The sequence below is a fragment of the Kitasatospora sp. NPDC001664 genome, assembly GCF_053596675.1.
Window position 1 is genome coordinate 1 of sequence record NZ_JBSFGS010000003.1, and the last position, 57,448, is coordinate 57,448.

Below are 57,448 nucleotides of genomic sequence, written 5' to 3' on the forward strand. Positions count from 1 at the left end.
AGCCCTGTAAGGGGTGGAGCTGACCGGTACTAATAGGCCGAGGGCTTGTCCTCAGTTGCTCGCGTCCACTGTGTTGTTCTGAAACAACGACCCCACGTCATGAGAAGACGACGTGGTGCGGTTGACAGTTTCATAGTGTTTCGGTGGTCATAGCGTGAGGGAAACGCCCGGTTACATTCCGAACCCGGAAGCTAAGCCTCACAGCGCCGATGGTACTGCAGGGGGGACCCTGTGGGAGAGTAGGACGCCGCCGAACAATCATTCAAGAGAAGCCCCTCATCCTCAGGATGGGGGGCTTCTCTGTTGTATGGTCAGTCCGCACCGTTTTCGTACCGTACAGGGAGGCCCCCTCGTGGAGGTCCAGGAGACGCGCGTTCAGACCGACCGCGTCCTCACCATTCCCAACCTGCTGAGCATGGGCCGGCTGGTGGGCGTTCCGATCTTCCTGTGGCTGATTCTCTGGCCGGTGTTCGGGGGGCCGAACAACGACGGTTGGGCGATCGCCATCCTGATGTTGAGCGGGATCAGCGACTACCTGGACGGGAAGTTGGCCCGGCGGTGGGGGCAGATCAGCCGGCTCGGGCAGATCCTCGATCCGGCCGCGGACCGGCTGTACGTGCTGTCGACGCTGGTGGGGCTGACCTGGCGGGAGATCCTGCCCTGGTGGGTCACGGCGATCCTGCTGGCGCGTGAGGTGTTCCTGGGGGCGCTGTTGCCGGTGTTGAGCAAGCACGGGTACGGGCCGCTCCAGGTGAGCTTCCTGGGGAAGGCTGCGACCTTCAATCTGATGTACGCCTTCCCGCTCCTGCTCCTGGGCAGTGGTGACAGCTGGCTGGCGGACACGGCCGCGGTGGTGAGTTGGGCGTTCATCTGGTGGGGCACGGTGCTCTACTGGTGGGCTGGCATCCTGTACGCCGTTCAGGTGCGGCAGCTGGTCAAGGCGGATCGGGCCGTCGCGGCCTGATCGCGGAGAAGTGCGGTGCTCCGGAGGGGCGTGGGACGAGACGAGTCCCACGCCCCTCCGGTGCGTCGAGGGGGACTCAACGGGTAGAGATGCCTGCGGAACGGTTTGATGGAAGCCCGTGCAGGGGTTTTCCAGAGCCGCGAAGGAGGACGCACCCGAATGAAAGCCGTTGTGATGGCAGGGGGCGAGGGAACTCGCCTTCGCCCGATGACCTCGAGCATGCCCAAACCACTGCTGCCGGTGGCGAACCGCCCGATCATGGAGCACGTGCTGAGGCTGCTCAAGCGACACGGCCTCTCGGACACCGTCGTCACCGTGCAGTTCCTCGCCTCCCTGGTGAAGAACTACTTCGGGGACGGTGAAGAACTGGGTATGCACCTCACCTATGCCAATGAGGAGATCCCACTCGGTACCGCGGGAAGCGTGAAGAACGCGGAGGACGCCCTCCGGGACGATTCGTTCCTGGTGATCTCCGGTGACGCGCTGACCGACTTCAACCTCACCGATCTGATCGAGTTCCACCGGAGCAAGGGCGCGCTGGTGACGGTCTGCCTGACCCGGGTGCCGAACCCGTTGGAATTCGGGATCACCATCACCGACGAGGAGGGCCGGGTCGAGCGGTTCCTGGAGAAGCCGACCTGGGGGCAGGTCTTCTCGGACACCGTGAACACCGGGATCTACGTCATGGAGCCGGAGGTCTTCGACTACGTGGCGGCCGGCGAGGTGGTGGACTGGTCGAGCGACGTCTTCCCGCAGTTGCTCAAGGAGGGCAAGCCGGTCTACGGCTACGTCGCCGAGGGCTACTGGGAGGACGTGGGCACCCACGAGAGCTACGGCAAGGCCCAGGCGGACGTCCTGGAGGGGAAGGTCGACGTCGAGCTGGACGGCTTCGAGATCTCTCCGGGGGTCTGGATCGCCGAGGGGGCCGAGGTGGACCCGGAGGCGGTGCTGCGCGGGCCGCTGTACATCGGGGACTACGCCAAGGTCGAGGCCGGCGTGGAGCTGCGGGAGCACACCGTCCTGGGCTCCAACGTGGTCGTGAAGCGGGGCGCGTTCCTGCACAAGGCGGTGATCCACGACAACGTCTACATCGGGCCGCAGTCCAACCTGCGCGGGTGCGTGGTGGGCAAGAACACCGACGTGATGCGGGCGGCCCGGATCGAGGACGGGGCGGTGATCGGGGACGAGTGCCTGATCGGCGAGGAGTCGATCATCTCGGGCAACGTCCGGGTCTACCCGTTCAAGACCGTCGAGGCCGGTGCCTTCGTCAACACCTCGGTGATCTGGGAGTCCCGCGGGCAGGAGCACCTCTTCGGGGTGCGCGGCGTCTCCGGGATCCTCAACGTGGAGATCACGCCGGAGCTGGCCGTCCGGCTCGCCGGGGCGTATGCCACCACGCTGAAGAAGGGCGCCACCGTCACCATCGCGCGTGACCACTCGCGCGGGGCCCGGGCACTCAAACGGGCGATGATCTCTGCCCTGCAGACCAGCGCGATCGACGTCCGCGACCTGGAGAACGTGCCGATGCCGGTGGCCCGGCAGCACACCGCCCGCGGTGGTGCCGGCGGGATCTTCCTGCGGACCTCGCCCGGGGTGCCGGACTCGCTGGACATCCTGTTCTTCGACGAGCGCGGGGCCGACCTGTCGCAGGCCGGGCAGCGCAAGCTCGACCGGGTGTACGCGCGCCAGGAGTACCGGCGGGCCTTCCCGGGCGAGATCGGGGACCTGCAGCACCCGGCCAGCGTCTTCGACTCGTACGCGGGGAACCTGCTGCGGGCGGTGGACACCCGTGGGGTCCGGGAGGCCGGGCTGAAGGTGGTGGTGGACGCCGCGCACGGCAGTGCCGGGCTGGTGCTGCCCTCGATCCTGGGGCGGCTCGGGGTGGAGGCGCTCACCGTCAGCGGCGGCCTGGACGAGGCGCGGCCGACGGAGGACGCGGAGGAGCGGCGGGCCGGGCTGGCCAGGCTCGGTGAGCTGGTGGCCTCCTCGCGGGCGGCCTTCGGGGTGCGGTTCGACCCCGTCGGCGAGCGGGTCTCCTTCGTGGACGAGCTGGGCCGGGTGATCGAGGACGACCGGGCGCTGCTGGTGCTGCTCGACCTGGTCGCGGCCGAGCGGCGCAGCGGGCAGGTGGCGCTGCCGGTGACCACCACGCGGATCGCCGAGCAGGTGGCGGCGTACCACGGCACCCAGGTGATCTGGACGACCACCTCGCCGGACGACCTGGCCAAGGCGGCCGCGGCGGACTCGACGGTCTTCGGCGGGGACGGGCGCGGCGGCTTCGTGGTGCCGGAGTTCAGTGGCGTGCTGGACGGGGCCGCGGCCTTCGTGCGCCTGGTCGGCCTGGTGGCGCGGACCCAGTTGACGCTGAGTCAGATCGACGCGCGGATCCCGCAGGCGCACATCCAGCGGCGGGACATCGCCACGCCGTGGGCGGCCAAGGGCATGGTGATGCGCTCGGTGGTGGAGGCGGCGGGCAACCGGCGGCTGGACACCACCGACGGCGTGCGGGTGGTCGAGGCGGACGGGCGCTGGACGCTGGTGCTGCCGGACCCGGCCGAGGCCGTCACCCACCTGTGGGCGGAGGGCCCGGACGACGCGGCGACGCAGCAGCTGCTCGACGAGTGGGCGGCCGTGGTGGACGGCGCGGGGAGGTAGCCGGGGCGGAACGACCGGGGCGGGCGGTGCGAACCGCCCGCCCCGGGACGTTCCGGTCACGATCGGGTGACCGATCGGGCAGTTCACGGCGGGGGGTGTGCGTTCACCCGGTCGGCGACATGGGACGATGTCTCGCATGCCAGCATCGCCGAGGCCGAACGACCGGGACGGACGCTACGCGCGCCCGGACGCCTCGATGTCCCTGCTGACCAGCGTGATGGACCACGGGCTGGACGAGGGCTACGCCGAGGCCGCCAAGGCACGCGAGGGCCAGGGCCCGAGCCGGATGCCGACCGCGGTGAAGGGCAAGCTGGTGCTGGCCCTCGGTCTTGCGCTGGCCACCACCGTGGTGACCGTCGGGGCGGTGAACACGCAGCAGGCGGCGCCGACCCTGGCCCGCGAGCGGGACGCCCTGGTGCAGCGGGTGCAGGACGCCACCGGCTCGGCCGACCACATGCAGCAGCAGATCCAGGACCTGCGCGGCAAGGTGGAGAAGGCCCAGGGCCAGGCGCTGCAGAGCGACAGCGGCGCGGCGCTGGCCGACCTGGCGGCCCGGGCGGGCACCGCCGAGGTGGTCGGCCCCGGCTTCAGGCTGGTGCTGGAGGACGCCTCGGGCACGGGTGCCGGCGGCAACGTCTCCGACCCGCGTCAGGCCGAGGGCTTCTCCAACACCGGCCGGCTCCGGGACCGCGACCTCCAACTGGTCGTCAACGGCGTCTGGCGGGCCGGGGCGGAGGCCGTCTCGATCAACGGCCAGCGGCTCACCGAGCTCTCCGCGATCCGGGCCGCCGGCGACGCGGTGCTGGTCGACAACCGTCCGCTGGTGCCGCCGTACACGGTGCTGGCGATCGGTGACGGGGCGAAGTTCGGCCAGGCCTTCCAGGACGGCGAGGCCGGGCGGTACCTGAAGATCATTCAGGACAGCTACGGCATCAAGTCCACGCTCACCGTGCAGAAGAAGCTGACGGTGCCGGGCGCGCTCGGCATCACGCTGCGGTACGCGCAGCCCGACACCTCAGGAGCAGCTACCCCGTGATTGCCGTGCTGGGTCTCGTGATCGGCGTGATCGCCGGTCTGATCGTGCAGCCCGAGGTGCCCGACGCCGTGGTGCCGTACCTGCCGATCGCGGTGGTGGCGGCGCTGGACGCGGTGTTCGGCGGCGTCCGGGCGATGCTGGACGGGATCTTCGACGACAAGGTCTTCGTGGTCTCCTTCCTCTCCAACGTGGTGGTGGCCGCGCTGATCGTCTACCTGGGTGACCAGCTCGGGGTGGGGTCGCAGCTCTCCACCGGTGTGGTGGTCGTGCTCGGCATCCGGATCTTCTCCAACGCCGCCGCGATCCGCCGGCACGTGTTCCGGGCCTGAGAGGGGGAGTCGTGGCAGCGGAGGAGAAGAAGCCGGAGCCCGCCCCGGAGGAGCCGGAGCGGCACGACACGCCCGAGCCGACGCCGGAGCCGGAGGCGGTCCGGGACCCCGAGCCGACACCGGCGCCCGAGCCCGAGCCCGAGCCCGAGGTCCGGCCCGAGCCGGACGTCGTGCCAGAGCCGGAGCCGGTGGCGGTGGCGGAGCCGGTGGACGAGAACACCCCGCGCCGGCGGCTGCGGACCGCGCTCTGGCCGCCGCGCCTGTCGCGCGGTCAGCTCGTGGTGGCCACGCTGCTGTTGGTGCTGGGCTTCGCGCTGGCGGTGCAGGTGCGCTCGACCAACGACCACAGTCAGCTGCGCGGTGCCCGTCAGGAGGACCTGGTCCGCATCCTCGACGAACTGGACAGCCGTCAGCAGCGTCTCCAGCAGGAGAAGACGCAGCTGGAGCAGTCCCTGGCGCAGTTGGAGAACAGCTCCAACCAAGCCAAGGAGGCCCAGGAGCAGACCAGGAAGAAGGCGACGGAGCTCGGGGTGCTGGCGGGTACGGTCCGCGCGACCGGCCCGGGGATCGTGCTGACGATCGATGATCCCCAGCGGCAGGTGAAGGCCGATATGCTGCTGGACACCCTGCAGGAACTCCGAGCCGCAGGGGCGGAGGCGATTCAGATCAACGACGTGCGAGTGGTGGCCGGCAGCTACTTCACCGACAGCGGTGAGGACCGCGTGCAGGTGGACGGCAAGGTCCTGTCCGCCCCGTACCGGTTCACCGTGGTGGGGAACCCGCAGGACCTCACGCCCGCGCTGAACATCCCCGGTGGGGTGGTGCGCAGTCTGGAGAAGCAGAAGGCGCGCGCCACGATCACCCAGGAGCAGAAGGTCGTCGTCGACGCGCTGGCCGCTCCGACGGTCCCTCAGTACGCCAAGCCGGCGGCGAAGTGACGGCCCGACCGACCTACGGTCCGTCAGTTCCGCACCGCCCCCGGTGCGGGCGCGGGCATCCCGGTCGGGGAGACTGGGGCCGAGCGCCCGTCCGATTCCGGCCGTCACCGCGGCCGGCCGCCTGTCCGAACCGCACACCCTGCCCCGCGGGCGGGTCTGTCACACGCAAGGGGATTCGCCCGTGAGTCTGTTCTCGAAGCTGTTCGGCCGCAACAAGAACCGCGCTGCGGCGGTCGAGCAGCCGACCGCCCGCCACCGGGCGGACGAGTCCTCCGTGCCGGGGATGCGTCCCTCGCCGGAGTCGGCGGAGTACGCCGAGCGTCCGCTGTTCCGGGACGGCGGGCAGAATCCGGCGGGTTACGGCGCGTCGGCCGACCAGTCCGGCGCTCCGCGCATAGGTTTCCAGTCTGGACCCTCAACCTCTGGTGGAGGGTTCGCCCCGAACGACCCCTATGCCGGTCAGACCCTGCCGGGTGTGGACCTCCAGGAGGCTGTGAACATGGCTGCCGGTCCGAGTCCGTGTCCCCGGTGCGGGAACCGGAACCCCGCCACGGCGCGGTTCTGCTCCAACTGCGGCAACCAGCTGCGGGGCGGCGCTCCGGAGCACTCGGCCGAGGTCACCTCGACCATCTCGATCCACGGCCTGGAGTCCTACGACCCCAACACCACGACCGGCACCGGCGCCACCCCGGCGCTCAACGCCGACGTGCTGGCCGCGATCGACGCGCTGCCGCCGCACTCGGCGCTGCTGATCGTGCAGCGCGGCCCGAACTCGGGCAGCCGCTTCCTGCTGGACAAGGACGTCACCACCGCGGGCCGTCACCCCGAGGGCGACATCTTCCTGGACGACGTCACGGTCTCGCGGCGGCACGTGGAGTTCCGGCGCCGTCCGGGCGGCTTCAGCGTCGCCGACGTGGGCAGCCTGAACGGCACCTACGTCAACCGGGAGCGGATCGACGAGGTCCAGCTGGGCAACGGCGACGAGGTGCAGATCGGCAAGTACCGCCTGGTCTTCTTCGCCAGCCAGCAGCGGGGGTACTGAGACCGCAAGGCCGTTGTCCGGGGGGACTGGATCCGACGTCGGCAGGAGCCCGTGTGACCACCCCTTCCACCACCGAGTCCTCGCCCGTTCCGGGTTCGCGCCGAGCGGGCGAGGCCAGGCGGCGCGGCGACGAACTGCTCAGCATCGGCGCGGTGCTGGCGTTCCTGCGGGACGACTTCCCCGAGGTCACCATCTCGAAGATCCGCTTCCTGGAGGCGGAGGGGCTGGTGGAGCCCCAGCGGACGCCCTCGGGCTACCGCAAGTTCAGCTCCGCGGACCTGGAGCGGCTGGCGTACGTGCTGCGGATGCAGCGCGACCACTACCTGCCGCTGCGGGTGATCCGCGAGCACCTGGACGCGATCGAGCGCGGCGAGGCGCCGCCGGCCCTGCCCGCGCCCGACAACCGGCCGGGCCCGGTGGAGGAGGCGGACCGCGAGCTGGTGGCGGTGTCGGCCGGCGGCGGGGTCCGGCTCGGCCGGGCCGAGCTGCTGGCGGCCGCCGAGGCGGGCGAGGGCGAGCTGGCGGAGTGGGAGTCGTACGGGCTGATCGCCCCGGGGCCGGACGGCGGCTACGACGGCGAGGCGCTGCAGGTCGCCCGCTTGGTGGGCGAGTTGGGCCGGTTCGGGCTGGAGCCCCGGCACCTGCGGGCGATGAAGGCGGCGGCCGACCGCGAGGTGGCCCTGGTGGAGCAGGTGGTGGCGCCGCTGCGCCGGCACCGCAATCCGCAGACCAGGGCGCACGCCGAGGCGACCGCGCGGGAGCTGGCCACGCTGTCGGTGCGGCTGCACGCCGCGATGGTGCAGGCGGGGCTGCGGGCCCGGCCGTAGGGCGCGGGCGCAGTGAACGTTGTCCGCTCCTCCGGGCGCCGCTGACCGGCTGCGCTTTCATATCCGGGACCGGGGCCATAGGGTTGCCAGTGTGAATGAGCTCGACGTCGTGGGTGTCCGGGTGGAGATGCCTTCCAATCAGCCGATCGTGCTGCTTCGGGAGGTCGGGGGAGATCGGTACCTGCCGATCTGGATCGGTCCTGGCGAGGCCACCGCGATCGCGTTCGCCCAGCAGGGGATGACGCCGGTCCGGCCGCTGACCCACGACCTGTTCAAGGACGTGCTGGAGGCGCTCGGGCAGGACCTGACCGAGGTCAGGATCAGCGATCTGCGGGACGGCGTCTTCTACGCCGACCTGGTGTTCTCCGGCGGCGTCGAGGTGAGCGCCCGTCCGTCCGACGCGATAGCGCTGGCGCTGCGCACCGGCACGCCGATCTTCGGCGCGGAGGAGGTGCTCGCCGAGGCGGGCATCGCGATCCCGGACGAGCAGGAGGACGAGGTCGAGAAGTTCCGCGAGTTCCTCGACCAGGTCTCGCCGGAGGACTTCGGCGGCCAGCAGTGACGTCCGTCTGACCGGGGAGCAGTAGCCCCCGCTCCGACCGTTGCGCAAATCGGCTTTTGCCAAAGGGTGTCCGCATACCCACACTAGGGGCACGAAAAACCACTCGGCCGGGTGACAAGGTCCTGGTGCCCCGGCGTGGCGATCGTTGACGGGTCCTGGGCGACTGCCTACCGTCAGTTGTGGCCCCGGCGGCACGTGCCGCCGGAAATGACGGCCCATCACGACGGAGCGGACGGAGGTAGGCATGAGCGGCTCTGGCGACGGGGCGGACGGCACCGGCCAGTGCTCCGTGCACGTCCCGCGCTCCGCGCGCACGGTGCTGGAGCGGTCCCGGGAGGACCTGGAGGCCGGGGCGGAGCTGCCGCGGTTCGCGCGCTTCCCCGCGGCGCAGCCGGGCCAGCCGGCCATCGAGCGGCTCGCGCCGAGCTCGGGGCTGATCGGCTACCGCGGACCGACGGCGTGCGCGGCGGCCGGGATCACCTACCGCCAGCTGGACTACTGGGCCCGCACGGGCCTGCTGGAGCCGAGCGTGCGGACGGCCTACCCGGCGAACTCGCAGCGGCTGTACAGCTTCCGGGACATCCTGCTGCTGAAGATCGTCAAGCGGCTGCTGGACACCGGCGTCTCGCTGCAGAACATCCGGATCGCGGTCGGCCACCTGCAGAGCGTCGACGAGGCCGACCTGGCCGGGCTGACCCTGATGTCCGACGGCGCCACGGTGTACGAGTGCACCTCGCCGCAGCAGGTGGTCGACCTGCTGAAGGGCGGTCAGGGCATGTTCGGCATCGCGGTCGGCGCCGTCCGGCAGGAGCTGGAGGGCACGCTCGGGCGGCTGCACGCCGAGCGGACCGACACCGGTGAGACGGTGGTCGGCTACGACCCGGGCGACGAGCTCGCGCAGCGGCGCAACCGGGCGGGCTGACCCGGCGTCACTCCCCGCGGACGACAAGGGGAGAACGCGGGTGCGACGAGTACGACGGCCTCAAGGGGTCAAGCGGGTAGGACGGCTGCGGCGGGCGGTGCGCGGCGGGGTGCTGCACGGCCGGGCCGCGCTGGCCCGGCTGCTGCGGAGCCGGGCGACCCAGCGGCGGTGGTTCCAGGCCCTGGCGGTCGGCACGGCGGTCGCCCTGGCACCGATGAGCTGGCTCTGGCTGGCGGCGGGGGACCGGGTCGGCCCGGTGGCCGGGGCCCCGGCGGCGCCGGTGGGCGTGGTCTTCGGGGCCGGGCTCTTCGAGGGGAAGCCCTCACCGTACCTGGCGCACCGGCTGGACGCGGCGGTGGAGCTGTACCGGCAGGAGAAGATCCAGGCGGTGCTGGTCACCGGCGACAACAGCCGCACCGAGTACGACGAGTCCACCGCGATGAAGACCTACCTGGTCGAGCACGGCGTGCCGGCCCACAAGGTGGTCGAGGACTACGCGGGCTTCGACACCTGGGACTCCTGCACCCGGGCCAAGCACGTCTTCCTGGTCGACCGCGCGGTGCTGATCAGTCAGACCTTCCACGCCCGGCGGGTGCTGGCGCTCTGTCAGGCGGCCGGGATCGACTCATACGCCGTCGGTGTGGACGAGGACCCCAACTCCACCTGGTACTACGGCGGGCTGCGGGAGATCCCCGGCGCGGCCAAGGCGGCCTTCGACGCGGTGTTCGAGCCGGACCCGACCTTCTGGGGCGACAAGGAGCACGGCGTCGGGGTGGCGGTGGCCGCGCCGCGCTGACCTGACGCGTCGGCGCCGTCGGCGGCGGGGTTGTCGGTGGGGTGCGGGATGATCGGCGGGTGCGGTCGGTGCCGAGCATTCTCCACCTCGACATGGACGCCTTCTTCGCCGCGGTGGAGCAGGCGGCCAAGCCGAGCCTGCGCGGGAAGCCGGTCATTGTCGGCGGTCTCGGGGTGCGGGGGGTGGTCTCCACCGCCTCGTACGAGGCCCGGAAGTTCGGGGTGCACTCGGCGATGCCGATGGCCCAGGCCCGCCGGCTCTGCCCCAACGCGGCCTTCCTGAGCGGGCGCTACGACGCCTACCGCCAGGTCAGCGAGGTGGTGATGGGCCTGCTGCGGGAGCTGTCCCCGCTGGTCGAGCCGCTCAGCGTGGACGAGGCCTTCGTGGACCTGGAGGCCGGGCCGTACGGTCCGGCGCTGGCTGCGGTGGATCCGGAGGCGGGGGCGGAGATGGCGGTGGCCATCGCCACCGACCTGCGGGCCGACATCGAGGAGCGCACGGGCCTGACCGGCTCGGTCGGGGTGGCCGGCTCCAAGCTGATGGCCAAGATCGCCTCGGAGCAGGCCAAGCCGGACGGGCTGGTGCTGATCGGCGTCGGCCACGAGCGGGCGGTGCTCTCCACCATGTCGGCGCGGGCGCTGCCCGGGATCGGCCCGGCCACCGAGCAGGTGCTGCGCCGGGCGGGGCTGACCACGGTGGCGGACCTGGCGGAGGCCGGGGAGGGCGAGCTGGTCCAGCTGCTCGGCCGGGCGCACGGGGCCGGGGTGCACCAGATGGCGCTGGGCCTGGACGAGCGCCCGGTGGTGCCGGACCGGGACGCCAAGTCCGTCTCGGTCGAGGACACCTTCGAGGTGGACGTGGCGGACCGGGGCCGGGTGCTGCGCGAGATCGACGAGCTGGCGGCCCGCTGCGTCCGCCGCCTGCACGCGGCCGGGCGCTCGGGGCGGACGGTGGTGCTCAAGGTGCGGCGCTTCGACTTCTCCACCATCACCCGCTCCGAGACGCTGCGGTCCCCGACCGACGATCCGGTGGTGATCGCCGAGACGGCCCGGCGGCTGGCCCAGCAGGTGGACGTCACCGGCGGGGTCCGGCTGCTCGGGGTCGGCGTGGCGCAGCTGGCCGACTTCACCCAGGAGGACCTGTTCGCGCAGGCCGAGCGGGAGGAGCGGGCGGCGGAGGCGGCCGGGGCCGCGGAGGAGGACGTGCCGGAGGCGGTGGTGGCGGCCGCGGCGGTCGTGCGGCAGTGGCGGCCGGGGCAGGACGTGACGCACGCTCAGCTCGGGCCCGGATGGGTGCAGGGGAGCGGGGTGGGGCGGGTGACGGTGCGCTTCGAGACGCCGCAGGGCGAGGTGGGGCGGGTGCGGACCTTCGCGGTGGACGATCCCGAGCTGGAGCCCTCGGGGCCGCTGCCGCTGCGGCCGGGGATGGTGCGGCCGGCGGCGGAGGAGGGCGAGCAGGCGGAGGGCGAGGAGGACGGCCTGCGTCGGCCGGGTGAGTGGGGGCGGGAATGACGACGGCCCCCGCACCGTGTCCAGCGGTGCGGGGGCCATTCATCCTGCGGCCGCTCGTCCGGGCGCGATGCCCTCGCGTACCGGCGGCGGCCGGAGCCCACCCGCGCGACCCGTCCCTGAGCGCGCGGGTGGTGACGCCTCGTCAGGCGTCGGTCTTCACCAGCTCGGGCGAGGCGGCGGCCTCGGCCGGAGCGGGGATCTCCTTGATCCGGCGGATCGCGAACGGGACCACGGCGGCCACCAGGCAGACGGCGGCGGCGACCCAGAACGCGTGCTTGTAGGCGTCCAGGGTGGGCAGCTGGACCGGGATCGGCAGCTTCATGGTGTCGCCGGTCAGGATCGCGGCCATCACGGCGGTGCCGATGGCGCCACCGACGGTGCGCAGCACCGCGTTCATACCGTTGGCGATGCCGGACTGCTCGGCCGGGACGGCGCCGTTGATGTAGGCGGGCATCGCCGCGTAGGCGAGGCCGACGCCGAGGCCGAAGACGGCGGAGGCGAAGTAGATGTCGCCCTCGGCGGAGTGACGCAGCGCCAGGTAGACCATGGCGGCGGAGCCGAGCACGCCACCGAGGACCAGCGGCAGGCGGGGGCCGCGGCGGGCGATCAGCAGTGCGCCGACCGGGGCGGCGACCATCGAGCCGACGGCGGAGGGCAGCAGCATGACGCCGGCGTGCAGCACGGTGGCGGTGAAGCCGTAGTGGGCCAGCTTCTCCGGGGTCTGGGCGAAGTTGCTGATCACCATGAACGAGCCGTACATGCCGAAGCCGATCAGCAGGCCGGAGATGTTGGTGAAGGCGACGGCCGGACGGGCCATCATCTTCATGTCCACCAGCGGGTGCTTGACCTTGACCTCGATGATCCCCCAGACCAGGGCGATCACGGCGGCGGCGGCGAACAGGCCCAGGGTGCGGTTGGAGGTCCAGCCCCAGGTGTTGCCCTGGGAGACCGCGATCAGCAGGGCGGAGAGCCAGCCGGCCAGGGTGAGCGCGCCGAGCGGGTCGGCGCCGCCGTTCTTGTCGACCACCGGGTCGGTCGGGACGCGGACGGCGACCAGGACGACGGCGAGCAGGCCGAAGCCGAGGCCCATCCAGAAGATGGACTTGTAGTCCCAGTGCTCCAGCAGCAGGCCGGTGGCGACCAGGCCGAGGCCGGAGCCGACGCCCATCGAGGCGGAGATGGCCGCGACGCCGCCGGTGACCTTCTCCTTGGGGAGCTCGTCACGGACGATGCTGATCGCCAGCGGCAGCACGCCACCGCCGGCGCCCTGGAGGACGCGGGCGACCACGAGCCAGGTGAACGAGTGGGTGCCGACCGCGAGCGCGGAGCCGGCCACCAGGCCGGCGAGCGAGACCAGCAGCATCGGCTTGCGGCCGCGGAGGTCGCCGAAGCGGCCGAGCAGCGGGGTCAGGACGGCGGCGGACAGCAGGTTCGCCGTCATGAGCCAGGTGATGCTGGAACCGGAGACGTCCAGTTCGCGGGCCAGCGAGGGCAGGATCGGGACGACGGCGGTCTGCACCACGCTGAATGCCAGCATCGCCAGCACCAGGGCGGGGAGCACGCGCGTGCTGCTCGGCCTCACGGGAAGCTTCCTTCGGTTGAAAGTCAAGGGACTGAAGTAACCATGACGGGAGATACTTCAGTGTGTCAAATATTGTCTGGTGAAGCTTTGGCAAAGTGGGGTGCCCTGCCGGGCGGGCTCGGGGGTGAAGCTCTGGCGGAGTGGAGCAGCGCACAGTGAAGCCGCCCCGCGCGGTAGGCGCGGGGCGGCTTCGTGAGGGGATGTCAGGAGGGGCGCAGGGGTTCCGGGCGGCCGGGGGAGGCCTGGGGGGCCGGGGGTGCCGGTTCGGTGGTGTCGTCGTGGATCTCGACCTGTTCGCGGCGGAGTTCGTCGTGGATGACGGCCTCCTCGGTGTAGCGCTCGACGACCAGGCGGACGCGTTCGACGGGGGCGAGGTACTTGCGGACCACCGGGCGTTCCTCCCGGAGGGTCACCTCCTCGACGGCCTCGGCGATCTCCTGCTCGCTGAGGGCGGCCCGCTCGGCCTCGGTGACCGGCACCCGTTCGACCCGGACCCGCTCCTTGACCACCGGGACCTTGCGTTCCACCGCCTCGGAGGTGACGTACTTGCGCAGCTTCGCGGTGCCCAGCACGTGCCACTCGGTGGTGACGTCGAGGCGCTCCTCGCGGCAGGTGATCTCGATCGGGCCGCTCGGGGCGTTGCCGGGGACGGTCGGGGTGGTGGGTGCGGCGGACTCGGCCGGCTTGGCGGTGGTGACCGGGGCGGCCGGCATCTCGGAGGTGGCGGTGAAGGCCATCGGGGCGGCCGTCATGGTCGGGGCGGTGGTGGTCGCGTTCACGCTGCTGCTTTCCTTGGTGGTGCCGATGGTGCCGAAGTCGAGGTCCTTGACGGCGTCCGTGCCGTTGGCCGCCACGGCGGCGGCCGCCACCGGGGCGGCGACGGGCATGCCGGTCTCCAGGCCGTAGTAGCGGTAGAGCTGCAGTTCCTGCGCCGGGGAGAGGTGCTGGCCGACGCCGAAGTCGGGCGAGTCCTTGATCAGTGACTTGTCGTAGGGGACCCGGAGCTCCTCGCCGGAGAACTCGCTGGTGGTCAGCGGGACGAACGCGTCCCGGCCGAAGATCCCCGTGCGGACGGCCGCCCACTCGGGTTCGCCGGTCGCGTCGTCGAGGTAGACCTCGTCGACGGTGCCGATCTTGTCACCGTTCCGGTCGACCGCCTTGTGCCCGATCAGGTCTCGCGGGTCGATGTCGGTCTGCACGCTGTCCTCCAGAGGAGAGGTACGAAAGCACCCCTGACACTCCGTCAGGGGGCGGTCGGCAGAGCTGCCCGGCCGCACTTCACACGAAAAGCCATCAATCGGACGTCGGCCATTCGAACGCCGCCGTTGGGGAGGGGATGGGGCCGTTCGAGGGCGGGTCGGGAGCGGCCGGAGTGCGCCGGGGGCGCCCGTGATCTGCGGCGCGACCGCTGGTACCCTGGGCGCGACTGCCGAGCCCGCTCGGGAGAGTCCCCTCCGCCCCGGCGGAGCAGGGCGCCGAAGGAGCAAACCCTCCCCGGAATCTCTCAGGCATCCGTACCGTGCGGGGTAGGTCACTCTGGAAAGCAGGGCAGGACCGACGGCGAGGGAGCCGGCGGGCCCCACCCTCACCGACGGTGCAAGCCGACGGGCGGCCGCGGGCCGCCACGTGCGGGCGAAGCTCTCAGGTACCGATGACAGAGGGGGAGGCCTGACGGGTTCGTGCGTTTCGAGGCCCCCGCTGTCCCACGGCGGCGTTGGCCGACGGCGTGCGTACCCCCGCCGGTCCGTGACCAGGAGGCCTCGACCCCCATGAACGCCAAGCCGACCCTCACCGAGCTCGAACTCGCGAGCCCGTTCGAGAACCGTCACATCGGCCCCGACGCCGCCGCCCAGGAGAAGATGCTGGCGCACGTCGGCTACGGCTCGCTGGACGAGCTGTCCGACGCCGCCGTGCCGGACGCCATCAAGAGCCTCACCGCCCTCGGCCTGCCCGCCGGCCGCAGCGAGGCCCAGGTGCTCGCCGAGCTGCGCGAGCTGGCCGGGCGCAACACCGTCCTGCAGTCGATGATCGGCCTCGGTTACTACGGCACCTTCACCCCGCCGGTGATCCTGCGCAACGTGCTGGAGAACCCGGCCTGGTACACCGCCTACACGCCGTACCAGCCGGAGATCTCGCAGGGCCGCCTGGAGGCCCTGATCAACTTCCAGACCGTGGTCGCCGACCTGACCGGCCTGGACACCTCCGGCTCCTCGCTGCTCGACGAGGGCACCGCGGCCGCCGAGGCGATGTCGCTGGCCCGTCGCGTCACCAAGGTCAAGGGCGGCGTCTTCCTGGTCGACGCCGACACCCTGCCGCAGACCATCGCGGTCATCGAGACCCGCGCCGAGCCGACCGGTGTCGAGGTGGTCGTCGCCGACCTCTCCGCCGGCATCCCGGCCGAGATCGCCGAGCGCGGCGTCTTCGGCGTGCTGCTCCAGTACCCCGGCGCCTCCGGCGAGGTCCGCGACCTCGCCCCGGTGATCGAGCAGGCCCACGGACTCGGCGCGGTCGTCGCGGTCGCCGCCGACCTGCTGGCCCTCACCCTGCTGAAGTCCCCGGGCTCGCTCGGCGCCGACATCGCCTGCGGCACCTCGCAGCGCCTCGGCGTGCCGATGGGCTTCGGCGGCCCGCACGCCGGCTACCTGGCCGTCAAGGCCGCGTACGCCCGCAACCTGCCCGGCCGCCTGGTCGGCGTCTCGGTGGACGCCGACGGCAACCGGGCCTACCGGCTGGCCCTGCAGACCCGCGAGCAGCACATCCGCCGCGAGAAGGCCACCTCCAACATCTGCACCGCCCAGGTGCTGCTGGCCGTCATGGCCTCCATGTACGCGGTCTACCACGGCCCGGACGGCCTGGCCGAGATCGCCCGCCGCACCCACCGCTACGCGGCCGCGCTGGCCGAGGGCCTGCGGGCGGGCGGCGTGGAGCTGACCAGCGGTCAGTTCTTCGACACCGTCACGGCGAAGGTCCCGGGCAAGGCCGCCGAGATCGCCGCCGCCGCGCGGGCGAACGGCATCAACCTCTACCAGGCGGACGAGGACACCCTCTCGATCTCCTGCGACGAGACCACCACCCGCGAGCACCTGGCCGGCGTCTGGGCCGCCTTCGGCGTCACCGCAGAGGTCACCGAGACCGCCGACGCGCTGCCCGCCGCGCTGCTGCGCGACGACGAGTACCTCACCCACCCGGTCTTCCACAGCCACCGCTCGGAGACCGCGATGCTGCGCTACCTGCGCCGCCTCTCGGACCGGGACTACGCGCTGGACCGCGGCATGATCCCGCTGGGCTCCTGCACCATGAAGCTCAACGCCACCACCGAGATGGAGCCGGTCACCTGGCCCGAGTTCGGCCAGCTGCACCCCTTCGCGCCGGTCGACCAGGCCGAGGGCTTCCTGACGCTGATCCGCGGCCTGGAGCAGCAGCTGGTGGAGGTCACCGGCTACGACGCCGTGTCGATCCAGCCGAACGCCGGTTCGCAGGGCGAGCTCGCCGGTCTGCTGGCGGTCCGCGCCTACCACCGCGCGAACGGCGACGTCGAGCGCGACGTCTGTCTGATCCCGTCGTCGGCGCACGGCACCAACGCGGCCTCCGCGGTGATGGCCGGGATGCGGGTCGTCGTGGTCAAGACCCTGCCGGACGGTGACGTGGACGTCGCCGACCTCAAGGCGAAGATCGAGCAGCACCGCGACCAGCTCTCGGTGCTGATGGTCACCTACCCGTCGACCCACGGCGTGTACGAGACCGAGATCACCGAGATCTGCGCGGCCGTGCACGAGGCCGGCGGCCAGGTGTACGTCGACGGCGCCAACCTCAACGCGCTGGTCGGCCTGGCCAAGCCGGGCAAGTTCGGCGCGGACGTCTCGCACCTGAACCTGCACAAGACCTTCTGCATCCCGCACGGCGGCGGCGGCCCGGGCGTCGGCCCGGTCGCGGTCCGCTCGCACCTGGCCCCGTACCTGCCGAACCACCCGCTCCAGGCGGAGGCCGGCCCGGCCACCGGCGTCGGCCCGATCTCGGCCGCCCCGTGGGGCTCGGCCGCGATCCTGCCGATCTCCTGGTCGTACGTCCGGCTGATGGGCGGCGAGGGCCTCAAGCGCGCCACCCAGGTCGCGGTGCTGAACGCCAACTACATCGCCAAGCGGCTCGCCCCGCACTTCCCGGTGCTCTACACCGGCCCGGGCGGGCTGGTCGCGCACGAGTGCATCATCGACCTGCGTCCGCTCAGCAAGGAGACGGGCGTGACGGTGGACGACATCGCCAAGCGCCTGATCGACTACGGCTTCCACGCGCCGACCATGTCGTTCCCGGTCGCGGGGACGCTGATGATCGAGCCGACCGAGTCGGAGGACCTGCACGAGATCGACCGCTTCTGTGAGGCGATGATCGCGATCCGCGGCGAGATCGAGAAGGTCGGCTCGGGCGAGTGGCAGGCGGAGGACAACCCGCTGCGGAACGCTCCGCACACCGCGGCGGCGCTGGCCGGTGAGTGGGAGCACGCGTACACCCGCCAGGAGGCGGTCTTCCCGGCGGGCGTCAACCCGGCGGACAAGTACTGGCCGCCGGTGAGCCGCATCGACGGTGCGTACGGCGACCGGAACCTGGTCTGCTCCTGCCCGCCGCTGGACGAGTACGGCAGCTGACGCGGTAGCGCGCCCAGGGGCGCGGGGAACTGCGCGAGGGTGGGACGGCAGCACCTGCAACTGGCTGATGGTGGGTCAGTTGCAGGTGGGCCGCCTCCCGAAGCGCGCAGTTCCTCGCGCCCCTTGGCGTTTGCCCTGCCGGTGCTTGCTGGCGAGGGCTTGCGCGCCCGGGCGGCGGAGCCGCGGATCAGGCAGGGTCTCGCGCCCCTTGGCGTTTGCCCTGGCGGGCCGTCAGGCGGAGACCAGGGGGCGGCGGGGGGCGATGATGCGGCCGTCGGGGAGGAGTTCGCCGGTGTCCTCGAAGAGGAGGACGCCGTTGCACAGGAGGCTCCAGCCCTGGTCGGGGTGGAAGGCCATCGGGACGGCGGCCTCGCGGTCGGTGGACAGTGCGGACGGACACTCAGGCTGGTGCTGGCACATCGTCGTACCCTCGCTTCAGATTCCCCTGACCGGCCCAGGTGTGAACCGGCGCTCCGACGGGTAGGACTGACGGCCCCCCGCGTCGGTTCCCAGTGTCGTCATCCCGAGGCCTTCCCGCAGCGATTTCGTGACATGCGCCACAAGCGGTGCCCAGGGATCACCCGTTCAGATGGAAAAAGGGCCACTGCCGCCCGACCGGAAGGTCGCGCGGCAGTGGCCCTTTCGGGTGAAGGGGTGTCAGGAACGCCCGGCGGGTGCGAGCGGGCGGGCGAGCAGGGCGAGCAGCTCGCCGGCGGGGTAGACGCGGTGGGCGGTGACGCCGAGCGGGGCCGGGGCGAGGGGGATGAGGAGGTCCACCGAGGGGCCCGGGTCGGGGTGGTGGAGCCAGAGGGCGGTGGCGTAGTGGCCGGGGATGGAGAGCAGCCGGGGGTGGTGCCGGGTGCGGGCGGAGATGGCGATCTGGTGGGCCTGGCGCAGGGCGCGCAGGGTGGAGTCCAGGTAGGGGCCGGCGGTGAAGTGCGAGAAGGCGTGGTGCTGTTCGGCCGTCTCGGTGACTTCGGCGGCGGCCACGGGGCCGCCGACGCCGGCTTCGACCAGGAACCGCCAGCCCGTCCGGCGGGCGCCGGCCAGGGGGGCGCCGGGCTCGTCGAGGACGTGCACCGCGAGCGGGTGGGTCGGGTGCAGCCGCTCGTCCCCCTCGCCGCCTGCGAGCGGGACGAGGGGGCCGAGCGCCGACTCACAGTCGAGCGCGCCGAGGACGGCGCGCAGGGCGCTCGGCGGTGGCTGGGGGGTCTGCAGGGTCATGGTGGGTCGCCTCTCCGTGCTGGAAACGGCGTGCGAGTGCGGCATACCGGCTGGTGGGTCGTGGACCCGGGCCGTGTCCGGTTGGGCATGGTCGCTTGCGGGCGCGGGCCTGCCGCTCGAAGGTCCTTCGGGGGCGGCGGGTGCCGGGCGGGAGCTGTGCGAATCCTGCTCGAACGGATGCACAGGGTGACTTTCTTATCACATTCGGTACCCGGCGGCAAGTCGGGATTCTTCTGACGTGTCGTCAGGAACCTTGTTCGACAACCGCGTTAGGGCAGGAGGCTAGGGATCTTCGGGGTGGGCATGATGCAGGGACCGTTCGGCTAGGTGGAGGGGCACCCATGGGCGAGAAGGTCGTCGCGACGCGTGCGGAACTGTCCGACCGGCAGTTGTACCGGCGCAAGCTCCAGTCCTGTCTGGACGCCCTGGAGCGGATGCTGCGCGAGGGCCGCTTCGACCGTCCGCGGGCCATGGTGGGGCTGGAGATCGAGCTCAACCTGGCCGATGACCTGGGGCGTCCGGTGATGCGGAACGAGCAGGTGCTCTCCTCGATCGCCTCGGGCGACTTCCAGACCGAGCTGGGCCAGTTCAACATCGAGGTGAACATCGCGCCCCGCCGCCTCACCGGTCACGTGCTGGACGAGCTGCGCGAGGAGATCGACACCGGGCTGCGGTACGCGGACCGCAAGGCCGAGGAGGTGGGGGCCCGGATCGTCATGGTCGGCATCCTGCCGACCCTCGACCTGGACCACACCGGGCTGGACGCGATGTCGCACAACGACCGGTACACCCTGCTCAGCGACCAGATACTGGCCGCCCGGGGCGAGGACATCGCGCTGGACATCGAGGGGGTGGAGCGGCTCAGCGTGGAGTCGGTCTCGATGGTGGCCGAGGCCGCCGCCACCTCGCTGCAGCTGCACCTCCAGGTGACCCCGGAGCGCTTCGCCCCGGTGTGGAACGCGGCCCAGGCGATCTCCTCGGTGCAGTTGGCACTCGGTGCCAACTCGCCCTTCCTGTTCGGCCGGGAGCTCTGGCGGGAGACCAGGCCGGTGCTCTTCCAGCAGGCCTGCGACACCCGTTCGGCGGAGCTCAAGGCCCAGGGCGTGCGCCCCATCACCTGGTTCGGGGAGCGCTGGGTGAACTCCGCGCTGGAGCTCTTCGAGGAGAACCAGAAGTACTTCCCGGCCCTGCTGCCGATCTGCGACGACGAGGACCCGGTCAAGGTGCTGGCCTCCGGCGGCATCCCCCGGCTGGCCGAGATGCGGCTCCACAACGGCACCATCTACCGCTGGAACCGGCCGGTCTACGACGTCGCCGACGGCGTGCCGCACCTGCGGGTGGAGAACCGCTGCCTGCCGGCCGGGCCGACGGTGGTGGACACCCTGGCCAACGCCGCCTTCTACTACGGGCTGGTCCGGGTGCTGGCCGAGCAGCCCAGGCCGATCTGGACCAGGCTCGCCTTCGAGCAGGCCGACGAGAACTTCCACACCGCCGCCCGGTACGGCATCGACGCGGTGCTGCACTGGCCGAAGTCCGGGCGCGGAGCCCGGGGCACCGTGCCGGTGGCCGCCACCGAGCTGGTGCTGAACGAGCTGCTCCCGATGGCCCGTCAGGGGCTGGACGACTGGGGCGTGGAGCCGGGGGACCGGGACCGCTACCTCGGCATCATCGAGCAGCGCTGTCTGCGCAGGACCAACGGCGCGGCCTGGCAGGCGGCCACCGTGCACCGGCTGCGCGACCACTACGGGATGGACCGGGGTTCGGCCATCGCGGCCATGACGCGCCGTTACATGGAGCACTCCCGCACCGGCGAGCCCGTCCACACCTGGCCGGTCGGCTGAGCGGGGTGGCGGACCGTCAGGTTGTCTAGACAATCTCGCCTCCGGCCCGTCACGTGATCATTGTTGTCTGTACACCTCGGGCGCTTAGACATGGGCGGGTCCGGGCCGGAACGCGGCCGGGAGCCGAACGAGGAGCACCCCCTGATGAGTCCCGAAGTCTCGCGCCGCACCCTGCTCGGCGGCGCGGCCGCGGCCGCCGTCCTGTCCGCCCTGCCGCTCAGCGTCCGGGAGGCGCTGGCCGCCCCGGCCAAGCCGGGGAAGCTGGCGGACATCCAGCACGTGGTGGTGCTGATGCAGGAGAACCGGGCGTTCGACCACTACTTCGGCACCCTGTCCGGGGTGCGCGGCTTCGGGGACCGGGCGGCGGTGCGCGGGGTCAACGGCCGGTCGGTGCTGCACCAGCCGGACGCCTCCCGCAAGGAGGGGTACCTGCTGCCGTTCGCGATGAACGCCGCGCACACCAACGCGTACCAGCAGGGCGCCCCGGCCTTCGGCTTCGTGGACTCGATGAAGGCGTGGAACGACGGCCTGGCCGACGGCGCCGTCTCCCGCCGCTCCTCCGGCTGGCTCGGCCAGGGCTACTACGAGCCCGCCGACATGCCGTTCTACTCGGCGATCGCCTCGGTCTTCACCACCTGCGACCACTACTTCGCCTCGGTGCAGTGCAACACCAACACCAACCGCGACCACTTCATGACCGGCACCAGCGGCGGCACCGTGCGGGACGTGCCGGTGACGGACAACACCGAGATCCCCGGCGGCTACGAGTGGACCACCTACGCCGAGCGGCTGGAGGCGGCCGGCATCAGCTGGCGGACGTACCAGGCGCTGGACAACTACGACGACAACGCGCTGGCCTGGTTCGCCCCGTTCGTGAAGGCCAAGCCGGGCGAGCCGCTGTACGAGCGCGGGATGAGGATGGTCGGTGACCCGGCCAAGAAGGGCGATCCGTTCGCGATGGGCGACGCGCTGGTGGAGGCCTTCGCCGCCGACGTCCAGGCCGACCGGCTGCCGCAGGTCTCCTGGCTGGTCGCGCCCGCCGCGCTCTCCGAGCACGCCAACTACGCGCCGCCGAACGGCGAGCACCTGACGGCCCGGCTGCTCTCGGCGCTGGCGGCCAAGCCCGAGGTCTGGGCCAAGACCGTCTTCATCCTCAACTACGACGAGCACGGCGGCTTCTTCGACCACCTGCTGCCCCCGGTGCCGCCGCTGGCCGCCGGACGCGGTGCCTCGACGGTGCCGGTGGACGGCGAGGTGGTGGTGCGGGTCTCCAAGGGCGGCTCGACCTACCACAGGGTGGTCGGCCAGGACGGCCGGTACCGGGTGAAGGCCGCCGACGGCTCGCTGACCTGGGCCGACGCGCTGCCGGCCGGGGAGAAGCTGGAGTCCGGCCCCTACCCGATGGGCCTGGGGGTGCGGGTGCCGATGGTGGTGGTCTCGCCCTGGACCCGCGGCGGGGTGGTGGACTCCACCGTCTACGACCACACCTCGGTGCTGCGCTTCCTGGAGCGGCGCTTCGGCGTGGCCGAGCCCAACATCAGCCCCTGGCGCCGGGCCGTCACCGGTGACCTCACCTCCGTCTTCGACTTCTCCGGCGAGGACCCGGTCTGGCCGCAGCTGCCCGACACGGCCGGCAACCGGCAGAAGGTCACCGACACCGGCAAGCTGCCGGCCCCGACCGTGCCCAGCCCGCAGCGGACGCCCCGTCAGCAGGCCGGCACCCGTACCGCCCGGCCGACCCCGTACAACCTCAAGCTGAAGCCGAGGGTGAGGGACGGCCTGCTCACCCTGGACCTGGCCAACCACGGCAAGCAGGGCGCGGTGCTCGCCGCCTACCCCGCGCCCGGCCTGGCGCCCCGCCACTACACGGTGGGCGCCAAGGAGAAGCTCTCCGACAGCTGGCCGGTCGGCCCCGAGGGCTACGACCTGCGGGTGCACGGGCCGAACGGCGCGCTCTGGCACCTGCGCGGCGACGCGGCCGCGCAGTACGAGGTCGAGCTCTTCCCGGAGTCCGGCGCCGAGCGGGTGCTGGAGTTCCACCTGATCAACCGCTCGAAGAGCCCGCAGACCTTCCTGATCGGGGACCTCGCGTACGGCGGCGGCGTGCAGGAGGTCCGGATCACCGGGCAGGACACCCGGCCGGTGCGGGTCAAGGTCGGCCGCGAGGGCTGGTACGACGTGGCGGTGGGCGTGCAGGGCGACCTGACGTTCCGTCGGCGCTACGCCGGGCGGATGGCCGGGCAGGAGCAGGGCGTGACCGACCCGGCGATGGGCCTGGCGGACGCGCTCGTCCTGGACGTGGCGCTCGGCGCCGCCTCGGCCACCATCGACGAGGCGATCGTGCTGCCGGGCCGCCCGGCCCGGGTGAAGGCCACCTTCACCGCCGCCGCGGCGCTGTCCGGGCTGGAGGCGAAGCCGGTGGTCCCGCCGGGCTGGACCGTCCGCGAGGTCACCGCCGCCCCGGCCGCACTGGCCGAGGGCGCCACCGCCACCGCCGAGTGGGAGGTGCTGCCGCCGGCCGTGCTGCCGGACGGCGCCGCGCACCGCCTGCTGGTCACCGCCCGGGCCCGCTCGGGCCAGCGCTTCGTGCTGGCCGACGGCGAACTGGCCGCCCGCACCGCCCCGGTGATGACCGGTCATCTGCTGGACCAGGACTTCGAGGAGCTGGCCCCGCTGCTCGCCCCGGTCGGCACCGTCTCCGGCCGGACGGCGCAGGCGCCCCGGGGCTGGTCGGTGGTGAACGCTCCCGGCATGCCGCAGGGCACCGCCCGGCTGCAGGGCTGGACCTTCCACACCAAGCGGGCCTGGTCCAACCCGGCCGGGCAGGACCGGGGCAACTTCACCCGGGGCCTCGGCGTGCTGGCCGTCGCCGACCCGGACGACTGGGACGACACCGGCGCGCCGTCCGGCAAGGGGAAGTTCGACTCGACCCTGGTCTCCCCGGCGGTGGCGATCCCGGCGGGCGTCGGCAGCCTGTACCTGGGCTTCGACTCGCACTACCGGCAGGAGGCCCCGCAGAAGGCCGCCGTGACGGCGGTCTTCGACACCGGGCAGGAGGTCCGCCTGGTGCACTACAGCTCGGACGCGGCCGGGAACGACAACGCGGGCAAGGACGTCCAGAACAGCTTCGTGGTCCGGCAGTTCGCCGTCCCGGCGGGCGCGGCCTCGGTGACCCTGAAGTTCCGGATGTACGACGCGGGCAACAACTGGTTCTGGGCGGTGGACCACGTCCGCCTGGACAAGGCGCCGATCAAGGGCTGATCGAGGGCTGACCCGCTCTCAGGGGCGTGTGCGAGGATGATCGACCCGGCCGCCCGGCCGGGTCGGTCGTTCCTCGTGGGAGTCATGGTGACTGCGGTGTCCACCCCGCCCGAGGCCGCCGGGACCTCCCGGCGCCTGCTCGGGATCGAGCTGCTGGTGGTGCTCGGGCTCTCCTTCGGGATGAGCGGGCTCGGTGCCCTGATCAGCTTCGTGGGCTCCCTCACCGAGCCGGCCGAGCTGGGCAAGCAGGTCGCCACCCTGAACGGCTCGCGCGCCCCCGGCCGCCCCTGGCTGGACCTGGCCTGGCAGCTCTACTACATCGGGCGCGGCCTGATGCCGGTGGTGCTGGTCGGCTACCTGCTGGTGCGCGAGGGCGTCTCGCTGCGGGTGCTCGGCTTCGACCTGCGGGAGAAGCTGCGGGACTTCGGCCGCGGCACGGCGGTGGCCGCCGCGATCGGCGGCTCCGGGCTGCTGCTCTACCTGGCCTCCCAGGCCGCCGGGTTCAACCTCACGGTGGCCCCGTCCGGGCTGCCCGAGGTGTGGTGGCGGGTGCCGGTGCTGATCGCCTCCGCCTGGGAGAACTCGATCGCCGAGGAGGTGATCGTGCTGGGCTTCCTGCTGCGCCGGCTGGGGCAGCTGGGCTGGAGCTGGCCGGCGATCGTGGTCACCAGCTCGCTGCTGCGCGGCTCGTACCACCTGTACCAGGGCGTCGGCGGGCTGGTCGGCAACATCGTGATGGGCGTGGTCTTCTGCCTGCTGTACCGGCGGTGGGGCCGGGTGATGCCGCTGGTGGTCGCGCACGCGCTGATCGACACGGTGGCCTTCGTCGGGTACGCGCTGCTGGCCGGGCACGTGAGCTGGCTGCCGACGGGCTGACGCCCCGTCAGGCGTACGACAGCCCGAGCCGCTGGGCCACCGGCGGGCGGCGCAGCAGCCGGTCCACGTGGTGGCGCTCCAGGCCCTGGCCCGGGTCGATCCGCAGCAGCAGCCTGTCCCGGCGCAGGACGGACCGGCGGGTCAGCGAGCCGGGGATCACGTCGTCGACCCAGGCGAACGGGCGGCCGGCGGCGTAGCGCAGCAGCGGGGCCCACTTGTGGGCCGCTATCAGGTCGAGCACCGGCACCTTGGGGTCGTCCGGCTGCGCCACGTACCCGGAGAAGTGCACCACCGGGAGCTGGGGGAGGCCGAGCACCGGGGCGATGTGCTCGTTGGCGTGGTCCTCCCAGGTGGTGGCCCAGCAGAGGTCGTAGGTGCCCGCGAGCTCGCGCAGCCAGTCGCCGTGGCGGGCCGAGAGCAGCACGGCGTAGCCGAACAGCGTGTGGGTGTCGAAGTCCGCGTCCGGGTGCGGGCAGACGGGGTTGAGGACGCCGTCGACGTCCAGGAACAGCAGTGGCTTCGGCAAGTCGGCTCCCCCAGGTGACTCCTGTCACATGGTCGGACGAACGAGGCCCGGGGACGGTTGCGCTCCGTCAGGCGGAAGTGACGGCCGGTCGTTCCGGTTCGGCGGGGGTGGGGGAGGCAGCGGGGGTGACGGCCTTGCGGCGCAGGGTGCGGACCTGGGACTCGGCGAGCACGGCCACGGCGAGGACGGTCATCGCGAGGGCGCAGAGCCAGAGGGCGTTGCGCATGCCGAGCAGGGAGGCGGCCGGGCCGGCCAGCGCGGTGCCGACCGGGGCGAGGGCGATCGAGCCGAAGTAGTCGTAGGCGGAGACCCGGGAGAACAGCTCGGAGGGGATCTCCTGCTGGAGCGCGATCATCCAGTTGACGCCGAAGACGGTGACGCCGAGGCCGCTGGTGAACATCGCGGCGCAGAGCAGCCACAGCGGCGCCTCCAGCACCAGGGCGTAGGCGGGGGCCGCGAACAGGAAGACGCCGTGGTTGCCGGCGAGCAGGATGCGGGCGGGCTGCCAACGGACCATCAGGAAGCCGGAGAGGAACAGCCCGGCCGAGAAGGCGGCGAGCGCCAGGCCCCAGGCGTCCGCCCCGCCGAGGCGCTCCTTGGCGATGACGGGCCCGTAGACGGACTCGACCGCGCCGAGGCAGGCACCGACCAGGGAGAACTGCAGCACCACCACCCAGAGCCAGCGCCGGGAGGCGAACTCGCGCCAGCCCTCGCGCAGCGCCTGCACCATGCCGCCCTGCTCCGCCGGGGTGGTCGGGGCGTCGAGGTCGAGGAGCAGGCGCAGGGCGGCGGCGAGGGTGAAGCCGGCCGCGTCCACGGCCAGCACCCAGCCGGGGCCGATCGCGGTGACCAGGACGCCGCCCAGGGCCGCGCCGGCGATCTGACTGCCGTTCAGGGCCATCCGGAAGACGGCGAAGGCGCGGGAGGCGTGCTCCTCGGCCACCGACTCCATGATCATGCCCTCGGAGGCGGGGGCGTAGAACGCCTGGCCCGCGCCGCCGGCGGCGGAGAGGGCGATCAGCTGCCAGAGCTGGGCGGTGCCGGTGAGGACGAGCACGGCGAGCAGGGCCTGGGAGGCGGCGTTGAAGAGGTTGGCGCCGACCATCACGTGGTGGCGGGGGAGGCGGTCGGCGAGGGCTCCGCCGATCAGCAGGAAGACCACCATCGAGGCGAGGTGGGCGCCTGTCACCAGGCCGACGGCCGTGGCCCCGCCGCCGAGGTCGAGGACGGCGAAGGCGGTGGCGATCGGGGCTCCGGCGTTGCCGAGGCCGGCGATAACGGTGGCGGCGGTCTGGACGCGGTAGTTGCGGCTCGCCCAGGAGAAACGACGGGTCTTCACCGGGAGACTATGGCGGCTGCGGCCGGAGGTGTCACTTGGTTATCGGTGAGCGCCCCGCAGGGGCGCGGGGAACTGCGCGCTGGGGAACGGCAACACGTGCAACTGGCTGACGTGCCCCGATCTTGCGGTGGGCCGCCTTCCGTACTCGCGCAGTTCCTCGCGCCCCTGGGGCCGCTGGCGCGGCTCAGCCGAGGTGGGCCCAGAGGAAGGTGAGGGTGCGTTGCCAGGCGACGGTGGCTTGGAGGTCGTCCTGGTGGTCCGTCATGAAGCCGTGGGTGGTGGGGTAGAAGTGCAGCTCGGGGCGGACGTCGGTGGCTTCGCCGAGGCGGATGGCGGCTTCGTCGACGGCGGCGGGCGGGACGGTGGGGTCGGACTCGGCGAAGTGGCCGAGGACGTGGGCGGTGAGGCCGAGGTAGGAGAAGTCCGGGTCGGCGGGGAGGCCGTAGCAGGGGACCACGGCGGCGACGCGGTCGCCGAGGGCGGTGGCCAGTTCGAGGGCCTGGCCGCCGCCGGGACCGAGGCCGACGATGCCGATGGCGTCGCCGACCAGGCGGTCGTCGGAGAGGGTCCGGAGCGCGTCGGGGTCGGCCGGGCCGGTGAGGACGGCGAAGCCCTCGGCGAGGAGGCGGTCGACCAGCTCGGTGGGGTCGACGCCGGGCTCGGGGAGCAGCAGCACTCCGGGGCCGAGCCCGGCGGCGGGCAGGGTGACGTCCACTCAGCCCATCTCCTCCAGCGCCCTGCCCTTGGTCTCCTTGATGCAGAACGCCACGAAGGGGATCGAGAGCAGGGCGAAGGCCGCGTAGATGACGTACGTGGCGGAGAGGTTCCAGTCCGAGAGGTTCGGGAACGTGACGGTGATCGCCCAGTTGGCGATCCACTGGGCGGAGGCGGCCACCGAGAGGGCCAGGGCCCGGATCTTGTTGGGGAACATCTCGCCGAGCAGCACCCAGACCACCACGCCCCAGGAGAAGGCGAAGCAGAGCACGAAGACGTGCGCGGCGACCAGGGCCACGGTGGCGTGGGTGTCGTCGAGGGTGGCGGTGTCGCCGGTGCCGTGCCGGTAGGAGAAGGCCCAGGCGGCGGTGGCGAGGGCGGCGGCCATGCCGACGGAGCCGGCCAGGGCGAGCGGCTTGCGGCCGATCCGGTCGACCAGGGCGATGGCGATGACGGTGCCGACCACGTTGACGATCGAGGTGGAGAGCGAGATCAGCAGGGAGTTGGACTCGTCGATGCCCACCGACTGCCAGAGGAAGGAGGAGTAGTAGAAGATCACGTTGATGCCGACGAACTGCTGGAAGACCGAGGCGCCGATGCCGATCCAGACGATCGGCAGCAGGCCGAAGCGACCGCCGAGGAGGTCCTTCAGGCGCGGCTTGTGCGAGGTGTCGAGGACGGAGCGGATCTCGGCGATCCGGGCGTCCAGGTCGACGTCCGGGCCCTCGACCTCGAGCAGCACCTTGCGGGCCTGGTCCTCCCGGCGGTCGGCGATCAGGAAGCGCGGGGACTCCGGGATGGCGAGGGCCATCAGGCCGTAGACGATGGCCGGGATGGCCTCGACGCCGAGCATCCACTGCCAGGCCTGGACGCCGCCGAGGTGGCCGGTGGACTCGCCGCCGGCGGCCTCGTTGAGCGCCCAGTTGGCGAGCTGGGAGACGGTGATGCCGAGCACGATGGCCAGCTGCTGGAAGGAGGCGAGGCGGCCCCGGTAGGCGGTGGGGGCGACCTCGGCGATGTAGGTGGGGGCGATGACCGAGGCGATGCCGATGGCGATGCCGCCGATCACCCGCCAGAAGCCGAGCATCTCGATGTTGGGCGGGAACATCGAGCCGACGCCGCTGATCGCGAAGAGCACCGCGGCCAGCAGCATGGTGCGGATGCGGCCGAGGTGGTCGGCGAGCCGGCCGGCGATGACGGCGCCCGCCGCCGAGCCGAGCAGGGCGATGGCGACCACGAAGGCGGTCTCGCCGTTGCCGACCTCGAAGTGCTTCTGGATGCCCGTCACCGCGCCGTTGATGACGGCGCTGTCGTAGCCGAAGAGGAAGCCGCCCATCGCGGCGGCCGCCGAGATGAAGACCACGTGGCCGAGGTGGGCGTCGCCGCTCGGCTTGGTCGCAGGGGTGGTGGACAGGGCGCGCTCCCGGGGCCGGACGGACAGGAATCGTCATCCATTCCATCAGCCGGTGCGTCATATCGCATGGTACGAGGTGCATCTGATGGAATGTCGTTTTTCTCCGCCACCCGTCCGGCTCCCGGCGCCTACCCCCGTTCGCGCGGCTCAGACGGGGCAGCCCCCGGTGCGCCGGGCGTTGCGGCGCAGCAGCTGCTCCCGGGCGCCCGTGTCCCGGCCGGTCAGGTGGGGTGCCATCGCGGCCTGCTCGGCGGGCGGCTTCTTGTCGTCGTACTTGAACTTGGCGTCCACCCGGTCGACGGCGAGCCGCAGGCCGCGCAGGCCGGAGAGCTGGCCGCTGTACGGGGCCTGACCGGGCGTCACCGCCCCGCCGGGCCAGTCCGGCTCGAAGTGCGCGAGCTGGCGGTTGAGGATCTCCGCCTTGCCCGCCGCGTCGTCCACCGGCTCGGCGGTGCAGGAGAAGTGCACGGAGGCGTAGTAGCTGGTCGGCACGTGCGGGGCGGCCCGCCACTGCCCGGCGGCGTAGGCGTAGTCATCGGTGACGGCCAGGGTGACCTTGGGGTCGGCGGCGATCGCGGACCAGAAGGGGTTGGGCTTGGCCAGGTGCAGCAGGATGGTGTCGCCGTCCAGCAGGAAGTGCGTCGGCACCAGCACGGGGCCGCGGCCGTCGGGCCCGTTGGCGGCCAGCAGGCCGAAGTCGCGGCCGGCGGCCAGCCATGCGCGCCACTCCTGCTCCTCGCCGCGGTCCCAGGAACGGATCAGCACGGTGGCCTCCTCAGGTGGTGAGCGCCCGGAGGTTCTCCGGGAGCGGGACGGTGGTGGAGGGGTGCGGCTCGGGGGTGCCGTAGACGGGGGCGACGGGTACCACGCCGGCCCAGTACGGCAGGTCGAGGTCGGCCTCGTCGTCGCCCGCGCCGGCTGCCCGGGTCTTGGCGGAGACCTCGTCCAGGACCAGCCGGATCACCGCGGTCTTCGCCAGCTCCTTGGGGTTGGCCCGGCGGGTCTCGCCGGAGCGGCCGGGGACGGCGTGGTCCACCAGCGCGTCCAGTGCGACGGCCAGCTCCTCGGGGTCGGTGACCTGGTGGGCGGTGCCGTGGGCCACCACGGAGCGGTAGTTGACGGAGTGGTTGAAGGCGGACTTGGTGAGCACCAGGCCGTCCACGTGCGTGACGGTGACGCAGACCGGCATGCCCTGCTCGTCGGAGGCGCCGCGCATCGGGCGGCTGCCGGTGGAGCCGTGGACGTACAGGCGGTCGCCGACCCGGGCGAAGATGGTGGGCAGGACGACGGGCGCGCCGTCCACCACGAAGCCGAGGTGGCAGACCCAGGCGGCGTCCAGGATCGCGTGGATCGCGTCCTGCTCCCAGGTGGCGCGGTCGCGGTAGCGGGTCGGGGTGGTGCGGGCGTTCCGGGTGTAACTGGGCGCGTCCGACATGACAACCTCTATGTACTAGTGCATAATCTGCTTTGTGCTAGGAGACTATACGATCAAGGGACGGCGTGCCAGTGAGATCGCGGCCGACGTCGAACGGGCCGTCAACGATGGGCAGTTGCAGCCCGGTTCGGCCCTCCCGGCGCTCCGCGACCTGGCCGTGGAGCTCGGCGTCAACCCCAACACGGTGGCCGCCGCCTACCGCCTGCTGCGGGACCGGGGCGTGATCGAGACCGCCGGGCGCAAGGGCAGCCGGGTGCTGCCCCGCCCCGTCACCACCCCGCGTGACCAGATCCCCGTCCCGGTGCCCCCCGGCGCCCGCGACCTGGCGGCGGGGAACCCCGACCCCGCCCTGCTGCCCCCATTGGCCCCCGCCCTCGCGGTGGCCGCGGCCGCCGCCGACGCCGCCCCCACCCTCTACGGGCACCCGGTGGCCGACCCGGCGCTGCTCGCCCTGGCCCGGGCCGGCTTCCTGGCCGACGGGGTGCCGGACGGCGAGCTGGCGGTCTGCTCCGGCGCCCTGGACGCGATCGGGCGGATCCTCAACTCCCGGCTGCGGCCCGGGGATTCGGTGGCCATCGAGGATCCGGGCTGGGGCAGCCTGATCGACCAGCTGCCGGCCCTCGGGCTGCGCCCGGCCCCCGTGCGGCTGGACGACGAGGGACCGCTGCCGGACTCGCTGGCCGCCGCGCTGGCGGCGGGGGCCCGCGCCGTGGTGGTCACCGTCCGGGCGCAGAACCCGACCGGCGCCGCGCTGACCCCTGGGCGGGCCGCCGCGCTGCGCGAGGTGCTGGCCCGGCACCCCGAGGTGCTGGTGATCGCCGACGACCACGGGCACGGCATCGTCACCCAGGCCCATCAGTCGCTGGCCGGGGTCACCGAGGCCTGGGCCGTGGTCCGCTCGGCGGCCAAGGCCTACGGGCCCGACCTGCGGCTGGCGACGGTGATGGGCGACGCGGGGACGGTGGGCCGGGTGCTGGGCCGTCAGCGGCTGGACTCGGGCTGGGTCTCGCTGCTGCTCCAGCGCACCGTGGCCGAGCTCTGGCGCTCCGGCGCGGCCGCCGGGGTGGCCGCGGTCTACCAGGCCCGCCGTGACGCCCTGCTGGCCGCGCTGGCCGCGCACGGCATCGCCGCGCACGGGGCGAGCGGGCTGAACGTCTGGGTGCCGGTGGCCGAGGAGGCCGGGGTGATCGCCGCGATGGCCCAGCGCGGTTGGGTGGCCGCGCCGGGCGCCCGGTACCGGATCCAGTCCCCGCCGGCCGTCCGGTTCACCGTCTCGGCGCTGCCCGAGGCGGAGGCCCCGGCGCTGGCGGCGGACCTGGCGGCGGTGCTGCTGCCGGGGCGGGCGGGGTCGCGGCTGGTGTGAGGGGGCGACGGGAGAGACGCAGGTGACGGACCGTGTGCGGTCGGTCCGTCACCTGCGGGAGCGGTTCGTAGGTCGTCCAAGAAACTCCTGTCGGATACCTAGCGGTAACAACGGTGGGCATGTCACATTCATCGCGCCACCGGCCGGCGGTACACCCTCACAAGCGCCTCCCCACCCCACCTTTCGGGAGGCCGTTCGCAGGAGTTTCGCCGTGCTCGAAAACTGTCGAAGCATCAGAACCGCCGTGCGTTTCCTGGCCGCAGCCGCCCTCACCCTCCCGCTGCTGGCCCTCACCACCCCCGCCCAGGCCGCCACCGGCCCCACCGCCTCCGTCTCGATGGGGGACAGCTACATCTCCGGCGAGGCCGGACGCTGGAAGGGCAACAGCGTCACCACCTCGGGGAGCCGTGCGGGCACCGACCGGGCCTGGACCGGCAGCGCCTACGACCCCGCCCGGGCCTACGGGAGCAGCTACGCCAACGGCTGCGACCGCTCCGACTCCGCCGAGGTGCGCAGCGCCTCCGGCATCGCGCAGGCCCAGATCAACCTGGCCTGCTCGGGCGCCACCACCCAGAACGTCTTCCGGGCGAGCAACGGCGGCCAGGCGTACAAGGGCGAGGCCCCGCAGGCCGACCAGCTCGCGGCGGTGGCGGTGGCCAACGACGTCAAGCTCATCACGCTCTCCGTCGGGGGCAACGACCTCGGCTTCGCCGACGTGATCGAGACCTGCGTCAAGGACTACCTGATCTGGTACTCGTACTGCCACGACGACCAGCAGGACGCGGTGGACTCCCGGATGCCGGCCGCGATGGCGGGCGTCGGCAAGTCGATCGACGAGATCCGCGCGGTGATGGCGGGCGCCGGGTACGCCTCGTCCTCGTACCGGATCGTGCTCCAGTCCTACCCCTCGCCGATCCCGCGCGGCGCCGACATGCGCTACTCCGAGAGCGGCTGGAGCCGCGCCGACACCGGCGGCTGCCCGTTCTGGAACGGGGACGCCGACTGGGCGCGCTCCTCGCTGGTGCCGCAGATCTCCGACGAGCTGGCCAAGGTGGCCAAGGCCAAGGGCGTGCAGTTCCTGGACCTGCGGGACATGCTGGCCGGCCGCGAGGTCTGCTCCAAGGCCACCAAGCAGGCGAGCTCCACCTCCGCGCCGAGCGCCACCACCAGTGAGTGGGCGCGGTTCGTGGACGCCGGCCTGTCGGCCTCCCAGGGCGACACCCGGGAGTCCATGCACCCGAACTACTACGGCCAGCTGGCGCTCGGCCGCTGCCTGACCCTGCTCTGGGCGAAGAGCGGCGACCAGTCCTGCCGCAACACCGCCGGGCAGGACGCCAACGGGATGTACCTGACGGCCCGTTGAGACGCGACGGAGCCCCCGCGCGTGCGGCGCGGGGGCTCCGTCGGGGCCTTCGAGGACCGGGCCCCGGTCAGCCCTTGGCCAGCAGGGCCTGGGCGTGCTCGCGGACCTGGTCCTTCGTCAGGTACGCGTCGGTGTACTCGAAGTCGCGCAGCCGGGCGGGCTGGCGGGCCAGGAAGCCGGTGCGGACGAAGTCGTCGCCGGCGGTCGCGTTGAGCAGCCAGTTGGCGCCGACCCGGAACTTGGCGGCGTTGGTCCGCATCGCCATCATGTGGTAGCCGCGGGCCACCAACTGGGCCGGGACGCCACGGAGTTCGACGCCCACCGGCTTGGAGACGGCGTCCTTGCCGCCGAGGTCGACCACCAGGCCGAGGTCCTTGTGGAAGTACGGCTCCAGCGGCTGGTTGCGGAGCGCGGCGACCAGGTTGTCGGCCACCTTCTTGCCCTGCCGGGCCGAGTGCTGGGCGGTGGGCGGGCAGACCGCGCCGTCTCCCTTGGCCAGGTCCGGCACGGCCGCCGCGTCGCCGAGCGCGAAGACGTTCTCGAACTGCGGCACCCGCATCTCGGCGGTGACGGCCACCCGGCCGCGCACCGTCTCGGCGTCCAGGGTGCCGATCAGCGGGCTGGCCGCCACGCCGGCCGTCCAGATCAGGGTGCGGCAGGGCAGCACCCGGCCGTCGGTGAACTTGACCGTCTCGGCGCCCACCTCGGCCACCGAGACGCCGAGCGAGACGTCCACGCCGCGGTCCCGGAGCACCTCCATCGCGCTGGTGCCGAGCTTGTCGCCGAGCTCGGGCATCAGCTTCGGGGCGATGTCGATCAGGTGCCACTTGATCAGCCGAGGGTCCAGCCGCGGGTAGCGCTTGCTGGCCGCCGTGGTGAGCCGCTGCAGGCAGGCCGCCGTCTCGGTGCCCGCGTAGCCGCCGCCGACCACCACGAACTGCAGCCGGGACTCGCGCTCGTGCTGGTCCAGGGTGGCCGAGGCCAGGTCCAGCTGGGCGATCACGTGGTCGCGCACGTACGTCGCCTCGGCCAGGGTCTTCATGCCGCGCGCGTAGTCGGTCAGGCCCGGGATGTCGAAGGTCCGCGTCACGCTGCCGGGGGCCAGCACCAGGTAGTCGTACTGCTCCGCCACCACCTCGTCGGTGATCTTGCGGACCACGCAGACCCGGGAGCGCGGGTCCACCCCGATCGCCCCGCCGGGCAGGATGTGGCTGCGGCGCAGCGTGCGCCGCAGCGAGATCGCCACCGACTGCGGGGTGAGCACGCCGGCCGCCACGTGCGGCAGCAGCGGCAGGTAGAGCTGGTAGTTGAACGGGGTGACCAAGGTCAGCTCCGCCTCGGAGGGGGCGAGCTTGCGCTCCAGTCGGCGGGCGCACTCCAGACCGGCGAAACCGCCGCCGACGATCAGGATTCGAGGTCGTGCCATCGTCCGGTCCTTATCTGTGGAGTGGGCCGATCGGTCCGAGGGGCCGTGCCGGGACAACTGCTCGCCACCCTCGCACGGGGGCTGACGGGTTGCCACCGGGTGAGGCACTAGGGTGATCGCGTGCTTCAAGAGGTGACGGCGGTCCGGTACGTGACGCCCCTGCGCGAGGGCGGGTCGATGCCCGGTCTGGTCGAGGGCGACGACCGGCGGCTCTACGTGCTCAAGTGGTCCGGTGCGGCGCAGGGGCGCAAGGCCCTGGTGGCCGAGGTGCTCGCGGGGGAGCTGGGGCGCGGCCTCGGGCTCCCGGTGCCCGAGCTGGTGCGGCTCGACCTGGACCCGGTGCTGGCGCGCAGCGAGCCCGAGGTGCAGATCCAGGACCAGATGCGGGCCAGCGGCGGGGTCAACCTCGGGATGGCCTTCGTCAGCGGCGCGCTCAACTTCGACCCGCTCTGCTTCGAGGTGGACCCGGAGCTGGCCGGGCGGGTGCTCTGGTTCGACGCCCTGATCGGCAACGTGGACCGCTCCTGGCGCAACCCCAACCTGCTGGTGGCCACCGGCGGCCTGCGGCTGATCGACCACGGGGCGAGCCTGATCTTCCACCACCACTGGGCCGGCGCCGCCTCCTGGGTGGCCCGCCCGTACGACGCCTCGGACCACGCGCTGCGCGCCTTCGCCCCCCAACTGGCCGAGGCCGACGAGGAGTTGGCGCCGCTGGCGAAGGAGGCGGTGGAGCGCGCGGTGGCGCTGATCCCCGAGGAGTGGCTCACCGACGAGCCCGGCTTCGACTCCCCGGCCGAGGTGCGCGCCGCGTACCTGGCCCAGCTGACCGCCCGGCTGGCCGGTCCGCGCGACTGGCTCCCGGAGGTGGCCCCCCGATGACGGAGCAGCTGCACGACTACGAGTACGCGGTGATCCGGGCGGTGCCCCGGGTGGAGCGCGGTGAGTTCGTCAACATCGGCGTGCTGCTGTACTGCCGCCACAGCTCCCACCTGGCCGCCCGCACCCACCTGGACCAGGGCCGGCTGCTGGCGCTGGACCCGGTGGCCGACGTGGCCGGGGTCCGGCGCGCGCTCTACGGCTTCGAGGCGGTCTGCGAGGGCGGCGCGGCCGCCGGCCCGGCCGCCCAGGACAGCCCCGGGCAGCGGTTCCGCTGGCTGACCGCGCCGCGCAGCGCGGTGGTGCAGCCCGGCCCCGTGCACACCGGCCTGACCGCGGACCCGGAGGCGGAGCTGCGCAGGCTGTTCGAGCAGCTGGTGCTCTGAGCCGGGGAGAGGTGCTTCACCTGCTCGAAACTGGAGTATGTCAAGCGACTGTGCGTACCCTTGCGGCATGGGCACCACCACCCCTCCCTCCACCGCGGACCTGATGGAGGCGGTCGCCGCCGTCGGCACCGCCTACTTCCAGGACTTCGCGGCCTCCGCCGCCCGGCACGGGCTCAGCTCGTCCCAGGCCAAGGCGCTCAAGTCGCTGCGCGAGCCCGTTCCGATGCGGGCGCTGGCCGGGCGGCTCGGCTGTGACGCCTCCAACGTCACCGGCATCGTCGACCGACTGGAGGGCCTCGGGCTGGCCCACCGGGAGGCCTCGGCCGGGGACCGCCGGGTCAAGATCGTCACCATCACGGACAAGGGCCTGGAGGTGCTGGAGCAGGTCCAGCGCGACATGGCCAAGGCGCACCGGGCCTTCGCCTCGCTCAGCCCCGAGCAGCGGACCGCCCTGGACGGGCTCTGCCGCCAGGTGCTCCCGCTGCTCACCGGCTGACGGTCCGTCGGCTCCCCTCGGCTGACCCCGGCCGCCCCTCCGTGCGCCCCCGGCAGTCGCCGGGAACCGGTCCGTAACCGGTGGTCCCGGTGCTACCAATGGCCCGGGGCCGGACGGGGGAGCGGGCGGCCCCGGGCCCGCCCGGGGTGGGCGGGCCGCACCGACCTTGGGGGGTCCTCGCGATGCTGCTCTACAACCTGGCCGGCCCGGGCGCCGCGGCGCCGACCTACACCACCAGCCACCCGCTGGTCGCGCAGGAGTTCGTCCTGGACCCGGCGGCGTACGTCGGCTACTCCTTCCGCAACGGCGCGGGCGCGCCCAACCTGGTGGCGGCCCCGGCAGGCACCCGGCTGGCGGTCTCGCAGAACGGCCGGTTCGCGATCGAGGCCGCCGACCTGACCCGGCGTCAGCCGAAGTTCTTCTTCGCCGACCCGGCGCAGCTGCCGCAGTGGAACAAGGCGCTGGCCCGGGCCGGCTCGGAGTTCCAGCTCTTCGCCGAGCCGACCCGGACGGTGGTCTTCACGCTGCCCGGCGCCGCGGCCACCACCACGCTGGTCCGGGTGCGGCAGGCGAACCTGAGCGCCCGCAACAGCGCGGGCGGCGTCACCATGACCGAGAACTGCGACGTGGCGGTGCAGAACGTCATCGGCTCGGTGCTCCAGCCCAGGCCGGTGCTGGGCCGCAAGCCCTTCCTGGGCAGCAACGCGACCGAGCGGACGGTCTTCGGCGAGTACCACCTGGCCAACCACCTGGTGCGGGCCGCGCCGCTGGCCGACCTGCCCGCCGCCGCCCCGGCCCGGGACGCCGCCCGGGACCTGATCGCGCAGCACTACGGCGAGGACATCCACACCCTGGCCAACGGCGGGGTGCTGCACGCGCCGAACATCGCGGCCGAGCTGCAGGCCGTCGGCCTCAACCAGCACGCCCGCCCGACCGCCGTCGGCCAGGGGCTGTACAGCACCTCGCTGGGCACCGTCCACCCGCACCTGCCGACCGGGCAGCAGGTTTTCGACTTCGCGAACAACCGTCAGCTGGACCACCTGGTGACCATCAACGGCCGGGTCTGGGGCTTCCACTGGGGCGGGGTGGTGGCGATCGACGGCACCGACTACCTGACGCTGGAGAACTACGCGCGCACCGCCGAGAACTCGGCCGGCAACGCCGCCCACCTGGGCTACTTCCAGGCCTACGGCGCCGGCCCGGGCCAGGACTGGCACACCCGGTGGACCACGCCGAGCGCGCACGGCAAGCAGTTCGCCAACGCGCTGACCATGGTGGTCGAACCGGAGGGCGTACGCGGTCTGGCCAACTGGGTGCCGGCCGAGAAGTCGAACAGCGCGGCCGTCGGCACCGCCGCCACCAACGCCGCCCTGACCACCGCCCTGCTCAACGGCCTCAACTACGCCAACGTGCACATCTACGCGGCCGAGCTGGTGGCCGAGTACGCCGACCCCAACCGCCGGATCGGCTGGATCCAGGAGCTGAACGCGCGGATCGCCGCCCCGCCGGCCTGGTTGGACGACGAGACCAGGGCGCTGCTCCAGCACGTGCGCAACGAGATGGTGAAGGTCAAGTCCGGCCTCTGACCGGCCGGGTGGGCCGCCGTCAGTCGACGGTGAGCACGATCTTGCCCCGGAGGTGGCCCCGCGCGGCGCGCTCGTGCGCGGCGGCCGCCTCCCGGAGCGGGAAGACGGAGTCGACCGCGGGGGTGAGCTCCCCGGCGTCGATCCGGCGGGCGAGCTCGGCCAGGCCGGTGCCGTCGGAGCGGACCTGGAGGAACGGGGCCAGCGTGATGCCCAGGTCGGCGGCGCGCTCCGGGCGCTGGTCGGCCAGGTAGACGGAGCAGAGCGCACCACCGGGGCGCAGCGCGTCCAGCAGCAGGTGCGCCTGCGGGCCGCCGACGGTGTCGAGGACGAAGTCCGCACCGCGGACCGCGGCCGCGACCGGGCCGGCCAGGCGGTCCACGAAGAGGTCCACGCCCAGCCCCTCCAGGTACTCCCGGTGCCGCCCGGAGGCCACCGCGACCACCCGCTCGGCTCCGGCCGCCCGGGCCAGCTGCACGGCGAGGTGGCCCACCCCGCCGGCCGCGCCGTTCACCAGCACGGTTCCCCGGACGTGCTCGGCCAGGTGCTCGAAGAGGAACTGGTGCACCGTCAGCCCGGCCAGCGGAACGCCCGCCGCGGTGAGGTGGTCGAGGGTGGCGGGCTTGCGGGCCAGGTGGTCGGCGGGGGCGGTGGCGTACTCGGCGTAGGCGGCGCCCCGGCCGGGGAAGTTCACCAGCCCGAACACCTCGTCGCCGATCTCCCACCGCGTCACCCCGGGGCCGAGCGCGGCCACCGTGCCGGAGAGGTCCGAGCCCGGGACCACCGGGAGCGGCCAGTGCGGCCGCATCGGCTCGGGGACCTTGCGGAAGCCCTCGCGGACGTGCATGTCGGCCGGGTTGTAGCCCGCGGCGCGGACCCGGACCAGGACCTCGCCGGGGCCGGGCACCGGCCGGGGGAGCTCGGTCCAGGCGAGCTGTTCGGGGCCGCCGAACTCGGTGATGCGGATCGCGTGCATGGTGGGCACGGCCATGTCCCCTCCCTGGGAATGACGGAGGCAGGGCTCGGTAAGATGCGGAGCACTGCTCCGGAAATTGAAACGGAGCAGTGCTCCGGATGTCAAAGGGTGGACCGCTCATGCCTGCTGAGCCCTCGTCGGGTCAGTCGCCGCGCGCACCGCGCGCCGACGCCGTGCGCAACCGCGAACGGCTGCTGGAGGTGGCTGCCGAGGTGGTCGCCGAGCAGGGCACCCAGGCCTCGCTGCGGGACGTCGCCCGCCGGGCCGAGGTCGGGCTGGGCACCCTGTACCGGCACTTCCCCACCCGGGAGGCGCTGTTGGAGGCACTGCTGCACCGGCGCTTCCGCGCGCTGGCCGAGCGGGCCGACGGGCTGGCCGGGGGAGGGCCGGCGCCGGAGCGGGCACTGCGGGAGTGGCTGTACGAGTTCACCCGGGAGGCGGGTGCGTACCAGGGGCTGCCGGCCACCCTGGTGGCCACGCTGGGGGACGTCGGATCGCCGCTCCACGCGGACTGCCTGGCCATGCGGGAGGCGGCCGGGCGGCTGCTGGAGCGGGCGCAGCGGGCCGGGGCCGTGCGGAGCGACGTGACGCCGCTGGACCTGTACGCGCTGAGCAACGCGCTGGGGTGGGTGAGCGGGCAGTCGGAGCAGCTGGCCCGGCGGCGGGACCACCTGTTCGAGCTGCTCTTCGCGGGGCTGGGCGCCGCCCCCAGCACGGAGCTACGCGCGTAGTCAAGTCCCTTGCCCGAGCCGCTGCCAACGGCTCCCACCTCGACTGTTAGGCTTGCGAAGCGTGAGCGCGAAGCCCCAGATCCCCAATGTCCTGGCCTCCCGGTACGCCTCGGCGACCCTGGCCCAGCTCTGGTCCCCCGAGCACAAGGTGGTCCTCGAGCGCCACCTGTGGCTCGCCGTCCTGAAGGCCCAGCAGGACCTCGGCATCGAGGTGCCCGAGACCGCCGTCGCCGACTACGAGCGCGTCATCGACCAGGTCGACCTCGGCTCCATCGCCGCCCGTGAGCGGATCACCCGCCACGACGTGAAGGCCCGCATCGAGGAGTTCAGCGAGCTCGCCGGGCACGAGCAGATCCACAAGGGCATGACGTCCCGGGACCTGACCGAGAACGTCGAGCAGCTCCAGATCCGCCAGTCCCTGGAGCACGTCCGGGACCGTACGGTGGCCGTCCTGGTCCGCCTCGGCGCCCTCTCCGCCCAGTACGGCGAGCTGGTCATGGCCGGCCGCTCGCACAACGTCGCCGCCCAGGCCACCACCCTCGGCAAGCGGTTCGCCTCGATCGCCGACGAGCTGCTGGTCGCCTTCGCGCGGCTGGAGGAGCTGATCGCCCGTTACCCGCTGCGCGGGATCAAGGGCCCGGTCGGCACCGCCCAGGACATGCTCGACCTGCTCGGCGGCGACGCCGGGAAGCTGGCCGAGCTGGAGCAGCGGGTCGCCACCCACCTCGGCTTCGAGAACGTCTTCACCAGCGTCGGCCAGGTCTACCCGCGCTCGCTGGACTTCGAGGTGGTCACCGCCCTGGTGCAGCTCGCCGCCGGCCCGTCCAGCCTGGCCAAGACCATCCGCCTGATGGCCGGCCACGAGCTGGTCACCGAGGGCTTCAAGGCCGGCCAGGTCGGCTCCTCGGCGATGCCGCACAAGATGAACACCCGCTCCTGCGAGCGCGTCAACGGCCTCGCGGTGATCCTGCGCGGCTACGCCTCGATGACCGCCGAGCTCGGCGGCGACCAGTGGAACGAGGGCGACGTCTCCTGCTCGGTCGTGCGCCGGGTCGCGCTGCCGGACGCGTTCTTCGCCTTCGACGGGCTGCTGGAGACCTTCCTGACGGTGCTCGACGAGTTCGGCGCCTTCCCGGCCGTGATCGAGGCCGAGCTGGACCGGTACCTGCCGTTCCTGGCCACCACCAAGGTCCTGATGGGCGCGGTGCGGGCGGGCGTCGGCCGGGAGACCGCGCACGAGGTCATCAAGGAGCACGCGGTCGCCTCGGCGCTGGCCATGCGGGAAGGGGCGCGGGAGAACGCGCTGCTCGACAAGCTGGCCGCGGACGAGCGGATCCCGCTCGACCGGGCGGGTCTGGACGCGCTGCTCGCCGACCGGCTCTCCTTCACGGGGGCGGCGGGGGCGCAGGTCGCCGAGCTGGTCCGCCGCATCGAGGCCGTCGCCACGGCGTACCCGGCGGCCGCCAAGTACGCGCCGGGGGACATCCTCTAGGCACGCGGCGCCGGTGGTGGTGATGCCGGGGGCGCGAGGCTCTGCTGATCTGCGGCTCCGCCGCGGGGCGCGCGGGGGAACGGCAGCACCTGCAACTGGCTGATGGTGAATCAGTTGCAGGTGAGCCGCCTTCCGAAGCGCGCAGTTCCTCGCGCCCCCGGGTCGCTGCCCTCGGCCGCACTCGGCGGCGGATCAACCGTGGGGTTGACGACGGGGCCGTGAGGGGCGGTTAACCTCCGTGCGGTGCGGTGGCGGACGGTGGGCGGGCGGCGGGGGCTGGAGGTGTCGGCGGCCGTGGCGTTCGCGGTCGGCGGGTGTGTGGTGGGGAGCGGGTACCGGCCGCCGGGGTGGCGGGAGTTCGACGCGTGGGCGTACCTGCTGACCGTCGGATCCGCTGCGCCGTTGGCGGTCTGCGGCCGCTACCCGTTCGCGGCGGTGGTGCTCTCGAACCTCGGGTACTCGGCGTACCTGACCATCGGCTACCAGCCGTCGGTGAACTGGTGGTGCGGCCTGCTCGCGCTGCTGGTGGTCTGCGAGCTGCGCCCCTGGCGCACGGCCGTCCCGGCGCTGGCGCTCACCATGGCGGTGATGGTGCAGAGCGGGATCGCGGGCGGCCTGGCGCCCGGGGTGGTGGTGGCGCAGGCGCTGCTGGCGCCGCCGGCGGGGGCGTTGATCGGATTCTCGATGCGCCGGGCGGCCGAGCGGCAGGCGGAGCTGCTGCGGGCGGCCCGTTCGGCGCGGGAGCACGAGGACCGGGCGCGGCGGGCGGTGGTGGACGAGCGGATCAGGATCGCCGGTGAGCTGCACGACCTGATCGCCCATCACATGGCGGTGATCTCGGTGCAGGCGGGGCTGGCCGGGTACGTGTTCAGCTCCGATCCGGCCGCGGCGCGGCAGGCGGTGGACACCATCCGGGGGGTCAGCCACGAGGTGCTGGCGGAGCTGCGGACGCTGACCGGTGCGCTGAGGGAGGGTCAGGACGGCCCGGCCGGGAGCGCGTCGGGGCCGCCGTTGGACGCGCTGCCCGGGCTGGCCGAGATCGCCGCGCTGGTGGAGCGCTCGGTGCGGGCCGGGGCGCGGGTGGACTACCGGCAGGAGGGGCGGACGGGGCCGCTGTCGCCCGGGGTCGAGCTGTGTGCGTACCGGACGGTGCAGGAGGCGCTGGCGAACGTGGACGAGCACGCCGGGGGAGCGACCACCGAGGTGGTGGTGGCGCAGAGCCCGGGCTGGCTGCGGGTGACGGTGCGCAACGCCGGGGACGGGGAGCGCGGTGCGTCCGGCCCGGTGGAGGAGGCGGGCCACGGGTTGATCGGACTGCGCGAACGGGCCAGGATCAGTGGCGGCGAACTGTCGGCGGGGGAGACCGGGGACGGGGGCTTCGAGGTGCGCCTCGTGCTGCCGGTGCGGCCGGACCCGTCGGCGGAGGGCGCGACGGGACAGGGGAGTTGACGTCGGGTGGGCGGAGGTGGGGCCGTGACGAGCGTCCTGGTGGTGGACGACCAGTACCTGGTCCGGGCGGGGGTGGCGGCGCTGCTGCGGGCGGCCCCCGGCTTCGGGCCGGTCTGGGAGGCCGGCGACGGCGAGGGGGCGCTGGCCGCCGCCGCGCTGCACCGGCCGGAGGTGGTGCTGATGGACATCCGGATGCCGGGCATGAACGGCATCACCGCCACCGAGCGGCTGCTGGCCGGGGTCGCGGGGGAGGCTCCGGCGGAGCGTCCGTGCGTGATCATGCTGACCACCTTCGACCTGGACGAGTACGTCTACGCCGCGCTGCGCGCCGGGGCGAGCGGCTTCCTGCTCAAGGACACCCCGCCGGAGCGGCTGCTGGCCGCCATCGCCACCATCGCCGCCGGGGACGTGCTGTTCGCCTCGGGGGTGACCAGGCGGCTGGTGGAGGCGTTCGCGCCGCGTGCCGAACCGGCGGGGGCGCGGCCGGAGCTGGAGCAGCTGACGGGCCGTGAGCGGGAGGTGCTCACCTGGGTGGCCCGCGGCCTGTCCAACGAGGAGATCGCCGCCCGCCTGGTGGTGAGCGAAGCCACCGTCAAGACCCACCTGCACCGGGTGATGACCAAGCTCGGCCTGCGCAGCCGGGCCCAGGCGGTGATCGCCGCCTACGAGGCGCGGCTGGTGGTGCCGGGAGCCTTGGCCGGCTGATCGGCGGGCCGGGCGACCGGCTGCCCGGGGGGACCGGTCGTGCACGGAACTCAACCCGCCGGTGTACGGCACCGACGGGGGATCAACTCGTCGGTGGATGCGGCTCGGTGGCGTCCGGGGGACGATCGGAGCGGCTCACGGGGAGCTGAGGACCGCCCCCGTCCGGATGCACGGGGGTTATCCGGACGGGGGCCGGTCGAGCGGTGGGGTGGTGCCGTCGCAGTACCACTCGCAGGTGGGTTCGGCGATCTCGTGCTCGGGCTCCAGCGCGGCGCGCGGGACGGTGAGGGCGGAGAGGACGGCGCCCAGCAGGAGCAGGCCGGCGCAGGCGTACATCGCGGTGCCGAAGGCCGTGTCCACCCGGGCCGGGTCGAGGTAGGCGTCGCCAGTGAGCCCGGCGAGCGGGGGCAGGGCGGCCACCGCCAGTAGTCCGGCCGCGCGGGCGGCCGCGTTGTTCACACCGCTGGCGATGCCGGCGCGGCGGACCTCGACGGCGGCCAGCACGGTGGCGGTGAGCGGGGCGACGAGGAGCGTCATGCCCGAGCCGAGCACGGTGACGGCGGGCAGCACGTCCGTCCAGTACGAGGCGCCCGGGCCGACCCGGAGCAGCAGCAGGACCCCGGCCGCGCAGAGCAGCGGACCGATGACCAGCGGCAGCCGCGGCCCGACCCGGTGGCCGAAGCGCCCGGCCCGGCCGGAGAACGCCAGCATCAGCAGGGTGATCGGCAGCAGGGCCAGTCCGGCGGTCAGCGGGGTGAAGCCGGAGACGGTCTGCAGCTGCACCATCAGCAGCAGGAAGACGCCGCTGAACGCGCCGTAGACGCAGAGCGTGACCAGGTTGACGGCGGAGAACAGCCGGGAGGAGAAGAGCGTCAGCGGCATCATCGGCTCGGCGCTGCGCCGTTCGACCAGCACGAAGGCCACCCCCAGCAGCACACCGGCCGCGCCGAGCAGCAGGGAGGGGCCGCGGCCCGCCTCGGTGAGCGCGTAGGTGATCCCGGCCAGCGAGAGCGCGGCGAGCACCGCGCCGGGCACGTCGAAGCGGCCGGTGGCGGACTCGTCCCTGGTCTCCGGGACGTGACGGGCCGTCACCGCGATCACCACGGCGGCCAGCGGCAGGTTGAGCAGGAAGACCCAGCGCCAGCCCGGCCCGTCCACCAGCCAGCCGCCGAGGAACGGCCCGGCCGCCGCGCCGACCCCGCCCAGGCCGGACCAGACGCCGACCGCGCCGGAGCGGTCGTCCGGGTGGAAGGAGGCCTGCAGCATGGCCAGCGAACCCGGCGTCAGCAGGGCGCCGCCGATGCCCTGGAGGGCACGGGCGGCGATCAGCAGGCCGACGTTCGGGGCGAAGGCGCAGAGCGCCGAGGCGGCGGTGAACCAGACCACGCCGATCAGGAAGACCCGGCGGCGGCCGTAGCGGTCGCCGAGGGAGCCGCCGAGCAGGATCAGGCCCGCCAGGGTGAGCAGGTAGGCGTTGACGGTCCACTGGAGCGCGGCCATCGAGGCGCCGAGGTCGGCGCCGATCCGGGGCAGGGCGACGTTCACCACCGTGCCGTCGAGCATCGCCATGCCGGAGCCGAGCGCGGTGGCGGCCAGCACCCAGCGGCCCCGCGCGGTACCGAGGCGCAGGCCGTCGGACGGGTCCGGGGAGGCGGGCTGGTTGGTCTCCACGGGCCGATCCTCCTCCCGGGCCGAGGGTCCCGCCAGCGTGGGCGCGGACTCCCGGGGGTCGGGGCGGGTGGTCCTGCCAGTCGGCGGTGGCAGGCTCCCACCCCTGCCGCTGACCGTGCTCCGACAAGGAAGCTGGGGCCCTCCCGACCCCCCACTTCGGAGGCTGATGATGAAGCGTCAACTGGCCCGTTGGTCGTCCCTCGCGGCCGGTGCCCTGATGGCGACCGGTGTCATGGTGCTGCCCGCCCAGGCCGGGGAGGTGACGCCGAGCGTGGTCGGCGGCACCAAGGCCGCACAGGGCGAGTTCCCGTTCATGGTGCGGCTGTCGATGGGCTGCGGCGGTGCGATGATCACCCGGCAGGTCGTGCTGACCGCCGCGCACTGCGTCGGCGCCAGCGGCAACACCACCAGCATCACCGCCACCGTCGGCGTGGTGGACCTGCAGAGCGCGAGCGCCGTGAAGATCAAGTCCACCAAGGTGTACCGGGCCCCCGGCTACACCGGTGCGGAGAACGGCAAGGACTGGGCCCTGATCAAGCTCGCCTCGGCGGTGCCGGCCTCCGTCACGACCCTGCCGATCGCCTCCACCACCGCCTACGACAGCGGCACCTTCACGGTGGCCGGCTGGGGCGCGGCGAGCGAGGGCGGAGCCCAGCAGCGCTACCTGCTCAAGGCCAACGTGCCGTTCGTCAGCGACGCCAGCTGCGCCTCGGCCTACCCCGGCCTGGTCACGGCGGCCTCGCTCTGCGCGGGCAACCTGGCCAGCGGCGGGGTGGACACCTGCCAGGGCGACTCGGGCGGCCCGATGTTCCGCCGGGACTCGGCCAACAACTGGATCCAGGTCGGCATCACCAGCTGGGGCGAGGGCTGCGCACGGCCCGGCAAGCCGGGCGTCTACACCCAGGTGAGCACCTACGCCTCGGCCATCACGGCCGCCGCCGCCTCGCTCTGACGGCTGATCGGCACGGCCCCTTCGCCCGGGTGGGCGGAGGGGCCTTCGGCGTATGCGGAGGCACGGCCGCACCAGTGGCGCGGGTGGTTGCGCCCTGCAGGGGCGCGAGGAACTGCGCGCGGGGGAACGGCAGCACCTGCAACGGGCTGACGTGCCCTCAGTTGCAGGTGGGCCGCCTTCCGACTCGCGCAGTTCCTCGCGCCCCCGGGGTGACCACGTACGTTCCTGGCGCCCCGGGGTGACCACGTACGTTCCTGGCGCCCCGGGGTGACCACGTACGTTCCTGGCGGCTCGCGGGGTGGCCGGGGTCTCAGAGGTGGTGGTGGCGGGCGAGCCAGCGTTCGGACTGGCGGCGTTCCTCGGCGACGCGGCCGAGGGCGGCGGGGACGCGGGCCAGGGCGGTGGCGGCGGCCTCGGGGCGGCCGGCCCAGGCGAGGGCGCCGGCCAGGCGGGCCGTCACCAGGCTGCGGTAGTGCTGCTGTTCCGGGGGAAGCCGGGTCAGGCCCTGTTCGAGGGCGTCGGCGGCGGCCCTGGCGTGGGTGCGGCGGCCGGTGCGGACGGCGAGGTCGCGGTGGCAGGTGCCGTGGGTGAGCAGCAGCAGGGTGCCGGCCTCGGTGGAGGGTGCGGCGGCCGTGCGGTCGGCGGCCCGCTCCAGGGCGGCCTCGGCGGCGGCGCGGTCCCCGGCCAGGGCGTGGCCGCGGGCCTGGGCGAGCGCGGCCCGGGCCTCGGCGACCGCCCGTCCGGAGCGGGCGGCGTGCGCGGCGGCGGTCCTGGCCGAGCCGAGGGCGGCGGCGGCGTGTCCGGAGGCCCAGTGCACCGCGCTCTGCCGGGCCAGTAACAGCGCCGCCACCGCCAGGTCGTCGGCGGCCAGCGCCCACTCGCGGCCGCATTCGTACCAGGCCAGCGCCCGCCCGTACTCCAGCCGGTCGAAGCGGGCCCAGCCGGCCAGTTCGGCGTACCGGGCGGCCAGTGCGCCGAGCCTGGCCCGCTCGGCGGCGGGGGCGGTGCGCTGCTGACGGGCCGCCAGCCGGGTGTGGTGCTCCAGCACGTCGACCAGGGCGTGGCCGCCGACCGCGCGGGCGGCGCTGCGGTAGGTCACCAGCAGCTGGGCCAGGGTCTCCGGGCCGGGGCCGGCGGCCAGGCTGCGGCTGTGCTGCGACAGGCGCCGCCGCTCGCGCTCCACCTGGGGCCAGAGCTCGGCCAACTCGCCTTCGGTGTCGAGGAGTTCGTCTATCCGCTCGGCCATTCCGGCAGGGGGCCAGCGGCGGGTGTTCTCGACTCGGCTGATGTGCGAGTCGTCGTAGCCCAGGCGGCGGCCGAGTTCGGCCTGGCTCAGGCCGCGCAGCAGGCGCCAGTGGCGCAGCCGGGCGCCGAAGTCGGACCGGGCCGAGGCGGCTGGATGCAGCTCGACGGACACGGGACCTCCAGTGGGGGTGTCCAGGGGGTGTCCAGTGGGGTGGACGGATGGGGGTGGACGCTGGGGTGCGAGGTGCTCGGGAGGGTCAAGCGCTGGACAAGAGGGGGTGAACGACGGGTGTGAGTCTGACAAGGAATTGTCATGGACAGGTATCCCCGGAATGCCGAGAACGTCAAACCGACACGGGGGTCCTGACCCTCCGTCAGCAGGGCGTCACCGTACGCTGCGGAGCGACGGGACGACAGAGGTGGTGATCCGGGATGGCGGTGCCGGGGCCGGACTGGGACGTGTTGGCGCCGCACTGGCGGCCGGAGCTGCGCTCGGAGCGGGACGACGCGGCCGCCGAACGGGAGTTGGCCGGCATGCGGGCCACCGCCGAGCGGCTGGCCGGCGGCGGCATCCGGGCGGCGGTGCTCGGGGTCAACGACGGGCTGGTGACCAACCTGTGCCTGATCCTCGGGGTGGCGGGCGCGGCGGCCGAGGCCGGAACGGTCCGGCTGTCGGGGCTGGCCAGCCTGGTCGCGGGGGCGCTCTCGATGGCGGCCGGCGAGTGGGTCTCGGTGCGCAGCCAGTCCGAGGTGGCGCGGGGCATGGAGGGCTCGCTGCGGGAGGCGTGGCGGCTCTCCCCGCCGGTGGTGCTGGGGCACCTGACGGCCAGTCTGCGGGAGCGGGGGCTCGACCGGGAGACGGCGGTGCGGGCCAGCCGGGGCGTGGTGACGGGGCGGTCGGCCTCGGAGACGAGCACCCGGATCCTGTACGGCGTGAGCGCGAAGGACGCCGGCTCGCCGATGGTGGCGGCGGTCTCCTCGCTGCTGCTGTTCGCGGTCGGGGCACTGCTGCCGCTGCTGCCGTGGTTCTTCGCGAGCGGCAACGGCGCGGTGGTGGCCTCGGTGGTGATCACGGCGGTGGCGTCGCTGGTGGTCGGCGGGGCGCTCGGGCGCGGCTCGGGGCGGGGTGCGTGGCGGACGGCGGGGCGGCAACTGCTGATCGTGGCACTGGCCTCGGCGGTCACGTACGGCCTGGGCGCCGTGGCGGGGACCTCGGTGACCTAGGGAGAGTGGCCACCCCGGGGCGCGGAGAACTACAGGTAGGGGAACGGCAGCACGTGCAACTGGCTGACGGAGCTTCAGCGGCAGGTGGGCCGTCTTCCGACTCGCGCCCCGCGGCGGAGCCGCAGATCAGCAGAGCCTCGCGCCCCCGAAGGGCGACCGCCGGCGGACGACCACGCGGTGCCGGATCAGGCCGTCAGGTTGGTCCGGAGGGCGTCGAGGGTTTCGTCCGTGAGGCCGAGGGCGGTGCGGGCGTAGGTCTCGGCGTCGCCCCAGCCGTCGGTGAGGGTCTCCAGGGCGGCGGCCAGGTAGGCGGGCCGGACGGTGAGCAGCTCCTCGGTGACCCGGGGGTCGCCGCCGGCCGCGGTGAAGGCCTCGACGACGGGGGCGAAGGCGGCGCGGACGGCCGGGTTGACGGCGAGGTACTCGGCCTCGACGGTGGCGGGGTCGGCGCCGAGCAGGAGGAGCAGGAGGGCGGCGCCCCAGCCGGTGCGGTCCTTGCCGGCGGTGCAGTGGAAGAGGACGGGCCCGTCGGCGGGCGAGGCGAGCTCGGTGAGCAGGGTGCGGTAGGCGGCGCGGCCGGAGTCGCCGGCCACGAAGGAGCGGTAGTCGGAGATCAGTGCCTCGGCGGCGCGGCCGTCGCCGAGGAGGCGGTTGGCGGCGAGCGGGTCGGCCATCACGGTGCCGAGTTTGGAGGCGGCGCCGGAGCTGACCAGGTCGGCGAGGACGTCGGCGACCACCAGGCGGCCGCCGGGCGGGATGACGTCGGGCCGGGCGGCGCGTTCGCGGTCGGTGCGCAGGTCCACCACGGTGCGCACGCCCAGGGCGTCGAAGAGCGGGTCGGCCCCGGGTGCGAAGCGGTCGAGCTGCCCGGAGCGCAGCACCAGGCCGGGTCTGACGGTGCGTCCGCCCGCGAGGGGGATGCCGCCGAGGTCGCGCAGATTGGGGACGGTGGCGGCCTCGATGGGCAGCGAGTACGGCACGGGTTCTCCTCCGGTCGGTCCGCTGCTGACGGTACGGGCCGGGCGGGGGCGGCGCGAGAGGGGCGCCCGGGGATGGAAGGAGGGGGCGCACACGGGGAGCGCACGGGGGGCGCGCGGAAGCACGGAGCGGGCGTGATCACCAGGGTCCGTTGCCGGTGGACGGCCCGGCGCGGAAGGGTGGGGGCGGACCGTCCACGCGGGTGGGCGGCCGGTCTGCGAAGGGCGTGGAATGACGGCGAAGGTCCTGATCGTCACCGGTGACGCGGCGGAGTCGCTGGAGGTGCTCTACCCGTACCAGCGGCTGCGCGAGGAGGGCTACGAGGTGGTCGTCGCCGCGCCGTCGAAGAAGACGCTGCAGTTCGTGGTGCACGACTTCGTGCCCGGCTTCGACACCTACACCGAGAAGGCCGGCTACACCTGGCCCGCCGACGTGGCGTTCGAGGACGTCGACCCGGCCGAGTACGTGGCGCTGGTGATCCCCGGCGGCCGCGCCCCCGAGTACCTGCGCAACGACCCGCAGGTGAAGCGGATCGTGGCCCACTTCTTCGAGGGCGACAAGCCGGTCGCGCAGATCTGCCACGGCCCGCTGATCACCCTGCCGGGCGGCGCCCTGACGGGCCGTCGCACGGCCGCGTACCCGGCGCTGGAGCTGGACGTGACCGGGGCCGGCGCGGTCTACGAGGACGCCGAGGCCGTGGTCGACGGCCAGCTGGTCTCCGCCCGGGCGTGGCCGGACCACCCGGGCTGGATGCGGGAGTTCGTGCGGATCCTGCGGGACAAGGCGCCGGTGGAGTGAGCTGAAACGGCGTCGGGCCCCGGGTGCCCCGGTCCCCCTCGTGAGGGCCGGGGCACCGGCCGTTCGGCGTGGGGGCGGGCGCCGTCGTCGGCGGCGGGTTAGCGTCGGGGCATGCACGTGGTGATCGCCGGTGGGCACGGGAAGATCGCGCTCCAGCTGGAGCGGCTGCTGTCGGCGCGCGGGGACACCGTGACCGGCCTGATCCGCTCCGCCGCCCAGGCCGCGGACCTCAAGGCGGTCGGGGCCCGGCCGGTGGTCTGCGATCTGGAGTCCGTCTCGTTGGAGGACTTGGCGGGCGGCCTGAGCGGGGCCGACGCGGTGGTGTTCGCCGCCGGCGCCGGGCCGAACAGCGGCAGCGCCCGCAAGGACAGTGTCGACCGGGCGGCAGCGGTGCTGTTCGCCGACGCGGCCGAACTGGCCGGGGTGCCGCGCTACCTGATGGTCTCCACCATGGGCATCGAACGGGCCGGGGCGCCGGGCATGGACCAGGAGTTCACCGACTACCTGCGGGCCAAGGGCGCGGCCGAGGAGGACCTGAGGGCCCGTCGGATCGGCTGGACGGTGCTGCGCCCGGGCCCGCTGCTGGACGAGCCGGGCAGCGGCTTCGTCCGCCTCGCGGTGCCGGCGCTGCCGCTGGCGCCCGTCCCCCGGGAGGACGTGGCCCGGGTGCTGCTGGAGCTGCTGGACGCCCATGCGGCGATCGGCCGCACCCTGGAGCTCACCGCCGGGGCGGAGCCGGTGGCCGAGGCCGTCCGGGTGGCGCTGGCCAGCGCCTGACGGCGGGTCACCGGCTCCGGCCGGGATCAGTCGCCCCGTGCCGCGCCCTCCCGGACCTCGGGGCGGGCGGCCGGGGCGGCGGTCGGCGGCTCGGGGGTGCTGCGGTTGGCGAGGACGGAGAGCAGCAGGGCCACGGCGAAGACCGCGGTGCAGGCCAGGGCGGCCTGGAAGTAGGCGGCGCCCGGGGTGGCGGCGGAGCTGTTGAGGTAGATGCCGGAGATCGCCGAGATGCCGACGGCGGCGGCGATCCGCTGCGACATCTGGAGGATGCCGCCCGCCACCCCGGCCGCCTCGGCGGGGGCGTAGCGGAGCACCTGGGCCTGGTTGGGGGAGACCACCAGGCCGGCCGCGGCCCCGGTGCAGAGCTGGCCGAGGCCGAGCAGCACGGGCAGCCAGGGCCCCGAGGTCCAGAGCGCGGCGAGACCGCTGAGCAGGACGGCGGCCAGCGCCAGGGTGAGGCCGAGCGGCACCAGATGGGCCCCGAAGCGTTGGACGGCGCGCCAGGCAACGGAGGAGACCACGGCCATCGCCACCGCGGAGGGCAGGGTGACGGCGGCCGCCGCGAGGGGCGTCAGGCCCAGCCCGTCCTGGAGGAACATCACCAGCACCAGGCTGCCGGCCAGCGAGGCGCCGAACTGGGCCATCGCGGTGAGGGTGCCCAGGGTGTACGGAGCGGAGCGCGGCAGCGAGGGGTGGATCAGCGGCTGACGGCCCGTCGCCGCGCAGTGCCGCTGCCACCGGGCCAGCAGGACGGCCAGGGCCAGGGCGGCGGCGCCCAGGCCCAGCTGGGCGGGGAGCGCGGCGGAGGTGACGAAGGGGAGCATCACCGCGACCGTGATGGCGGCGGTGAGCAGCAGGCCGAGCGGGTCGAGGGAGGAGAGGCCGTGCGCCGCCCCGGCGGCGGGGGCGGGGCGCGGGGCGGGGCGCGGGAGGTGACGGACCGCCAGGACCAGCGTGGCCAGTCCGGACGGGGCGCTGATCAGGAAGGCCAGCCGCCAGCCCCACTCCGGCCCGGCCAGCGCGATCAGGGCTCCGCCGAGCGGCGGGCCCAGGGCGATGGCCACCGCGCAGGTCACCTGGTAGAGCCCGAGGGCCTTGGTGCGGGCCGCTCCGGTGAAGACGTCCTGGAGGGTGCCGATCATCTGGGAGTTGACCAGGCCGGCGCCCGCGCCCTGGAGCAGCCGCAGGACCACCAGGAGCCACGGGTCTGTGGCGGCCGCGGCGAGCAGGCCGGCCGCGACGAACAGGGCGATCCCGGCGACGAAGAACTGCTTGCGGCCGCGCAGGTCACCGAGCCGCCCGCCGGGTATCAGTGCCAGGCCGAAGGCGAGCGAGTAGCCGGCCACGATCCACTGGATCTGGGTGGCCGAGGCCTCCAGGGTGCTGCGCAGCGCGGGGACGGCGATGTTGAGGACGGAGTTGTCCAGCATGGTGGTGAAGCCGCCCGCCAGACAGACCGCGAGGATCCGGTTCTGCTTCTTCGCTGTTCTGTGCACTGACGGAGGCTAGCGGGTGCCGGCCGCGTGGGGGAGGGGTGGGTCAGGTCCGTCGCGTACTCATGCACCTTGCCGTGGCCACTCCCGGGGGAGGGCGGTCACTCCTGGGGCGGAGGTGCGGGATCGGGTGCCGGGGGCGGGCCCGGGTCCGGGTCGGGCAGCGGCGGGCGCGGGCCCGGTCCGGGCGGCGGCCCGGGGAAGGGGTCCGGGCGGGGCGGCTCGGGGAACGGTGGGTGGGTGTCCGGGTTCGGGGGCACGGGCACGGTCATGGCGGCCTCCCTCGGTCTGTGTACGGGCACCTACCCCGGACCTCCGGGACGACACCCGCGGCGCGGCACGGGACGCCCTGCGTCGTAGCCCTGCGGGAGCGCCCGGCCGGTCCGGGCGGCAGCGGCGCACGGGGCGGCGCGGCAGGCGGAGGCGGCGGCGGTGGACGGACCGGCACTGCCGAGGCCGCGCACCGCCGCTGACCGGGCGCCTCCCCTAGGCTGTGCGGTCATGAGCGTTCTTGTGGATATCGCCCGGGAGGCGGACGGCGAGCTGGTCGAGGCCTTCGCCCGTCTGCTGCCGCAACTGTCCGGCAGCGCCGAGCCGTTGGACCGCGAGGCGGTGGCCGGGTTGCTGGCCTGCTCGGCGAACACCGTGCTGCTGGCCCGGCTGGACGGCCGGATCGTCGGGACCTTGACCCTCGTACTGCTCCCGCTGCCGAGCGGGCTGCGGGCCCGGATCGAGGACGTGGTGGTGGACGCGGGGGCCCGTGGCCACGGCGTGGGCACGGCGTTGACCGCTGAGGCCGTCCGGCTGGCGGAGGAGGGCGGGGCGCGGACGGTGGACCTGACCTCGCGGCCCTCGCGGGCGGCGGCGAACCGGTTGTACGAGCGGGCGGGGTTCGAGGTGCGGGGTTCGGTGGTCTACCGGCGGACCGTGGGGACGGGCTGAGCGGTCGTCAGGGCTTCCAGGTGCGGTCGAGGAAGTCGGCGATCAGGGGGGCGATCTCGGGGAGGTGGTCCTCGAGGGCGAAGTGGCCGGTGTCGAAGAGATGGAGCTCGGCCTCGGGGAGGTCGCGCAGGTAGGCCTCGGCGCCGGTGGCGGGGAAGAAGGCGTCGTTGCGGCCCCAGAGGACCAGGGTGGGCGGGGTGTGCTCGCGCAGCCACTGCTGCCAGGCCGGGTACTGCGCGACATTGGAGTGGTAGTCGAAGGCGAGGTCGAGCTGGGGCCGGGTGCGGCCGGGCAGGTCGAGGAAGTGCTGGTCGAGGGTCCAGCCCTCGGGGGCGATCAGCTCGGGGTCGACGGTGCCGCCCTCGTACTGGCCCCTGGTCATCGGGAGGGTGAGCAGCTCGCGGACGGTCTGCTCGGCGCCGGGCTGCCCGGGGCGCAGGGCGATGAAGTCGCGGGCCATCGGGGAGAGGCCCTCGGTGTAGGCGTTGGCGTTCTGCACCACCAGGCCGGCGATGCGGTGCGGCTGACGCAGCGCCAGCCGGAAGCCCACGGGGGCGCCGAAGTCGAAGGCGTAGAGCACGAAGCGCTCCAGGCCGAGGAGTTCGACGAAGCGCTCGGTGACCTCGGCGAGGTGGTCGAAGTCGTAGACGAAGGTGCCGCCGGCGGAGGCCGGTGCGGGGGCGTCGCTGTGGCCGAAGCCCGGGTAGTCCGGGGCGATCAGGCGGTAGCGGGTGCCGAGGACGTCGATCAGGCGGCGGTACTGGTGCGAGGCGGAGGGGAAGCCGTGCAGCAGGAGCATCACCGGGGCGTCCGGATCGGTGGGCAGGCTCTCCCGGTAGAAGAGCCGCAGGCCGTCGACGTCGAGGTGGCGGTGGCGGACGCGGGCGATCATTTCTAATGCCTCCTTGGTGGCTGGTGGCGTTAGCTTCTCGCAGAGTCTTCTAATGTGTCAAGGGATTGATTTAGCATTAGCGGCATGGCTGACCCACTGATCGGTGAACCGCTCGCCCTGGATCTGCTCAACACCCGTCCCCGGGACGGTGACCAGCTCGCCGATCCGGCGGCACTCCGGCGCTGGCTCGAACTCCAGGAGGCCCGCGGGCTGTTGGAGGTCCCGGCGGTGACCGGGCCGGCCGAGCTGACCGCCGTCCGTGAGGTGCGGGAGCTGGCGGTGGTCGCGGTCGGGAGGGTCCGGCGGGGCGAGCCGGTGCCGGGGGCGGTGCTCGACGCGCTCAACGCCAGGCTGCTGGCGGCCCCGCTGGTGGGCGAGCTGCTCCCCGGCCCGGCCGGGCCGGTCTACCGGCTGCGCCGCACCGGCCCGGCCTCGGCCCGGCTGGCAGGTGAACTCGCGGAGGCGGTGGCCGAGTTGGTGACCGGCGGGGAGGTGCTGGCCGCTGTGCGGGACTGTGCCGCCGAGGACTGCGCGTTGATGTTCGTGCCCGCGAACCCCCGGCGCCGCTGGTGCTCACCGGCCACCTGTGGCAACCGCGCCCGGGTGGCCCGGCACTACCGCCGTCGGCGGGACGGGAGTTGAGAGGAGGGGGAGGGGGAGGGCGGGACTGAGGCGGTGTCAGTCTGGACGCGGCCGCGCACGACGGGCCGGGCCGCGGCCGGCAGGGGCGGGGCAATGCTCAGCCGCCTGCCGCCTGCCGCCTGCCGCCTGCCGCCTGCCGCCTGCCGCCTGCCGCCTGCCGCCTGCCGCCTGCCGCCTGCCGCCTGCCGCCTGCGTCATCAGTCGCGTGCCCTGCGTCTTGCCGCTTGCCGCTTGCCGCCTGGCGTGTCCTGCGTCTTGCCGCCCGCGTCGTGGGCCTTGCCGCCCGCGTCATGGGTCGCGCGTCCTGCCGCTGGTCGCTTGCGTCCGGCCAGGGCCGGTGGTGCGTGGGCGGGGGGTAGGCTCGGGCGGATCGAGTGAGGGAGGCGTGTGGTGGAGCCGCTGGTGGTGGTCGCGGGCAGTGCGGAGGTGCTGGCGCGGGCCGGTGCGGGGGAGGGGCTGCTGACCGGAGTGGAGCGGGCCCGGGCCGCGCGGTTCCGGCACGCGTCGACCCGGGAGGACTTCGTCGCGGCCCACGTGCTGGTGCGCGAGTGCGCCGCGCGGCTGCTCGGTACGGAGGCCGCCGCCCTGACGCTGCTCCAGCGCTGCCCGGACTGTGAGGAGGAGGGCCACGGCCGGCCGTACCTGGCGGAGCACCCGGAGGTGCACGTGAGCCTCTCGCACGGGAAGGGCGTGGTGGCCGCGGCGGCCGGCCCCGGCCCGGTCGGGGTGGACGTGGAGCAGCCGTCCCGGGGGATGGTCGCCGAGGTGGCCGAACGGGTGCTGGCCCCGGCCGAGTTGGCGCGGCTGAAGGAGCACCCGGAACCGGAGCGGGCGTTCCTTCGGCTCTGGGTGCGCAAGGAGGCGCTGATCAAGGTCGGCCGCGCCACGCTGGACACCCTGGCCGGAGTGGACCTCTCCGCCCTGCCGCTGGACGGCTCGCCGCTGCGCGGCCGGTGGGACGGGCTGCACCTGCTGGACTGGGAGGACGGTGCGCGCGGCGCGGTGGTCGGCGCGGTGGCGGCCACCGAGCCGCGCCTGCTGGAGCTCTGACGCTCCGGCAGGCGCGGCCCGGTCGTCCGGAGCGTCAGCCGGTGAAGCCGGCCGTGATCTTGGTGAACTGCCAGTCGGCCTGCGAGGTGCCGGAGCAGGTCTCCTGCACGCCGCCACCGGGGCACGGCCGGTCCCGGTTGACGGACCAGAAGGCCAGGCGGGCGATGTGCTTGGTGTTGGACCAGTCGCGGATCTTGGTCCAGGTGTCGGTGCTGGTGAGCTCCTGCTGGTCGCTCAGGCCGTTCATGCCGCTGATGCCGAGGTGGGCGTAGGCGGTGGCGTCGTCCCAGCCGAAGACCGACTTGAGCTTGGTCTTCAGGCCCTCGGCCGCGCTGACGGTGGAGCCGTACATGTCGGCGCCGCCGCCGAAGTCGAACGGCATGATGGTGAAGACGTCGATGTTGGCGTTCAGCGCCTTGGACTGCTCGATCAGGCGGTTGCCCCAGGAGGTCGGGCCGCTGGTGGCGGTGCCGAAGGTGAGGATGGTCCGCAGGCCGGGGTTGTTGTTCTTGACGATCTTCAGGGCGGTGATGATCCGGTCCTGGACGGTGGCGTTCTCGAACTCGTCGGTGTTCTCGATGTCCACGTCGATGGCCTTGAGGCCGTAGGCGTCGATCACCTTCTGGTAGGCCCCGGCCAGCGCCTCGGGGGTGGAGCAGTTGGGGCCGAGCTTGTTGCCGCTCCAGCCGCCGATGGACGGGACGACGTCGCCGCCGGCCGCCCGGATCTGGTTGATGACGGTCTGGTCCACGCCGCCGAGCAGCGGCCGCTGGCTGTCCCAGGTCGGGTTGCAGCCGTTCTGGGCCAGGATGAAGGCCATGGTGAACCACTTGATGCCGGTCGCGCTCATCACCGTGGTCGGGGACGGCGGGTTGCCCCAGCCGTTGTAGAGGTAGGGCGCGGCCTGCTTGAAGCCGGGCGGCGGGGTGGTGCCCGGGTCGGTGGTGACGCTCACCGCGTTGGAGGCGGGGGAGGTGTTCCCGGCCGCGTCGCGGGCCTTCACGGTGAAGGTGTAGGCGGTGTTGGCGCTCAGGTTGGAGACGGTGGCGCTGGTGCCGCCGACGGTGGTGGCCAGGGTCGAGCCCTGGTAGACGTCGTAGGCGGTGACGCCGACGTTGTCGGTGGCCGCGCCCCAGGTGAGGGAGACCGTGGAGGAGGTCTTGCCGGTGGAGAGCGGGGTGCCGGGGGTGGTCGGCGCCTGGGTGTCGTTGCTGCCGCCGGGGCCGTCCAGGCTGATGTCGTCGGCGTTGTAAGTCCCCTGCCCGTACCAGCCGTTGAGGTAGATCTCGGCGCTGGTCTGGCTCGCCCCGGTGGTGAAGGAGACCGAGAGCTTGGTGTAGGCGGAGGCGGACGGGGTCCAGGTGGAGGTGCCACCGGTGACGCCGAGGTAGACGTAGTTGCCGCGGACCCAGCCGCTCAGCGTGTAGGCGGTGTTGGGCTGCACCGCGACGGTCTGCGTGCACTTCGCGGTGTCGCTCGAACTCACCGCGCCGGCAAGGGCCTT

General features: G+C 73.3%; 50 protein-coding genes, 1 rRNA gene and 1 riboswitch (1 of these 52 cut by a window edge). Of the genes, 33 read left to right on the plus strand and 18 right to left on the minus strand.

Translation table 11 applies throughout. The features are described 5' to 3' along the window. Positions 1-139: 139 nt before the first annotated feature. From rrf to ACWCYY_RS04850, 12 genes are all read left to right on the plus strand, one after another. A 5S ribosomal RNA gene (gene rrf, locus ACWCYY_RS04795) occupies positions 140-256 on the plus strand. A gap of 96 nt (positions 257-352) precedes the next feature. Continuing rightward, positions 353-964: a CDP-alcohol phosphatidyltransferase family protein gene (locus tag ACWCYY_RS04800; RefSeq protein ID WP_380148359.1), complete on the plus strand. Its 612-nt coding sequence runs from the start codon at positions 353-355 to the stop codon at positions 962-964. A 159-nt stretch (positions 965-1,123) separates the two neighbouring features. Continuing rightward, entirely contained in the window at positions 1,124-3,619 is a 2,496-nt protein-coding gene (locus ACWCYY_RS04805) for a sugar phosphate nucleotidyltransferase (RefSeq protein WP_380148361.1), read from the plus strand. Positions 3,620-3,755: 136 nt separating this feature from the next. Next, positions 3,756-4,655 carry a DUF881 domain-containing protein gene (locus ACWCYY_RS04810; protein WP_380148363.1) on the plus strand — a complete coding sequence of 300 codons (900 nt, stop codon included), beginning with the start codon at positions 3,756-3,758 and terminating at the stop codon, positions 4,653-4,655. Further along, the gene (locus ACWCYY_RS04815; RefSeq protein WP_380148365.1) at positions 4,652-4,984 is read left to right on the plus strand and encodes a small basic family protein; all 333 of its coding nucleotides are present in this window, start codon (positions 4,652-4,654) and stop codon (positions 4,982-4,984) included. The genes ACWCYY_RS04810 and ACWCYY_RS04815 overlap by 4 nt, the downstream gene beginning before the upstream one ends. Before the next feature lie 11 nt (positions 4,985-4,995). Further along, positions 4,996-5,922: a DUF881 domain-containing protein gene (locus ACWCYY_RS04820; RefSeq protein WP_380148367.1), complete on the plus strand. Its 927-nt coding sequence runs from the start codon at positions 4,996-4,998 to the stop codon at positions 5,920-5,922. Positions 5,923-6,103: 181 nt separating this feature from the next. Continuing rightward, complete coding sequence (locus ACWCYY_RS04825; protein WP_380148369.1) at positions 6,104-6,964, plus strand: FHA domain-containing protein; 861 nt, start codon at positions 6,104-6,106, stop codon at positions 6,962-6,964. A 134-nt stretch (positions 6,965-7,098) separates the two neighbouring features. Further along, complete coding sequence (gene ftsR, locus ACWCYY_RS04830; protein WP_380148673.1) at positions 7,099-7,791, plus strand: transcriptional regulator FtsR; 693 nt, start codon at positions 7,099-7,101, stop codon at positions 7,789-7,791. Between the two features lie 91 nt (positions 7,792-7,882). Next, positions 7,883-8,353 carry a bifunctional nuclease family protein gene (locus ACWCYY_RS04835; RefSeq protein ID WP_380148371.1) on the plus strand — a complete coding sequence of 157 codons (471 nt, stop codon included), beginning with the start codon at positions 7,883-7,885 and terminating at the stop codon, positions 8,351-8,353. 244 nt (positions 8,354-8,597) lie between these two features. Further along, positions 8,598-9,275 (plus strand): MerR family transcriptional regulator, encoded by a 678-nt coding sequence (locus ACWCYY_RS04840; RefSeq protein ID WP_449795123.1) that lies wholly within the window; start codon positions 8,598-8,600, stop codon positions 9,273-9,275. A gap of 40 nt (positions 9,276-9,315) precedes the next feature. Then, positions 9,316-10,071: a SanA/YdcF family protein gene (locus ACWCYY_RS04845; protein WP_449795124.1), complete on the plus strand. Its 756-nt coding sequence runs from the start codon at positions 9,316-9,318 to the stop codon at positions 10,069-10,071. Between the two features lie 59 nt (positions 10,072-10,130). Continuing rightward, positions 10,131-11,582, plus strand: a complete 1,452-nt coding sequence (locus ACWCYY_RS04850) for a DNA polymerase IV (protein ID WP_449795125.1) — start codon at positions 10,131-10,133, stop codon at positions 11,580-11,582. A gap of 142 nt (positions 11,583-11,724) precedes the next feature. Here ACWCYY_RS04850 and ACWCYY_RS04855 read toward each other — a convergent pair whose 3' ends face one another. Beyond that, positions 11,725-13,164: an MFS transporter gene (locus ACWCYY_RS04855; RefSeq protein ID WP_449795126.1), complete on the minus strand. Its 1,440-nt coding sequence runs from the start codon at positions 13,162-13,164 to the stop codon at positions 11,725-11,727. Positions 13,165-13,367: 203 nt separating this feature from the next. Continuing rightward, positions 13,368-14,363: a PRC and DUF2382 domain-containing protein gene (locus ACWCYY_RS04860; protein ID WP_345280576.1), complete on the minus strand. Its 996-nt coding sequence runs from the start codon at positions 14,361-14,363 to the stop codon at positions 13,368-13,370. Positions 14,364-14,594: 231 nt separating this feature from the next. Continuing rightward, positions 14,595-14,694: riboswitch (glycine riboswitch) on the plus strand. Positions 14,695-14,933: 239 nt separating this feature from the next. Here ACWCYY_RS04860 and gcvP point away from each other — a divergent pair. Continuing rightward, positions 14,934-17,804, plus strand: coding sequence for an aminomethyl-transferring glycine dehydrogenase (gcvP, locus tag ACWCYY_RS04865; protein WP_449795127.1), 2,871 nt, complete (start codon positions 14,934-14,936; stop codon positions 17,802-17,804). A gap of 231 nt (positions 17,805-18,035) precedes the next feature. Here the strand turns inward: gcvP and ACWCYY_RS04870 are convergent, their stop codons facing one another. Together ACWCYY_RS04870 and ACWCYY_RS04875 are read right to left on the minus strand one after the other, a co-directional pair. Then, positions 18,036-18,224 carry a DUF5999 family protein gene (locus tag ACWCYY_RS04870; RefSeq protein WP_396291186.1) on the minus strand — a complete coding sequence of 63 codons (189 nt, stop codon included), beginning with the start codon at positions 18,222-18,224 and terminating at the stop codon, positions 18,036-18,038. Positions 18,225-18,461: 237 nt separating this feature from the next. After that, positions 18,462-19,028 carry a hypothetical protein gene (locus ACWCYY_RS04875; protein ID WP_345280582.1) on the minus strand — a complete coding sequence of 189 codons (567 nt, stop codon included), beginning with the start codon at positions 19,026-19,028 and terminating at the stop codon, positions 18,462-18,464. Positions 19,029-19,369: 341 nt separating this feature from the next. Between ACWCYY_RS04875 and ACWCYY_RS04880 the strand changes: the two genes are divergently transcribed. From ACWCYY_RS04880 to ACWCYY_RS04890, 3 genes are all read left to right on the plus strand, one after another. Next, positions 19,370-20,869 carry a glutamate--cysteine ligase gene (locus tag ACWCYY_RS04880; RefSeq protein WP_345280584.1) on the plus strand — a complete coding sequence of 500 codons (1,500 nt, stop codon included), beginning with the start codon at positions 19,370-19,372 and terminating at the stop codon, positions 20,867-20,869. Positions 20,870-21,013: 144 nt separating this feature from the next. Then, on the plus strand, positions 21,014-24,130 hold the full coding sequence (locus tag ACWCYY_RS04885) for a phosphocholine-specific phospholipase C (RefSeq protein ID WP_449795128.1): 3,117 nt from the start codon (positions 21,014-21,016) through the stop codon (positions 24,128-24,130). A gap of 84 nt (positions 24,131-24,214) precedes the next feature. Continuing rightward, positions 24,215-25,006 (plus strand): CPBP family intramembrane glutamic endopeptidase, encoded by a 792-nt coding sequence (locus ACWCYY_RS04890; RefSeq protein WP_345280588.1) that lies wholly within the window; start codon positions 24,215-24,217, stop codon positions 25,004-25,006. A 7-nt stretch (positions 25,007-25,013) separates the two neighbouring features. Here ACWCYY_RS04890 and ACWCYY_RS04895 read toward each other — a convergent pair whose 3' ends face one another. From ACWCYY_RS04895 to ACWCYY_RS04920, 6 genes are all read right to left on the minus strand, one after another. Then, on the minus strand, positions 25,014-25,532 hold the full coding sequence (locus tag ACWCYY_RS04895) for an HAD domain-containing protein (RefSeq protein WP_345280590.1): 519 nt from the start codon (positions 25,530-25,532) through the stop codon (positions 25,014-25,016). A 67-nt stretch (positions 25,533-25,599) separates the two neighbouring features. Beyond that, positions 25,600-26,871, minus strand: a complete 1,272-nt coding sequence (locus ACWCYY_RS04900) for an MFS transporter (protein ID WP_449795129.1) — start codon at positions 26,869-26,871, stop codon at positions 25,600-25,602. A gap of 184 nt (positions 26,872-27,055) precedes the next feature. Then, positions 27,056-27,586: a dienelactone hydrolase family protein gene (locus ACWCYY_RS04905; RefSeq protein WP_449795130.1), complete on the minus strand. Its 531-nt coding sequence runs from the start codon at positions 27,584-27,586 to the stop codon at positions 27,056-27,058. After that, a complete protein-coding gene (locus ACWCYY_RS04910) occupies positions 27,587-28,948 on the minus strand; it encodes a sugar porter family MFS transporter (protein WP_380148383.1) in 1,362 nt (453 codons plus the stop codon). It abuts the gene before it with no gap. A gap of 198 nt (positions 28,949-29,146) precedes the next feature. Continuing rightward, entirely contained in the window at positions 29,147-29,764 is a 618-nt protein-coding gene (locus ACWCYY_RS04915) for an FMN-binding negative transcriptional regulator (protein WP_345280596.1), read from the minus strand. A gap of 10 nt (positions 29,765-29,774) precedes the next feature. Then, positions 29,775-30,434 carry a pyridoxamine 5'-phosphate oxidase family protein gene (locus ACWCYY_RS04920; protein WP_345280598.1) on the minus strand — a complete coding sequence of 220 codons (660 nt, stop codon included), beginning with the start codon at positions 30,432-30,434 and terminating at the stop codon, positions 29,775-29,777. 34 nt (positions 30,435-30,468) lie between these two features. Between ACWCYY_RS04920 and ACWCYY_RS04925 the strand changes: the two genes are divergently transcribed. Together ACWCYY_RS04925 and ACWCYY_RS04930 are read left to right on the plus strand one after the other, a co-directional pair. Next, positions 30,469-31,797, plus strand: coding sequence for an aminotransferase class I/II-fold pyridoxal phosphate-dependent enzyme (locus ACWCYY_RS04925; RefSeq protein ID WP_449795131.1), 1,329 nt, complete (start codon positions 30,469-30,471; stop codon positions 31,795-31,797). A gap of 244 nt (positions 31,798-32,041) precedes the next feature. Beyond that, positions 32,042-33,160 (plus strand): GDSL-type esterase/lipase family protein, encoded by a 1,119-nt coding sequence (locus ACWCYY_RS04930; RefSeq protein WP_449795132.1) that lies wholly within the window; start codon positions 32,042-32,044, stop codon positions 33,158-33,160. A 67-nt stretch (positions 33,161-33,227) separates the two neighbouring features. On the opposite strand, the gene ACWCYY_RS04935 is transcribed toward ACWCYY_RS04930, so the two are convergent. Beyond that, positions 33,228-34,586: an NAD(P)/FAD-dependent oxidoreductase gene (locus ACWCYY_RS04935; protein WP_449795133.1), complete on the minus strand. Its 1,359-nt coding sequence runs from the start codon at positions 34,584-34,586 to the stop codon at positions 33,228-33,230. 120 nt (positions 34,587-34,706) lie between these two features. Here ACWCYY_RS04935 and ACWCYY_RS04940 point away from each other — a divergent pair, with 120 nt between their 5' ends. The 4 genes from ACWCYY_RS04940 (at position 34,707) to ACWCYY_RS04955 (ending at position 37,930) form a co-directional block, all read left to right on the plus strand. Further along, positions 34,707-35,465, plus strand: coding sequence for a HipA family kinase (locus ACWCYY_RS04940; RefSeq protein WP_449795134.1), 759 nt, complete (start codon positions 34,707-34,709; stop codon positions 35,463-35,465). Next, positions 35,462-35,848: a DUF3037 domain-containing protein gene (locus ACWCYY_RS04945; protein WP_345280603.1), complete on the plus strand. Its 387-nt coding sequence runs from the start codon at positions 35,462-35,464 to the stop codon at positions 35,846-35,848. Before ACWCYY_RS04940 ends, ACWCYY_RS04945 begins: the two co-directional genes overlap by 4 nt. Positions 35,849-35,915: 67 nt before the next feature. After that, positions 35,916-36,344 (plus strand): MarR family winged helix-turn-helix transcriptional regulator, encoded by a 429-nt coding sequence (locus ACWCYY_RS04950; protein ID WP_345280604.1) that lies wholly within the window; start codon positions 35,916-35,918, stop codon positions 36,342-36,344. Positions 36,345-36,526: 182 nt separating this feature from the next. Then, positions 36,527-37,930, plus strand: a complete 1,404-nt coding sequence (locus tag ACWCYY_RS04955) for a hypothetical protein (RefSeq protein WP_449795135.1) — start codon at positions 36,527-36,529, stop codon at positions 37,928-37,930. Positions 37,931-37,949: 19 nt separating this feature from the next. Here ACWCYY_RS04955 and ACWCYY_RS04960 read toward each other — a convergent pair whose 3' ends face one another. Next, entirely contained in the window at positions 37,950-38,918 is a 969-nt protein-coding gene (locus ACWCYY_RS04960; RefSeq protein ID WP_449795136.1) for an NADP-dependent oxidoreductase, read from the minus strand. A gap of 104 nt (positions 38,919-39,022) precedes the next feature. Between ACWCYY_RS04960 and ACWCYY_RS04965 the strand changes: the two genes are divergently transcribed. The 4 genes from ACWCYY_RS04965 to ACWCYY_RS04980 all read left to right on the plus strand — a co-directional run bounded on the left by ACWCYY_RS04965 (position 39,023) and on the right by ACWCYY_RS04980 (position 43,280). After that, on the plus strand, positions 39,023-39,634 hold the full coding sequence (locus ACWCYY_RS04965; RefSeq protein ID WP_345280610.1) for a TetR/AcrR family transcriptional regulator: 612 nt from the start codon (positions 39,023-39,025) through the stop codon (positions 39,632-39,634). A gap of 52 nt (positions 39,635-39,686) precedes the next feature. Next, positions 39,687-41,126 carry an adenylosuccinate lyase gene (gene purB / locus ACWCYY_RS04970; RefSeq protein ID WP_345280612.1) on the plus strand — a complete coding sequence of 480 codons (1,440 nt, stop codon included), beginning with the start codon at positions 39,687-39,689 and terminating at the stop codon, positions 41,124-41,126. 243 nt (positions 41,127-41,369) lie between these two features. Continuing rightward, positions 41,370-42,575, plus strand: coding sequence for a sensor histidine kinase (locus tag ACWCYY_RS04975; RefSeq protein ID WP_449795137.1), 1,206 nt, complete (start codon positions 41,370-41,372; stop codon positions 42,573-42,575). Between the two features lie 24 nt (positions 42,576-42,599). Continuing rightward, positions 42,600-43,280, plus strand: a complete 681-nt coding sequence (locus ACWCYY_RS04980) for a response regulator transcription factor (protein ID WP_345280616.1) — start codon at positions 42,600-42,602, stop codon at positions 43,278-43,280. Between the two features lie 177 nt (positions 43,281-43,457). On the opposite strand, the gene ACWCYY_RS04985 is transcribed toward ACWCYY_RS04980, so the two are convergent. After that, positions 43,458-44,951, minus strand: coding sequence for an MFS transporter (locus tag ACWCYY_RS04985; protein ID WP_449795138.1), 1,494 nt, complete (start codon positions 44,949-44,951; stop codon positions 43,458-43,460). 169 nt (positions 44,952-45,120) lie between these two features. Here ACWCYY_RS04985 and ACWCYY_RS04990 point away from each other — a divergent pair, with 169 nt between their 5' ends. Then, positions 45,121-45,903 (plus strand): S1 family peptidase, encoded by a 783-nt coding sequence (locus ACWCYY_RS04990; RefSeq protein WP_380148675.1) that lies wholly within the window; start codon positions 45,121-45,123, stop codon positions 45,901-45,903. Positions 45,904-46,213: 310 nt separating this feature from the next. Here ACWCYY_RS04990 and ACWCYY_RS04995 read toward each other — a convergent pair whose 3' ends face one another. Continuing rightward, entirely contained in the window at positions 46,214-47,320 is a 1,107-nt protein-coding gene (locus ACWCYY_RS04995; RefSeq protein WP_345280620.1) for a helix-turn-helix transcriptional regulator, read from the minus strand. Between the two features lie 260 nt (positions 47,321-47,580). Here ACWCYY_RS04995 and ACWCYY_RS05000 point away from each other — a divergent pair, with 260 nt between their 5' ends. Beyond that, positions 47,581-48,372, plus strand: a complete 792-nt coding sequence (locus tag ACWCYY_RS05000; RefSeq protein WP_380148392.1) for a VIT1/CCC1 transporter family protein — start codon at positions 47,581-47,583, stop codon at positions 48,370-48,372. A 185-nt stretch (positions 48,373-48,557) separates the two neighbouring features. Here ACWCYY_RS05000 and ACWCYY_RS05005 read toward each other — a convergent pair whose 3' ends face one another. After that, positions 48,558-49,352, minus strand: coding sequence for a tyrosine-protein phosphatase (locus tag ACWCYY_RS05005; protein ID WP_449795139.1), 795 nt, complete (start codon positions 49,350-49,352; stop codon positions 48,558-48,560). Between the two features lie 229 nt (positions 49,353-49,581). On the opposite strand from ACWCYY_RS05005, the gene ACWCYY_RS05010 reads away from it, so the two are divergent. Next, on the plus strand, positions 49,582-50,148 hold the full coding sequence (locus tag ACWCYY_RS05010) for a DJ-1/PfpI family protein (RefSeq protein ID WP_449795140.1): 567 nt from the start codon (positions 49,582-49,584) through the stop codon (positions 50,146-50,148). A 111-nt stretch (positions 50,149-50,259) separates the two neighbouring features. Then, positions 50,260-50,925: an SDR family oxidoreductase gene (locus ACWCYY_RS05015; RefSeq protein WP_380148396.1), complete on the plus strand. Its 666-nt coding sequence runs from the start codon at positions 50,260-50,262 to the stop codon at positions 50,923-50,925. A gap of 26 nt (positions 50,926-50,951) precedes the next feature. On the opposite strand, the gene ACWCYY_RS05020 is transcribed toward ACWCYY_RS05015, so the two are convergent. Then, the gene (locus tag ACWCYY_RS05020) at positions 50,952-52,421 is read right to left on the minus strand and encodes an MFS transporter (RefSeq protein WP_449795141.1); all 1,470 of its coding nucleotides are present in this window, start codon (positions 52,419-52,421) and stop codon (positions 50,952-50,954) included. Between the two features lie 498 nt (positions 52,422-52,919). Here ACWCYY_RS05020 and ACWCYY_RS05025 point away from each other — a divergent pair, with 498 nt between their 5' ends. Then, positions 52,920-53,360, plus strand: coding sequence for a GNAT family N-acetyltransferase (locus ACWCYY_RS05025; protein WP_449795142.1), 441 nt, complete (start codon positions 52,920-52,922; stop codon positions 53,358-53,360). A gap of 7 nt (positions 53,361-53,367) precedes the next feature. On the opposite strand, the gene ACWCYY_RS05030 is transcribed toward ACWCYY_RS05025, so the two are convergent. Next, positions 53,368-54,252 (minus strand): alpha/beta fold hydrolase, encoded by an 885-nt coding sequence (locus ACWCYY_RS05030; protein ID WP_380148398.1) that lies wholly within the window; start codon positions 54,250-54,252, stop codon positions 53,368-53,370. A gap of 84 nt (positions 54,253-54,336) precedes the next feature. Here ACWCYY_RS05030 and ACWCYY_RS05035 point away from each other — a divergent pair, with 84 nt between their 5' ends. Both ACWCYY_RS05035 and ACWCYY_RS05040 read left to right on the plus strand, forming a co-directional pair. Next, entirely contained in the window at positions 54,337-54,894 is a 558-nt protein-coding gene (locus ACWCYY_RS05035) for a CGNR zinc finger domain-containing protein (protein WP_449795143.1), read from the plus strand. Positions 54,895-55,284: 390 nt separating this feature from the next. Continuing rightward, a complete protein-coding gene (locus ACWCYY_RS05040; RefSeq protein WP_345281040.1) occupies positions 55,285-55,944 on the plus strand; it encodes a 4'-phosphopantetheinyl transferase family protein in 660 nt (219 codons plus the stop codon). Between the two features lie 34 nt (positions 55,945-55,978). Here the strand turns inward: ACWCYY_RS05040 and ACWCYY_RS05045 are convergent, their stop codons facing one another. Then, a protein-coding gene (locus ACWCYY_RS05045; RefSeq protein WP_449795144.1) for a carbohydrate binding domain-containing protein crosses the window boundary here: on the minus strand, positions 55,979-57,448 show its 3' portion. The gene runs 195 nt beyond the window's last position; the window shows 1,470 of its 1,665 coding nt (coding positions 196-1,665); the start codon falls outside the window, past its right edge; it ends in the stop codon at positions 55,979-55,981.

Coding starts and splice junctions, on each gene's coding strand:
- ACWCYY_RS04880 (WP_345280584.1), top strand. CDS start 19,370: ATGGGCGAGAAGGTCGTCGCGACGCGTGCGGAACTGTCCGACCGGCAG.
- ACWCYY_RS05015 (WP_380148396.1), top strand. CDS start 50,260: ATGCACGTGGTGATCGCCGGTGGGCACGGGAAGATCGCGCTCCAGCTG.
- ACWCYY_RS04950 (WP_345280604.1), top strand. CDS start 35,916: ATGGGCACCACCACCCCTCCCTCCACCGCGGACCTGATGGAGGCGGTC.
- ACWCYY_RS04945 (WP_345280603.1), top strand. CDS start 35,462: ATGACGGAGCAGCTGCACGACTACGAGTACGCGGTGATCCGGGCGGTG.
- gcvP (WP_449795127.1), top strand. CDS start 14,934: ATGAACGCCAAGCCGACCCTCACCGAGCTCGAACTCGCGAGCCCGTTC.
- ACWCYY_RS04935 (WP_449795133.1), bottom strand. CDS start 34,586: ATGGCACGACCTCGAATCCTGATCGTCGGCGGCGGTTTCGCCGGTCTG.
- ACWCYY_RS05035 (WP_449795143.1), top strand. CDS start 54,337: ATGGCTGACCCACTGATCGGTGAACCGCTCGCCCTGGATCTGCTCAAC.
- ACWCYY_RS04920 (WP_345280598.1), bottom strand. CDS start 30,434: ATGTCGGACGCGCCCAGTTACACCCGGAACGCCCGCACCACCCCGACC.
- ACWCYY_RS04840 (WP_449795123.1), top strand. CDS start 8,598: ATGAGCGGCTCTGGCGACGGGGCGGACGGCACCGGCCAGTGCTCCGTG.
- ACWCYY_RS04875 (WP_345280582.1), bottom strand. CDS start 19,028: ATGACCCTGCAGACCCCCCAGCCACCGCCGAGCGCCCTGCGCGCCGTC.
- ACWCYY_RS04955 (WP_449795135.1), top strand. CDS start 36,527: ATGCTGCTCTACAACCTGGCCGGCCCGGGCGCCGCGGCGCCGACCTAC.
- ACWCYY_RS04885 (WP_449795128.1), top strand. CDS start 21,014: ATGAGTCCCGAAGTCTCGCGCCGCACCCTGCTCGGCGGCGCGGCCGCG.
- ACWCYY_RS04805 (WP_380148361.1), top strand. CDS start 1,124: ATGAAAGCCGTTGTGATGGCAGGGGGCGAGGGAACTCGCCTTCGCCCG.
- ACWCYY_RS04890 (WP_345280588.1), top strand. CDS start 24,215: ATGGTGACTGCGGTGTCCACCCCGCCCGAGGCCGCCGGGACCTCCCGG.
- ACWCYY_RS05030 (WP_380148398.1), bottom strand. CDS start 54,252: ATGATCGCCCGCGTCCGCCACCGCCACCTCGACGTCGACGGCCTGCGG.
- ACWCYY_RS04990 (WP_380148675.1), top strand. CDS start 45,121: ATGAAGCGTCAACTGGCCCGTTGGTCGTCCCTCGCGGCCGGTGCCCTG.
- ACWCYY_RS04965 (WP_345280610.1), top strand. CDS start 39,023: ATGCCTGCTGAGCCCTCGTCGGGTCAGTCGCCGCGCGCACCGCGCGCC.
- ACWCYY_RS05010 (WP_449795140.1), top strand. CDS start 49,582: ATGACGGCGAAGGTCCTGATCGTCACCGGTGACGCGGCGGAGTCGCTG.
- ACWCYY_RS04870 (WP_396291186.1), bottom strand. CDS start 18,224: ATGTGCCAGCACCAGCCTGAGTGTCCGTCCGCACTGTCCACCGACCGC.
- ACWCYY_RS05000 (WP_380148392.1), top strand. CDS start 47,581: ATGGCGGTGCCGGGGCCGGACTGGGACGTGTTGGCGCCGCACTGGCGG.
- ACWCYY_RS04810 (WP_380148363.1), top strand. CDS start 3,756: ATGCCAGCATCGCCGAGGCCGAACGACCGGGACGGACGCTACGCGCGC.
- ACWCYY_RS05025 (WP_449795142.1), top strand. CDS start 52,920: ATGAGCGTTCTTGTGGATATCGCCCGGGAGGCGGACGGCGAGCTGGTC.
- ACWCYY_RS04960 (WP_449795136.1), bottom strand. CDS start 38,918: ATGGCCGTGCCCACCATGCACGCGATCCGCATCACCGAGTTCGGCGGC.